Origin of the sequence: Kosakonia sp. BYX6 (assembly GCF_038449125.1) — a bacterium.
Taxonomy (GTDB): domain Bacteria; phylum Pseudomonadota; class Gammaproteobacteria; order Enterobacterales; family Enterobacteriaceae; genus Kosakonia; species Kosakonia calanthes.
The window spans coordinates 3,147,715-3,204,661 of sequence record NZ_CP151800.1; the positions used below are offsets into that span (position 1 = coordinate 3,147,715).

At 54.6% G+C, this 56,947-nt stretch carries 53 protein-coding genes and 1 riboswitch (2 of these 54 running past the window's edge); of the genes, 29 read left to right on the forward strand and 24 right to left on the reverse strand.

Features of this window, described 5'->3' with window-relative positions; translation table 11 throughout:
- Positions 1-117, forward strand: partial view of a L,D-transpeptidase gene (gene ldtB, locus AAEY27_RS14760; protein ID WP_342321401.1) — the 3' portion only. It extends 804 nt beyond the left edge of the window; only the last 117 of its 921 coding nucleotides appear in the window; the start codon falls outside the window, past its left edge; its stop codon occupies positions 115-117.
- Positions 118-259: 142 nt separating this feature from the next.
- Here ldtB and AAEY27_RS14765 read toward each other — a convergent pair whose 3' ends face one another.
- The 9 genes from AAEY27_RS14765 to mntR form a co-directional block, all read right to left on the reverse strand.
- Positions 260-976, reverse strand: coding sequence for a GntR family transcriptional regulator (locus AAEY27_RS14765; RefSeq protein ID WP_342321403.1), 717 nt, complete (start codon positions 974-976; stop codon positions 260-262).
- A 17-nt stretch (positions 977-993) separates the two neighbouring features.
- Entirely contained in the window at positions 994-2,313 is a 1,320-nt protein-coding gene (locus tag AAEY27_RS14770; protein ID WP_342321404.1) for a PTS sugar transporter subunit IIC, read from the reverse strand.
- Positions 2,314-2,334: 21 nt separating this feature from the next.
- Entirely contained in the window at positions 2,335-3,711 is a 1,377-nt protein-coding gene (locus AAEY27_RS14775) for a glycoside hydrolase family 1 protein (RefSeq protein WP_342321405.1), read from the reverse strand.
- Between the two features lie 236 nt (positions 3,712-3,947).
- Positions 3,948-4,988 (reverse strand): aldo/keto reductase, encoded by a 1,041-nt coding sequence (locus tag AAEY27_RS14780; RefSeq protein ID WP_342321407.1) that lies wholly within the window; start codon positions 4,986-4,988, stop codon positions 3,948-3,950.
- A 100-nt stretch (positions 4,989-5,088) separates the two neighbouring features.
- Positions 5,089-6,612: an efflux transporter outer membrane subunit gene (locus AAEY27_RS14785; protein WP_342321408.1), complete on the reverse strand. Its 1,524-nt coding sequence runs from the start codon at positions 6,610-6,612 to the stop codon at positions 5,089-5,091.
- A 1-nt stretch (position 6,613) separates the two neighbouring features.
- On the reverse strand, positions 6,614-8,185 hold the full coding sequence (locus AAEY27_RS14790) for a DHA2 family efflux MFS transporter permease subunit (protein WP_342321409.1): 1,572 nt from the start codon (positions 8,183-8,185) through the stop codon (positions 6,614-6,616).
- The gene (locus AAEY27_RS14795; RefSeq protein WP_342321411.1) at positions 8,182-9,291 is read right to left on the reverse strand and encodes an HlyD family secretion protein; all 1,110 of its coding nucleotides are present in this window, start codon (positions 9,289-9,291) and stop codon (positions 8,182-8,184) included. The genes AAEY27_RS14790 and AAEY27_RS14795 overlap by 4 nt, the downstream gene beginning before the upstream one ends.
- Positions 9,292-9,392: 101 nt before the next feature.
- On the reverse strand, positions 9,393-10,502 hold the full coding sequence (locus tag AAEY27_RS14800) for an anion transporter (RefSeq protein WP_342321413.1): 1,110 nt from the start codon (positions 10,500-10,502) through the stop codon (positions 9,393-9,395).
- The gene (gene mntR, locus AAEY27_RS14805; protein ID WP_342321415.1) at positions 10,499-10,969 is read right to left on the reverse strand and encodes a manganese-binding transcriptional regulator MntR; all 471 of its coding nucleotides are present in this window, start codon (positions 10,967-10,969) and stop codon (positions 10,499-10,501) included. The genes AAEY27_RS14800 and mntR overlap by 4 nt, the downstream gene beginning before the upstream one ends.
- A gap of 189 nt (positions 10,970-11,158) precedes the next feature.
- Here mntR and mntS point away from each other — a divergent pair, with 189 nt between their 5' ends.
- A complete protein-coding gene (mntS, locus tag AAEY27_RS14810) occupies positions 11,159-11,293 on the forward strand; it encodes a manganase accumulation protein MntS (RefSeq protein WP_342321417.1) in 135 nt (44 codons plus the stop codon).
- A 278-nt stretch (positions 11,294-11,571) separates the two neighbouring features.
- On the forward strand, positions 11,572-13,161 hold the full coding sequence (locus tag AAEY27_RS14815; RefSeq protein ID WP_342321419.1) for a phosphoethanolamine transferase: 1,590 nt from the start codon (positions 11,572-11,574) through the stop codon (positions 13,159-13,161).
- Between the two features lie 84 nt (positions 13,162-13,245).
- Here the strand turns inward: AAEY27_RS14815 and ompX are convergent, their stop codons facing one another.
- On the reverse strand, positions 13,246-13,761 hold the full coding sequence (gene ompX / locus AAEY27_RS14820; protein ID WP_342321420.1) for an outer membrane protein OmpX: 516 nt from the start codon (positions 13,759-13,761) through the stop codon (positions 13,246-13,248).
- Between the two features lie 363 nt (positions 13,762-14,124).
- On the opposite strand from ompX, the gene rhtA reads away from it, so the two are divergent.
- The 6 genes from rhtA (at position 14,125) to ybiO (ending at position 20,753) form a co-directional block, all read left to right on the forward strand.
- A complete protein-coding gene (gene rhtA, locus AAEY27_RS14825) occupies positions 14,125-15,012 on the forward strand; it encodes a threonine/homoserine exporter RhtA (RefSeq protein WP_342321421.1) in 888 nt (295 codons plus the stop codon).
- Between the two features lie 299 nt (positions 15,013-15,311).
- Positions 15,312-15,815, forward strand: a complete 504-nt coding sequence (gene dps, locus AAEY27_RS14830; protein WP_342321422.1) for a DNA starvation/stationary phase protection protein Dps — start codon at positions 15,312-15,314, stop codon at positions 15,813-15,815.
- Between the two features lie 362 nt (positions 15,816-16,177).
- Entirely contained in the window at positions 16,178-16,924 is a 747-nt protein-coding gene (gene glnH, locus AAEY27_RS14835) for a glutamine ABC transporter substrate-binding protein GlnH (RefSeq protein WP_342321424.1), read from the forward strand.
- An 83-nt stretch (positions 16,925-17,007) separates the two neighbouring features.
- Complete coding sequence (gene glnP, locus AAEY27_RS14840) at positions 17,008-17,667, forward strand: glutamine ABC transporter permease GlnP (protein ID WP_342321425.1); 660 nt, start codon at positions 17,008-17,010, stop codon at positions 17,665-17,667.
- Complete coding sequence (gene glnQ, locus AAEY27_RS14845; RefSeq protein ID WP_342321426.1) at positions 17,664-18,386, forward strand: glutamine ABC transporter ATP-binding protein GlnQ; 723 nt, start codon at positions 17,664-17,666, stop codon at positions 18,384-18,386. Before glnP ends, glnQ begins: the two co-directional genes overlap by 4 nt.
- Before the next feature lie 120 nt (positions 18,387-18,506).
- Complete coding sequence (ybiO, locus tag AAEY27_RS14850) at positions 18,507-20,753, forward strand: mechanosensitive channel protein (RefSeq protein ID WP_342321428.1); 2,247 nt, start codon at positions 18,507-18,509, stop codon at positions 20,751-20,753.
- Here ybiO and rlmF read toward each other — a convergent pair.
- On the reverse strand, positions 20,743-21,678 hold the full coding sequence (gene rlmF / locus AAEY27_RS14855) for a 23S rRNA (adenine(1618)-N(6))-methyltransferase RlmF (protein WP_342321429.1): 936 nt from the start codon (positions 21,676-21,678) through the stop codon (positions 20,743-20,745). The two genes, ybiO and rlmF, sit on opposite strands and share 11 nt — an antisense overlap.
- Positions 21,679-21,773: 95 nt before the next feature.
- On the opposite strand from rlmF, the gene AAEY27_RS14860 reads away from it, so the two are divergent.
- The 3 genes from AAEY27_RS14860 to ybiJ all read left to right on the forward strand — a co-directional run bounded on the left by AAEY27_RS14860 (position 21,774) and on the right by ybiJ (position 23,395).
- Positions 21,774-22,388 carry a flavin reductase family protein gene (locus AAEY27_RS14860; RefSeq protein ID WP_342321431.1) on the forward strand — a complete coding sequence of 205 codons (615 nt, stop codon included), beginning with the start codon at positions 21,774-21,776 and terminating at the stop codon, positions 22,386-22,388.
- 194 nt (positions 22,389-22,582) lie between these two features.
- Positions 22,583-22,849: a DksA/TraR family C4-type zinc finger protein gene (locus AAEY27_RS14865; protein WP_342321432.1), complete on the forward strand. Its 267-nt coding sequence runs from the start codon at positions 22,583-22,585 to the stop codon at positions 22,847-22,849.
- Positions 22,850-23,134: 285 nt separating this feature from the next.
- Positions 23,135-23,395, forward strand: coding sequence for a DUF1471 family protein YbiJ (ybiJ, locus tag AAEY27_RS14870; RefSeq protein ID WP_342321433.1), 261 nt, complete (start codon positions 23,135-23,137; stop codon positions 23,393-23,395).
- A 113-nt stretch (positions 23,396-23,508) separates the two neighbouring features.
- Here the strand turns inward: ybiJ and ybiB are convergent, their stop codons facing one another.
- The 5 genes from ybiB to AAEY27_RS14895 all read right to left on the reverse strand — a co-directional run bounded on the left by ybiB (position 23,509) and on the right by AAEY27_RS14895 (position 30,583).
- A complete protein-coding gene (gene ybiB / locus AAEY27_RS14875; RefSeq protein ID WP_342321435.1) occupies positions 23,509-24,471 on the reverse strand; it encodes a DNA-binding protein YbiB in 963 nt (320 codons plus the stop codon).
- A 25-nt stretch (positions 24,472-24,496) separates the two neighbouring features.
- Complete coding sequence (dinG, locus tag AAEY27_RS14880) at positions 24,497-26,638, reverse strand: ATP-dependent DNA helicase DinG (protein ID WP_342321436.1); 2,142 nt, start codon at positions 26,636-26,638, stop codon at positions 24,497-24,499.
- A 140-nt stretch (positions 26,639-26,778) separates the two neighbouring features.
- On the reverse strand, positions 26,779-28,104 hold the full coding sequence (locus AAEY27_RS14885; protein WP_342321437.1) for a 6-phospho-alpha-glucosidase: 1,326 nt from the start codon (positions 28,102-28,104) through the stop codon (positions 26,779-26,781).
- 11 nt (positions 28,105-28,115) lie between these two features.
- Complete coding sequence (locus tag AAEY27_RS14890; protein ID WP_342321438.1) at positions 28,116-29,723, reverse strand: PTS transporter subunit EIIC; 1,608 nt, start codon at positions 29,721-29,723, stop codon at positions 28,116-28,118.
- Between the two features lie 125 nt (positions 29,724-29,848).
- A complete protein-coding gene (locus tag AAEY27_RS14895) occupies positions 29,849-30,583 on the reverse strand; it encodes a GntR family transcriptional regulator (RefSeq protein WP_342321439.1) in 735 nt (244 codons plus the stop codon).
- Between the two features lie 300 nt (positions 30,584-30,883).
- On the opposite strand from AAEY27_RS14895, the gene licT reads away from it, so the two are divergent.
- From licT to AAEY27_RS14920, 5 genes are all read left to right on the forward strand, one after another.
- Entirely contained in the window at positions 30,884-31,726 is an 843-nt protein-coding gene (gene licT / locus AAEY27_RS14900) for a BglG family transcription antiterminator LicT (protein ID WP_342321441.1), read from the forward strand.
- Between the two features lie 256 nt (positions 31,727-31,982).
- Entirely contained in the window at positions 31,983-33,821 is a 1,839-nt protein-coding gene (locus AAEY27_RS14905; protein WP_342321442.1) for a beta-glucoside-specific PTS transporter subunit IIABC, read from the forward strand.
- Positions 33,822-33,832: 11 nt separating this feature from the next.
- The gene (locus AAEY27_RS14910) at positions 33,833-35,305 is read left to right on the forward strand and encodes a glycoside hydrolase family 1 protein (RefSeq protein ID WP_342321444.1); all 1,473 of its coding nucleotides are present in this window, start codon (positions 33,833-33,835) and stop codon (positions 35,303-35,305) included.
- 9 nt (positions 35,306-35,314) lie between these two features.
- Complete coding sequence (locus tag AAEY27_RS14915) at positions 35,315-36,706, forward strand: glycoside hydrolase family 1 protein (RefSeq protein WP_342321445.1); 1,392 nt, start codon at positions 35,315-35,317, stop codon at positions 36,704-36,706.
- A gap of 77 nt (positions 36,707-36,783) precedes the next feature.
- On the forward strand, positions 36,784-37,713 hold the full coding sequence (locus AAEY27_RS14920; protein WP_342321447.1) for an alpha/beta hydrolase: 930 nt from the start codon (positions 36,784-36,786) through the stop codon (positions 37,711-37,713).
- Between the two features lie 70 nt (positions 37,714-37,783).
- Here the strand turns inward: AAEY27_RS14920 and rhlE are convergent, their stop codons facing one another.
- The gene (gene rhlE / locus AAEY27_RS14925) at positions 37,784-39,229 is read right to left on the reverse strand and encodes an ATP-dependent RNA helicase RhlE (RefSeq protein WP_342321449.1); all 1,446 of its coding nucleotides are present in this window, start codon (positions 39,227-39,229) and stop codon (positions 37,784-37,786) included.
- 320 nt (positions 39,230-39,549) lie between these two features.
- On the opposite strand from rhlE, the gene cecR reads away from it, so the two are divergent.
- The 5 genes from cecR to AAEY27_RS14950 are packed head-to-tail and all read left to right on the forward strand — an operon-like array spanning position 39,550 to position 45,190.
- Positions 39,550-40,227 carry a transcriptional regulator CecR gene (cecR, locus tag AAEY27_RS14930; protein ID WP_342321451.1) on the forward strand — a complete coding sequence of 226 codons (678 nt, stop codon included), beginning with the start codon at positions 39,550-39,552 and terminating at the stop codon, positions 40,225-40,227.
- A complete protein-coding gene (hlyD, locus tag AAEY27_RS14935; protein ID WP_342321452.1) occupies positions 40,224-41,219 on the forward strand; it encodes a secretion protein HlyD in 996 nt (331 codons plus the stop codon). The genes cecR and hlyD overlap by 4 nt, the downstream gene beginning before the upstream one ends.
- Positions 41,212-42,951 carry an ATP-binding cassette domain-containing protein gene (locus AAEY27_RS14940; protein WP_342321454.1) on the forward strand — a complete coding sequence of 580 codons (1,740 nt, stop codon included), beginning with the start codon at positions 41,212-41,214 and terminating at the stop codon, positions 42,949-42,951. The genes hlyD and AAEY27_RS14940 overlap by 8 nt, the downstream gene beginning before the upstream one ends.
- Entirely contained in the window at positions 42,941-44,074 is a 1,134-nt protein-coding gene (locus AAEY27_RS14945) for an ABC transporter permease (RefSeq protein ID WP_342321455.1), read from the forward strand. Before AAEY27_RS14940 ends, AAEY27_RS14945 begins: the two co-directional genes overlap by 11 nt.
- A gap of 9 nt (positions 44,075-44,083) precedes the next feature.
- Entirely contained in the window at positions 44,084-45,190 is a 1,107-nt protein-coding gene (locus tag AAEY27_RS14950) for an ABC transporter permease (RefSeq protein WP_342321457.1), read from the forward strand.
- On the opposite strand, the gene AAEY27_RS14955 is transcribed toward AAEY27_RS14950, so the two are convergent.
- Positions 45,152-45,562 (reverse strand): YbhQ family protein, encoded by a 411-nt coding sequence (locus tag AAEY27_RS14955; RefSeq protein WP_342321458.1) that lies wholly within the window; start codon positions 45,560-45,562, stop codon positions 45,152-45,154. The genes AAEY27_RS14950 and AAEY27_RS14955 overlap by 39 nt on opposite strands.
- A 132-nt stretch (positions 45,563-45,694) precedes the next feature.
- On the opposite strand from AAEY27_RS14955, the gene AAEY27_RS14960 reads away from it, so the two are divergent.
- Genes AAEY27_RS14960 through AAEY27_RS14970 form a run of 3 tightly spaced genes read left to right on the forward strand, consistent with a single transcriptional unit; the run spans position 45,695 to position 48,662 of the window.
- On the forward strand, positions 45,695-46,456 hold the full coding sequence (locus tag AAEY27_RS14960) for an endonuclease/exonuclease/phosphatase family protein (RefSeq protein WP_342321460.1): 762 nt from the start codon (positions 45,695-45,697) through the stop codon (positions 46,454-46,456).
- A complete protein-coding gene (clsB, locus tag AAEY27_RS14965; RefSeq protein WP_342321461.1) occupies positions 46,453-47,697 on the forward strand; it encodes a cardiolipin synthase ClsB in 1,245 nt (414 codons plus the stop codon). The genes AAEY27_RS14960 and clsB overlap by 4 nt, the downstream gene beginning before the upstream one ends.
- Positions 47,697-48,662 (forward strand): lysylphosphatidylglycerol synthase domain-containing protein, encoded by a 966-nt coding sequence (locus AAEY27_RS14970; protein ID WP_342321463.1) that lies wholly within the window; start codon positions 47,697-47,699, stop codon positions 48,660-48,662. Before clsB ends, AAEY27_RS14970 begins: the two co-directional genes overlap by 1 nt.
- A 251-nt stretch (positions 48,663-48,913) precedes the next feature.
- Here the strand turns inward: AAEY27_RS14970 and AAEY27_RS14975 are convergent, their stop codons facing one another.
- From AAEY27_RS14975 to moaA, 6 genes are all read right to left on the reverse strand, one after another.
- Positions 48,914-49,621: a Bax inhibitor-1/YccA family protein gene (locus tag AAEY27_RS14975; RefSeq protein ID WP_342321465.1), complete on the reverse strand. Its 708-nt coding sequence runs from the start codon at positions 49,619-49,621 to the stop codon at positions 48,914-48,916.
- Between the two features lie 56 nt (positions 49,622-49,677).
- Positions 49,678-50,130: a molybdopterin synthase catalytic subunit MoaE gene (moaE, locus tag AAEY27_RS14980; protein ID WP_342321467.1), complete on the reverse strand. Its 453-nt coding sequence runs from the start codon at positions 50,128-50,130 to the stop codon at positions 49,678-49,680.
- Position 50,131: 1 nt separating this feature from the next.
- Positions 50,132-50,377 carry a molybdopterin synthase sulfur carrier subunit gene (moaD, locus tag AAEY27_RS14985; protein ID WP_342321469.1) on the reverse strand — a complete coding sequence of 82 codons (246 nt, stop codon included), beginning with the start codon at positions 50,375-50,377 and terminating at the stop codon, positions 50,132-50,134.
- Complete coding sequence (gene moaC / locus AAEY27_RS14990; protein WP_342321470.1) at positions 50,370-50,855, reverse strand: cyclic pyranopterin monophosphate synthase MoaC; 486 nt, start codon at positions 50,853-50,855, stop codon at positions 50,370-50,372. Before moaC ends, moaD begins: the two co-directional genes overlap by 8 nt.
- Before the next feature lie 3 nt (positions 50,856-50,858).
- Positions 50,859-51,371, reverse strand: a complete 513-nt coding sequence (gene moaB, locus AAEY27_RS14995) for a molybdenum cofactor biosynthesis protein B (protein ID WP_342321471.1) — start codon at positions 51,369-51,371, stop codon at positions 50,859-50,861.
- Positions 51,372-51,388: 17 nt separating this feature from the next.
- Positions 51,389-52,378, reverse strand: a complete 990-nt coding sequence (gene moaA, locus AAEY27_RS15000) for a GTP 3',8-cyclase MoaA (protein ID WP_342321472.1) — start codon at positions 52,376-52,378, stop codon at positions 51,389-51,391.
- Positions 52,366-52,510: riboswitch (molybdenum cofactor riboswitch) on the reverse strand. (Overlaps the previous gene by 13 nt.)
- A gap of 226 nt (positions 52,511-52,736) precedes the next feature.
- Between moaA and yvcK the strand changes: the two genes are divergently transcribed.
- From yvcK to pmrB, 4 genes are all read left to right on the forward strand, one after another.
- On the forward strand, positions 52,737-53,645 hold the full coding sequence (gene yvcK, locus AAEY27_RS15005) for a uridine diphosphate-N-acetylglucosamine-binding protein YvcK (RefSeq protein WP_342321473.1): 909 nt from the start codon (positions 52,737-52,739) through the stop codon (positions 53,643-53,645).
- Between the two features lie 104 nt (positions 53,646-53,749).
- Entirely contained in the window at positions 53,750-55,393 is a 1,644-nt protein-coding gene (gene eptA / locus AAEY27_RS15010) for a phosphoethanolamine transferase EptA (RefSeq protein WP_342321474.1), read from the forward strand.
- Complete coding sequence (pmrA, locus tag AAEY27_RS15015) at positions 55,390-56,061, forward strand: two-component system response regulator PmrA (RefSeq protein WP_342321476.1); 672 nt, start codon at positions 55,390-55,392, stop codon at positions 56,059-56,061. Before eptA ends, pmrA begins: the two co-directional genes overlap by 4 nt.
- 3 nt (positions 56,062-56,064) lie before the next feature.
- On the forward strand, positions 56,065-56,947 hold the 5' portion of the coding sequence (gene pmrB, locus AAEY27_RS15020; protein ID WP_342321478.1) for a two-component system sensor histidine kinase PmrB. The gene runs 230 nt beyond the window's last position; the window shows 883 of its 1,113 coding nt (coding positions 1-883); the start codon lies at positions 56,065-56,067; its stop codon lies beyond the right edge, outside the window.

The window sequence follows — 56,947 nt, forward strand, 5'->3', positions numbered from 1 at the left end:
GTGCCGATCGCGTTGACCAAAGCGGTGCAAACAGTGACGAACCAGTCTGATGTGGATTCGAACGTTGTCGACCAGGCGGTGCAGAACCGTTCAGGTATGCCGGTACGTTTGAACTGATCTGAGGTTTGATTGGCCGGTTGTTTAATTGACCGATAACGCTACGCTTATCGGGCCTACAACCAGGCCGACTAAACCATAAGCTGGATAAGGCGTCAGCCACCATCCGGCAGAAAAAAAACGGAGCGAATGCTCCGTTTTTTTATCCGTTATTGACCACAATAATGCCGCCATGATCGTAACGGTAATGGCAGTGCGCATACTCCAGCGGCGTGCCGTCTTCCAGATAGATAACCTGCTCTACTTCCAGCACCGGATCGGTCTCTTCGCAGTTCAAATATTGCTTATCTTCTGCCCACGGCTTCAGCGCACGAACAATGCGGTACGACCCCATAATTTTCAGCGCCAGTTCTTCCTGCACGTAACGAAACACCGAGCTTTCCAGATGCGCGCGGTTTAACCCCGGCACCAGGTTCACCGGCATCAGCGTGAATTCCAGCGACATCGGCTCCCCTTCAAGCAAACGCAAGCGGATAAAGTCATACACCGGCTCGTCCGGGCCAACCAGCAACGAAGCCTGCTCTTTTTCCGTGGGGAAACGCAACTCAAAACGGATGATTTTACTGGTGACTTCGCCGACATTTTCCCAGGTTTTGGTCGCGCCAAAATAGTCGCTTCCGGGCAAATCCCAGCGAGACAGTTGCAGGAAGTTTTTACGGATAAACGTGCCCTGCCCCTGGCGGGTGTAAACCAGCCCTTCGACAATCAGCTGGCGCATGGCCTGTTGGATGGTCATCCTGCTGGTATTGAACTCCGCTGCCAGCGCAAACTGGTCCGGCAGCGGGGCACTGGCAGCATACTGCTGGCTGAGGATGCGCCGTTTAATTTCACGCGCAATAGTAATGTATTTTGCCGCCATAGCCCGTCCCGGTCGCTTTAGTCTATCCCATTGTTTTTTAAGGCCACTCGCTCGGCAATCTTGAGGAAAGGCAGGTAGAAGAATACACCAAAGATGATGATTATCAACTGAACCACCACCGCCCGCCAGTCGCCTGCCGTTGCCAGCCAGGCGCTTAAAATCGGCGGCGTTGTCCACGGGATCATCACCACGCAGCGCGACATCCAGCCAAGTGTCGTACAGAGCCAGGCAAACCAAATACCGAGCGCGGGCAGCAGCACAAAGGGGATCATCAACGGCAGGTTGAAAACAATCGGCAGACCGAAAATCACCGGTTCGTTAATGTTAAACAGCCCCGGCGAAATGGCGAGCCGCGCGACCTGCTTCGCCGATTGCTGTTTAGCGAAGATAAAGATAGCAAGCAGCAGAGAAATGGTGCTGCCGGTACCGCCAATCATGCCGAAGGTCGGCACAAAAATGCTGTTAATGATATGGGGGATCGGCTGCCCGTTGGCAAACGCCAGCATGTTCTCGTTGGTGTTGATCAACAGCAGCGGTTCGAGGATCACGCCATTCACCACCGTCTGGTGAATACCCAGCGTAAACAGGAAGTTACCAAAGCTGTAAATAAACAGCGTGCCCGGCAAGCTGGTGTTGATCTGGCGCAACGGCTGCTGGATAAGCGTGGTGATCAGGTGGATCAAGTCGGTATGCAGCAGGTTCGCCAGCAGCGCCGCCACAATGGCGAACAAGGAGAGCGTAATAATCGTGGGGATCAGCGCCGAGAAAGATTTCCCCACCGCCGAGGGCACATTATCCCCCAGCGAAATGTTGAATTTCTTCACGCTCGACACGCGAATAAACAGCTCGGTCGAGAGTAATCCGATAATCACCCCGGCAAAAATCCCGGTTGAACCGATATTGATAAATGACAGCATCTGGCCGACGGTGACGGCGGTTTTACCGCCGACCGGCACCACATCCAACTGCATCGGCATCATGATAATAAAGCTGGACAGCGCGATGACCACCGCCGAAACCGGGTTGTCGAAGTTCTTATTGCGCGCCAGCGACCAGGCGGTCATTGGCGCAATCAATAAGGCGGCGATATTCAACGTGCCATTAATCACCGCTTCGCCCCACACCTTAAAACGCGCCAGCGTTTCCCCTTCAAACACCCAAGGGAAGATAACGTTATTGATCAGCACAGCCAGCCCGGCGAGGATAAAAATCGGCATCACAGCGGCGAAAGCATCGCGCAGCGATCGCAGATGCACCTGGTTCGCCAGGCGGGCGGAGAATTCAACGAACTTATCGACGAATGACTGCATATTCGGCGTGATTTTAGTCTCAGACATTGCGCTGTCCCCTAAGTGGCTTTACATGTCGCGCCCGTTGCTGCGTATCACTTGTTGCAGCCAGCGATAGCTCTTTTTCGGTACGCGTTTCATATCTTTCAGGTCGTGGTTTTCCCGGTTCACATACACCACGCCGTAGCGTTTACGCATATCGCCCTGCGAACTAAGAATGTCGATCAACCCCCAGCCGAGGTAGCCGATTACCTGCGCGCCGTCTTCAAAAATGGCGTCCTGCATCGCCTGAATATGGTCGCGGTGATAAGCGATGCGATACTCGTCATCCACCGGGTTTACGCCGTCCCACTCTTCAATTACACCGATACCGTTTTCAATCGGGAACACCGGCAAACGCCAGTCGTTGTAATAGCGGGTAATGATGGCGCGAAAACCGAGCGGATCGATTTGCCAGCCCCATTCGGTGGCTTCCAAATACGGGTTGGCTTTATCGCCCTGTTGCAGGTAGTAATTGACCGGGGTGTCGGGTGAGATGGCGTCGCTGTCCAGCGTTTTGCTCGCATAATAGCTGAATGCCATAAAGTCGTTTTTCACCCGTGCAATCTGCGCCAGATCGTCCTCGCGATAAATATCGCGGAACCCTTCTCTGTCCACCACCGCCAGCACTTCCGGGCTGTAGCCCTGCCCGGCGTAAACGCGCAGTAAGTTTTGGTTGAGGAATTCGTCATATTGTGTGGCGCAAAACACATCGCGCGGTTTACAGGTCGCCGGGTAGATCAACTGGTGCGCCAGCATGCCGCCCATCAGTTGGCCGGGCTGCGTTTCGTGCAGATAATGCGTCAGCAGCACGTGCGACATCATCACGTGATGTTGAATTTGATACAGCTCGCGCAGGGTTTTCTCGCCGTTGAGATAACCGCCCACCTGAAACGCGCCAGGCATGTGGTAAATATTCTGCTCATTGAAAGTCAGCCAGTACTTCACCCGGCTACCAAAGCAGTCGATCATCTTTTTGCCGTAACGCACAAAGGCATCTTGCACGTGACGGTCGGCGAAACCGTTGTACTGCTCGGCGAGTGCCAACGGCATATCGAAGTGATATAGACACACCATCGGTTCGATGCCGCGAGCCAGCAAATCATCAATAAAGCGGTCGTAAAAGGCGATGCCCTCTTCATTGAATTCGCCGTCGCCCTGTGGGCAAACGCGGCTCCAGGCAATCTGGAAGCGATAGCAGTTCATGCCCAGATCCTGCATCAGGTCAAAATCTTCGTGGTAACGGTGGTAAGAATCGGTGGCGACTTTCCAGTCGGAGGCGAATTCGCTGGCTTCGCGGATATCGTAAACCGACATCCCTTTTCCGCCCTCATTCCATGCACCTTCTGTCTGCATGCTGGATACGGAGTTTCCCCACAAAAATCCGGTCGGCAATGTTTTGCTCATCTCGCTTTCTCCATGACTAGTCATTTAGTGTATATGACTAGTCATATAGCCAATGGCGAAAAATCAGGCAAAGAAAGGAGTGCGGTTTTGTGACGGTTTTCGAAAGATTTGTTGGGTAGGCCTGCCTGTAGGCCGGATAAGGCGCAGCCGCCATCCGGCGGTTTTTGCCCGCCGGCGCGACGATCGCCGGATGGCGCTTAATGCTTATCCGGCCTACAGGTTCGTGGGGAAATAACTTACTGATTTTTCAATTGATCACGGCGATATCCGCCCTGGCGCTCTAACATCCAGCCGGGATATTCACGCGGTAACGCGCTGACTTCATCAAGCCGTTGCAGTTCGTCTTTACTCAGCTGAATGGCCGTGGCGGCAATGTTGTCATCCAACTGATCAGGGCGTTTGGCACCGATGATTACACTGGTCACCGCCTGCTGATGCAGCAGCCAGGCCAGCGCGATTTGCGCCACCGAAACGCCTTTGCTGTCGGCGATGGCGCGCATCACATCAATGCTGTCAAAAGCGCGATCTTTATTGACCGGCGGGAAGTCAAACTCCAACCGACGGCTGCCCGCTTCGCCCTTGCCATCTCGGTCATATTTACCGCTCAGCAAACCGCCCGCCAGCGGGCTCCAGACCATCAACCCGACATTTTCGCTTTGCATCATCGGCACCAGTTCGCGCTCCAGATCGCGCCCGGCGATGGTGTAGTAAGCCTGCAATGAGGAAAAACGCGCCAGCCCAAGACGTTCAGAGATGCCCAGCGCTTTGGCGATTTGCCATGCCGCCCAGTTGGAAACACCGATGTAGCGCACGTGACCGTGCTGCACCAGGTTATCCAGCGCGTACAGCATCTCTTCAATCGGCGTAGCCGGGTCGAAACCGTGCAACTGATAGAGATCGATATGATCCAACTGCAAGCGCTTAAGGCTCTCTTTCACACTGTTCATGATGTGATAACGCGAACTGCCACGCGAGTTCACGCCGCCGGTGCCGGTTTCGCCAAACACTTTGGTAGCGACAACGACATTTTCACGCGGGACTTTCAGGTTTTTTAACGCCTGACCGGTAAATTCCTCCGAGCGACCGCCGGAGTAGACGTTGGCGGTATCAATAAAGTTGATACCGGCATCAAGCGCCCGGCCAACCAGTTGCTCCGCCTGCGCTTGCTGTAATTTACCGATTTTTCCCCACATGTCCTCTTCGCCACCGAACGTCATGGTGCCAAGGCATAATTCAGAAACAAACAGTCCCGTGTTACCCAGTTTTTTGTAACGCATCGCGGCATCTCCTCTCTGTTTAGTTAACACAGACAGTTATACGCATTCCCTTCATGCGGCGAATGTGAGGATCCTGCCAGTTTCTTGCCCAATTCTCTGATTATCCGCGCGGCGCATCGCCAAATACTTTGTAATCAGGCAGTTGCACATTTTGATACGGTTCCCAGCCGCCGCCGAGCGCCTTGTACAACGCCACTAAGTCGAGGCTGCTTTGTACCCGCGCCTGCTCACGCTGCTGGCTGGCTTGCGCCAGTTGGCGTTGTGCGTCGAGCACATCCAGGAAGCTGGCAATACCTTTACGGTAGCTGTCGCTGGCGAGCGAAAAAGCGCTTTGCAATGCATCAAGTGTTTTATCAAGGCTGGCTTCCCGCTGCTGATCGGCGCGATAACTGACCAGCGCGTTTTCCACATCGCTGAGCGCGCTAAGCACTGTCTGGCGATAATTCAGTACCGCTGCGCCCTGCTGCGCTCGCGCCAGTTTGACGCTCGAAACCTGGCGACCGCCTTCAAAGATAGGGATCGAAATCTGCGGGCCGAAACTGTAGAAATGGCTGCTCCAGTCGGTCAGCCAGCCGCTTTCATCGTTGCGCAGGCCAAACTGGCCGCTCAGCGACAGGCTTGGGAATAACTGCGCGACCGAGACGCCAATTTGCGCGGTGGCGGCATGCAGGCTGGCCTCCGCTTCACGGACATCCGGGCGGCGGCGCGCCAGCGTGGAAGGAATGCCGGTTGGGACAATATCGGGCAACGCCGGTAATGGTTGTGAATTGCGTAACTCGCGGTCCAGCGCGCCCGGCGGTTTACCAAGCAGCACCGCCAGCGCATTCATCGCCTGGCGCTCCTGCGCCTGGTATTGCGGCAGTTGCGCTTCAAGGTTCGCGGCTTGCGCGCGGGCATTTTCCACGTCCAGTTGCGGAGATAACCCGCCCTTCTGTCGGTTTTCCGTCAAGGTAAAAGTTTGCTGCGCGCTGTCGATCTGCGTGTTCAACGTTGCGATAACGTTTTGCGCGCCACGCAGTTGCAGCCACGCGCGCGCGACTTCGGCTTCCAGCGACACCAGCGCATCGTTACGCTGTTCGATGGCTTGTTGCTGTTGTGCTGCAGCTGCTTCGACCTGGCGGCGGACTTTGCCCCACAGATCGAGTTCCCACTGCGCATCGAAACTGCCCTGATAGAGATTGATCGGCTGAGTTAAGGTGCCCAGCGCCTCGCGCACTGCCGGATCGGCATCTTCCAGTTGCCCATAAACATCATGCGCTTTCAGTTCGCCTTCCAGACCCAACTGCTGGCGAGTCGCTTGCAGCGAGCCGCTAACCGATGGTAAAAACGCGCCGCCGGCCTGATTAATTTGCTCACGCGCCCCGGCAATGCGCAGCACCGCCTGTTGCAGGGACAAGTTGCCAGCAATTGCCCGCTCGATCAGGCTATCAAGCTGCGGAGACTTGAACGTCTTCCACCAGCGCGGATTCACCGCCTGCGGCGTGGCCTGCGATTTTACCGCAGCATCACCCGGATCATTCCAGCGCGCGGGCGTTTGTGGTTTGGCCGCCTGGTAATCCGGCCCCACCGCGCAGCCTGCAAGACACAGAGACAGAAAGGTTATGGGGAAACGACGCCATGCCATATTAATGTGCTCCTGCACTGCCTTCGCTTTTGATCGGCGAAAGCAATAAACAAAATGGAATCAATAGAACCGCCACGACGCTCAATATAGTGAAGACGTCGATGTACGCCAGAAAGCGCGACTGGGCGACCATCTCTTTGTACATCTGCCCGGTGGCATTGGACAGTGGATCGCCCGCCAGACTGGTGAAATTGCGTATCGCGTCGGCCATTGAGCGCATCGCCAGTTGAAATTGCTCATTAAAAGGCGAGGTGTGTTCCGATAAATGCGACATGTGCGCCTGTGAGCGCTCGGTGATCGCCGCCGTCGATAGCGAAATGCCGACCGAGCCTGCCACGTTTCGGAACATGGTAAACAGCGCCGCCGCGTCAGCGTTAAGCTGCCGGGGAATGGTGATAAACGCGATGGTGGTGAGCGGCACAAACAGAAAACCGAGGCCGATCGATTGCGCACTGCGAAACAGCATCAGTGTTTCGAAGTCGATATCCGGCGTCAGTGTGCGCGACCACCAGAACGAGGCCGCCAGGCAGAAAAAGCCAAAGGCGATGATCCAGCGCGTTTGCACTATCGGCATCAATTTCAATACCAGCGGAATGGTCAGAACAATTAGCACCGCGCCGGGCGACAGCACCAGCCCAGACCAGGTGGCGGTATACCCGAGATCCTGCTGCGCCAACTGCGGAATGACCACCGAACTGCCGTAAAGGATCATCGCCATGCCAGCCATCAGCAAACTGGAGACGGTAAAGTTTTTGTCAGCCATACAACGCAAATCGACCACCGGCTTTTTGGCGTACAGCAGCCAGTAAATCGCTCCGGCGATCCCAACTGCCGTCAGCACGGCAAAGATGCGGGTGAAGTCCGACTGGAACCAGTCTTCATCTTCGCCGCGATCGAGCATCACTTGCAGGCAGCCCAGGCCGAGCGCGATAAAGCCAATTCCCGGCCAGTCGATGCTCAATTTCTGTTTGGATTTACGCTCCCACGGCGGATCTTCCAGCAACTGATAAATCGCCAACACCGTGACGATCCCCACCGGAATATTGATAAAAAACACCCAGCGCCAGGAGTAGTTATCCGTTATCCAGCCGCCAAGCGTCGGCCCTAAAACCGGGGCGACGATAATCGCAATAGACGATAGGCCAAAAGCTTTGCCTCGATCTTCGGGTTTGAAGTAATCCAGCAACACCGATTGCTGCGTGGGCTGCAAACCACCGCCGAAAAAGCCCTGCAACACGCGGAATAGAATGATTTGCCAAAGCTCGGTAGCGATGCCGCACAGGAACGAGCAGACAGTAAACATCACGATGCAAATCAGGAAAAACTGCTTGCGCCCAAAAGTGCGGCTCAAAAACGCGGAAATCGGCAGCACGATACCGTTCGCCACCAGGTAGCTGGTCAGCACCCAGGTGGATTCGTCATAACTGGCAGAGAGCGAACCGGCGACGTGCGGCAGCGCCACGTTGACGATAGTGGTATCGAGGATCTCCATAAACACCGCGAGGGTGACCACCCACGCCACCGCCCACGGGTTACTGGCCGGTCGCCAGTTATCGTGACTGTGATCGGTCATTCCACGGTAACCTTCGGCTCAACGGAAAGCCCCAGCGGCAGCGGCGTGTTCGGATCCAACCCTTTATCGATAACGATTTTCACCGGCACGCGCTGGACAATTTTCACAAAGTTACCGGTGGCGTTTTCCGACGGGAAGGCGGAGAACTTGGATCCGCTACCCTGCTGGATACTGTCGATATGCCCTTCCAGTTCGAGATCGGGCCAGGCGTCCACTTTGACACTGACTTTGTTGCCCGGACGCATGCGCTCCAGCTGCGACTCTTTAAAGTTGGCGACCACCCACACTTCCGGTGACACCAGCGAAAAGAGCGCGGTACCGGCCTGCACCAGCGTGCCGTTTTGCACATTACGTTTGGTGACATAACCGTCGAATGGGGCGCGAACATTGGTCCACGACAAATTCAGGTTGGCGGTTTCAAGCTGTGCTTTGGCTTGCGCCACCTGCTGTTGACGCGCTTCGACGTTGGTTTCCTGCTGGCGGATCTGCAACTGAACTTGTTCAGCCACTTCCAGTTGTGCCTGGGCGCTGGCAAACTGCGCCTGGGCACTACGCAACTGCGCATTGGCGCTATCAATATTTTGTTGGGTGGTGGCGCGAGGATCGACGCCGCGCTGACGGCGATACGCCGCTTCAGCATTGGCCAGATCCGCTTTCGCTTTCAGCACTTGCGCACGCGCTTCATCGCGCTGCGCCGGGTACTGTACTTTCGACAGATCCAACTGTGCTTGTGCCTGATGAAGTTGCGCGGTCGCCAGACCTAATTGTGCCTGAGCCTGATCGCGCTGAGCTGTCGCGTCGCGCGGATCGATAACCACCAACAAATCACCTTTTTTCACCCGCTGGTTGTCTTTCACCCGCAGTTCCGTGACATAACCCGCCACTTTCGGCGCAATAGTGACGGCATCACCATCGGTAAAGGCATCGTCGGTGGTTTCTTCATTACGGGTTAATAGCCACCACACCAGCGCAACAATCACCATCACCCCGACGACGATAGCGAGGATAATCAGTGGCTTTTTACCGGGGCGTTTGCGGGTGTTTCCGTTTTGTTGTTCGTTTTCGCTTTCCTGAACATCTTCAGGATGAGTTGAGTTTTCTGCCATAGTTTCGCAACGTTCCTGTCAGGTAACGGTACCAAAGGTGCACCGTTACCTAAAGTTAGGCGGTTGCTATACATTTTCCAGGATAAACTGACAAATCAGCACTATCTGAATAAGAGTAATCCGTATCCGACCAGCGCGGCCCACACTAACATCGGCAGAGAATAGAGGTGAAATCGCCACCAAATGCGGCGATTATTGGCCATCCGCAGCGCGATAAGATTCGCCAGCGATCCGGGCAATAACCCGAAACCGCCCACGTTTACCGCCCAGGCCAACAGCGTGTCTGGCGGGACATAATTCAGCAGTAGGATAGTCGCCGGAACATTGCTGATAAATTGTGATAAGCCGATGGCGGTTAACCATAAACCCGGCGGCGCAAGCTGGCCGGTGCTGGTCAAAATATTGTGCAACGCAGGGAGTTGGGTCAGCAGATGAACATCGATAAACATGGCGATAAACACCAGCAGCAATGTCCAGTCGACGCTCAACACGACTCGGCGCGCCAGCAACAGAAACCCGACGGCGACCAGCCCCAGCCCCCACAACTCCTGTTTGAGCTCCAGCGACGTGATAAAAATCAGATAAAAGCCAAGACAGCTCCATACCAGGCGAGGCTGCCAGCTCGGCGCGGGATTGCCGCTGTGGTAATGCAGCGCTTTGTTGGGGAAACAGAACCAGCACAGCACGAACAATGTCGCCATCATCGCCAGCGCCAGCGGTGCCATCTGCCAGATAAAAGCCGGGAAAGAGAGGCCGGAACGGCCCCAAATCAGGATATTTTGCGGGTTGCCAATGGGCGTTAACAGCGATCCGGCATTCACCGCCAGCGCTTCAAAAATGATCAGCCGGTTGACCGGAATTTCACACAGCTTTTTGAGCGTGATGGTCAATGGCACCACAATAAACAGTGCGACATCGTTGGTGAGAAAGGTTGAAAGCAGCGCCGCTGCCAGCACCATAAACATCGCCAGCCGACGCTCATTATGAAAACGACGCACCATGCGCCGCCCAATCACGTCAAAATAACCGCTCAGTTCGACCCCTTTGGTCAGCAGCATCAACCCGCTCAGCGTGATGATGGTGTGCCAGTCGATTGCCGCAGGCCATTTCTTTGGCGCGAAGGGCACAAAGAAACAGAGGGCAATACCGATGAGCAGTAAAAGGTGTAAAAAGCGGTCACGCGCTACGGCGCGGAAAAACGGCAGGGTCATTCAGGCGGCATTCCGTGTTGCTCAGTAAAGCGGCGGAAACATTCGAGGGTTTCCTGGCTGACGTGGTGTTCCATCCCTTCGGCGTCACGGCGCGCGATATCCGCACTTACGCCCAACACCAGTAAGAAACTTTCGACGATTTGATGGCGTTCGCGGCTTTCCTGCGCCAACCTTTCCCCTTCAGCCGTGAGAAAAACGCCGCGCCATGGGATTTGCTCAATTAAGCCCACTGTCGCCAGCCTTTTTAGCATCTTAGCCACTGTGGGTTGCGAGACGCCGAGTCGCGCGGCCATATCCACCTGGCGAGCTTCGCCCACTTCGCGGATCAAATCAGAAATCAGTTCAACATAGTCGTCGATAAGCTCGCGACGATGCGCTTCACGCACCTGACGGAAGCCTTCAACGTGCTCTTCAACATTTACCAACGTCACTTTTTTTATTGTTTGCTTACCTGCGCGACGGTTCATAGTGCTTCCCCTGACGGTGTAACGCCTGTGCGGTGCCAAATAACAGAAGCGCCATTGTAAACCATCCGTGAAGCAGCACAAAAAATTAACGTATTAGCCGTAGCTATACAACATAGCCTGTGCTATATCTGTATGTAATGCATTCACCTTTCATGGATCGAAGGGGTGCGAAATAGAAGGAGGTCAACGATGAATGAGTTCAAGAGGTGTATGCGCGTGTTTAGTCACTCTCCTTTTAAAGTACGTTTAATGCTGCTGAATATGTTGTGCGATATCGTCAACGGTAAACCGCAGCAAAAGAACGATAAACCTAAGAAACACTAATGCGGCGTCGCGGTACGCCGCTTCATTTTTCTGTCACAATTCCCCGCCATACTGGCTGTTTTGTCTAAAAATCAGCGTATTTTTGTTGGATTTGCAATCATTCTCTCAAAACAACCGCTTAGGCCATGTTGACCTTCTACGCGCCTCGCTTTATCTTTGCGCAGCCCTGCACAAATTGCGGCTCGCAGAAGCGGACCCCTCCTCCTCTCCACGCACTGTCCGGCAGGTTTTGACCCTTTCGCCAGGGTGAGCACATGGCGTTTTCACGACAGTAATCTATGAGCTTAATTCTTAAAGAATCCGTTGCCTTGCGTAGTCAGGCGATCAATCCGTGGATTGGTTTCTACTTTCTACAATCCATGTTGATTAACTTTGCTCTTGGTTACGAATTCAGCGTGCTGTATGCCGTTGTTTTGACCTGCGCACTGTCTGTGCTTTGGCGCCATGCGCCGCGCGCGCAAAAAATCTTTCTGGGTATCACATCACTGGTTGCCGCGAGCTACTCTCCCTTTGGCCAGGCTTACGGCGCACCCAATTTCAACACGTTGCTGGCTTTGCGCTCGACGAATATGGAAGAGTCGACGGAAATTCTGACCATCTTCCCGTGGTACCACTACGTTATTGGGCTGTTTATCTTCGCGCTGGGTGTGATTTCTATTCGCCGCCGGGTAACCGCCCCTTCTGTGCCGTGGTTGAAATGGGACACGCTGGGCGTGATGTTTTGCGTGGCATCTTATTTTATCGGCCCGGTGCAAAACCATTTTCGCGGTTTTGAATTCCGGCTGATCGATACCGGTGTGCCGGTGCTGCGTTTTGTACGCGATGTGGCGTACAACTACCACGAAGTTGTGGAAGAAGAAGAGAACATGGCGCTGCTCTCCAGTATGAAAGACACCTGGACCGTGACGGCGGTAAAACCGAAATATCACACCTATGTGGTGGTGATCGGTGAAAGCGCGCGCCGTGACGCACTCGGTGCATTTGGCGGCCACTGGAATAACACGCCGTTTGCCAGCCAGGCCAACGGCAATTTATTTATTGATTATATTTCTGCCAGCGGTTCGACGCAGAAATCACTCGGTTTGACCTTAAACCGCGTGGTGGACAACAAACCGCAATATCAGGATAACTTTGTGACGCTGGCCAATCGCGCCGGTTTCCAGACCTGGTGGTTCTCCAACCAAGGGCAAATTGGCGAATACGACACCGCCATCGCCAGTATCGCCAAACGCGCAGATGAAGTGCAATTTCTGAAACGAGGCGACTTCGAAGCGGATAAAAACACGCGTGATGACGATCTATTAAAACTCACCAACCAGGTGCTCAGCACCAAACGCAATCAACCACAGCTTATTGTGCTGCATTTGATGGGTTCTCATCCGCAGGCATGCGATCGCACCGGTGGCAAGTACAACGAATTTGTGCAGTCGAAAGAGACGTCCTGCTATCTCTACTCCATTACGCAAACTGATGATCTGCTCGGCAAGATCTACTCCCAATTACGCAACAGCGGAGAGAGCTTCTCGATGGTCTATTTTTCCGATCATGGGCTGGCGTTTAAAGAACGTGGCAAAGAGGTGCAGTATCTGGCGCATGATGACCATTTTCAGCAGAACTTCCAGGTGCCGTTTATGGTGCTGTCGAGCGATGATACAAAACATCGGCTGATTAAAGCGCGCCGTTCGGCGAATGATTTTTTGAGCTTCTTCTCGCAGTGGACGGGGATTACAGCTGAACAGATTAAAAATTCTTACCGTTTTATCTCTGAGCAAAAAGCCGGACCAGCTTACGTTACCAACTTTAAATTACAGAAAGTTGACTACAGCCATCTCGGAACTGACATCTTCGATACGCGCAAAAAGCGTTAAGCGTCTATGCTTAGCGCGGGCAAAAAAAGCACAGGCAAAAAAAATCCGCCCATCGAGGCGGATTTTTTATTATCGCGTAAGCGATTAGAAGCGGTAACCAACACCGGCAATCCAGGTGCCAACGTCAACGCTACGAATACGGCTCTGCTCGTAAGAGAAGTCCAGAGCAACGTTTTCCATCGGGTTGAACTGCAGACCAGCACCGTAAGAGAAGCCATAGTCGCTGGTATCAGAAACTTTAGCCACGTTTTCAGTCTGCTGGAATTTACCGTAACCAACACCGACAACGCCGTAGATGCTTGCCCAGTCGTTCAGACGGAAAGCCGGACCCGCAGTGATGCCGTAGTATTGTGCTTTGTTATAAACGCCTTCACCGGTGGTGCGATCTTTTTCGGTGTAGGTAAAGGAGCCGATAACACCCAGCGGGTTGTTGTCCTGCTCGTAGCGGTATTTCAGGTTGAAACCGTTAGTTTTGTTTGCGATACCCTGAGCGTCGCTCTGAGCATAACCGCCAGAAACGGTTGAAGTTGATGCTACTGCGGAACCTGCAGAAACCGCCAGAAGAGCGGCCAGTGCTGAAAGACATGCAATTTTTTTCATAATCCACCTCAAATGTGCTTCAAGTAAACCTTGTGTCCTACGTTTTTAAATATATCAAAACTTATGAGGAAACTCTTTGCAGGAAATAGAGTCTAATGTGCCATTTCATGTAACAGAAAGTTTCCGGTACTGAACAACTCTTTCAAATAAAAGACTATTTCCCGCATAATGCCCCATTATGCTGTTCAATCCGCGGCACATTCATCCAGATTATTCTTAAATGAATAGCTTAATTAACCAGCACTTGTCGGCTATTCTACGGATTTTTTGCACGTTTTTTTCAACGAACGGTCAACCGCCAGACAGGTATTTCAAGTAGACTGGCTGTTTTACTTCAATTGACAGAACTTGACGGGAGAAAGGATGTCCGGCTTGCCTCGTAAATTACCGGTGTGGTTGCCGGTGGTCGTTTTACTTATCGCAATGACATCCATTCAGGGTGGCGCATCGCTGGCGAAATCATTGTTCCCGCTGGTTGGGGCGCCAGGCGTCACCGCCCTGCGTCTCGCGCTGGGCACTATCATCCTGGCGATCGTTTTCAAGCCCTGGCGTTTGCGCTTCACCCGTGAACAGTGTTTGCCCCTGCTGTTTTATGGCCTGTCGCTTGGCGCAATGAACTATATGTTCTATCTGGCGATCCAGACCGTACCGCTCGGCGTTGCCGTGGCGCTGGAATTCACTGGCCCTCTGGCCGTTGCACTATTTTCTTCCCGCCGTCCGGTGGATTTTATTTGGGTTATCCTGGCCGTGCTTGGCCTGTGGTATTTACTGCCGCTGGGGGAAAATGTTTCCCATGTGGACTTGAGTGGTGCCGCGTTTGCGCTAGGTGCCGGGGCATGCTGGGCGATTTACATTCTTACCGGCCAGCGCGCGGGCGAAGAGCATGGCCCGGCGACGGTCGCGCTCGGTTCATTAATTGCGTCAATAGTGTTTGTGCCGCTCGGTGCATTTCAGGCCGGTGAATTGCTGTGGCAATGGTCGATATTACCGCTCGGTATCGCCGTCGCCATTCTCTCCACCGCACTGCCCTACTCGCTGGAGATGATTGCCCTGACCCGGTTACCCACGCGGACATTTGGCACATTGATGAGCATGGAACCTGCCATGGCGGCGGTATCCGGTATGATTTTTCTCGGCGAAACCCTGACATTCCAGCAGGTGCTGGCGTTGATGGCGATTGTCATCGCCTCGATGGGTTCCACCTTAACGCTACGCCGGGAAGCGAAGATTAAAGAAGTCGATATTGGTTAAATAATAATTATTCAGCATGAGTATCCTCTTATGCTGAATATCTATTCTGGTAGCTGTCATTATTTTTTACTTTTCCCTATATCTGCGCACAAAATAGAATCATTCTTATCTTTGGTTAATTCACTTATTAGAATCATCTTATAATTCATTAGATTAGTTGTGCGTTCCTGAAAGTGTATCCTATATTTTAATCCTGCTATCGAACCGATAGGCATAGCCAAAACCGGATAAGGTTAATCTGGTGCTATACTTAGTTCCGGTATTTACCTGGGACACAAACATCAAGAGGATATGAGATTATGAGTACCGCTAAACTGGTTAAAACGAAAGCGTCTAATCTGCTTTATACCCGTAACGATGTATCGGATAGCGATAAAAAAGCGACTATTGAGCTGCTGAATCGCCAGGTGATCCATTTCACTGACCTGTCTCTGATTACTAAACAGGCCCACTGGAACATGCGCGGCGCCAACTTTATTGCTGTGCATGAAATGCTGGATCAGTTCCGTACCGCGTTAATCGATCACCTCGATACCATGGCAGAACGCGCTGTACAGCTGGGCGGTGTTGCGCTGGGTACCACGCAGGTAATTAACAGCAAAACCGCGCTGAAAAGCTACCCGCTGGACATTCACAGCGTTCAGGATCACTTGAAAGAGCTGGCCGATCGCTACGCCATCGTGGCAAACGAAGTGCGTAAAGCCATCAGTGAAGCGAAAGACGAAGATACCGCAGATATCTTCACCGCCGCTTCCCGCGATCTGGATAAATTCCTGTGGTTCATCGAATCCAACATCGAATAATCCATTAGCTCTACCTATCACCCCCTGCGCCTCTGGCGTGGGGGTTTGCACTTTTATAGTGCATATATTTGCAAACACTCCCGCCAAAAGTTACCACTTTGTAATTATTACCCCGCAAAACTGTTAATAAACGATTGTTTTACACCCATGATCTGCGCTAAAAACAAGCAATAGCGATCGCTGCGCCTTTGCGCACCAAAATGGTGACTCAAAATGGTGCGTAGTCGTATTGTTGCTACACTTATTGTGCAACTGGTTAAAGCTTCGTCTTTACAAAACAATAGGTTGTAAACTTGGCATGATTTTTTCATACTGCGTTCATTCTCGCAGGGGCTCGCTCCCCGGATACAAAAGGAAAAACTATGAAGTCTGTATTGAAATTTTCCCTGGCTGCACTCACCCTCGCTTTTGCCGTTTCTTCTCAGGCTGCTGATAAAAAACTGGTTGTTGCAACTGACACCGCATTCGTTCCCTTCGAGTTCAAACAAGGCGACAAATATGTCGGTTTCGACGTCGATCTGTGGGCGGCTGTCGCTAAAGAATTGAAACTGGATTATGAACTGAAGCCGATGGACTTCAGCGGCATTATCCCTGCGCTGCAAACCAAAAATATCGATTTGGCTCTGGCGGGTATCACCATCACTGAAGAGCGCAAAAAAGCGATCGATTTCTCTGACGGCTACTACAAAAGCGGCCTGCTGGTGATGGTTAAAGCCAACAACAACGACGTCAAAAACGTGAAAGATCTCGACGGCAAAGTTGTGGCGGTGAAGAGCGGTACTGGCTCTGTTGATTACGCGAAAGCGAACATCAAAACTAAAGATCTGCGCCAATTCCCGAACATCGATAACGCCTATATGGAACTGGGCACCGGCCGCGCGGACGCGGTTCTGCACGACACCCCGAACATTCTGTACTTCATCAAAACTGCCGGTAACGGTCAGTTCAAAGCGGTCGGCGAGTCTTTGGAAGCGCAGCAGTACGGTATCGCTTTCCCGAAAGGCAGCGACGAGCTGCGTGAGAAAGTGAACGGCGCACTGAAAACACTGCATGAAAACGGCACCTATAACGAAATCTACAAAAAATGGTTCGGTTCTGAGCCTAAATAATTATTAAAATATAACGCGTTACAGCTCGGGGGCGGCCTTCGCCCCCGCACTTTTGTTTCAACCACGGTATACAGGAACTCAACATGCAGTTTGACTGGAGCGCCATCTGGCCCGCCATTCCGCTTTTGCTAGACGGGGCCAAAATGACCTTGTGGATTTCGATCCTCGGTCTGGCTGGCGGTATCGTTATCGGCCTGCTGGCCGGTTTAGCCCGCACTTATGGCGGCTGGATTTCTAACCATATCGCGCTGGTTTTCATCGAAGTCGTTCGCGGAACGCCGATTGTCGTGCAGGTCATGTACATCTACTTCGCGCTGCCAATGGCATTACCGGATTTGCGTATCGATACTTTCACCGCCGCCGTGATCACCATCATGATCAACTCCGGCGCGTATATCGCGGAAATCACCCGCGGTTCTGTACTCTCAATTCATAAAGGCTTCAGCGAAGCGGGTCTGGCTTTAGGCCTGTCGCGAAGCGAAGCGATTCGCTATGTGATCCTGCCGTTGGCGCTGCGCCGCATGCTGCCGCCGCTGGGCAACCAGCTGATCATCAGTATTAAAGATACCTCGCTGTTTATCGTTATCGGTGCGGCTGAGTTGACCCGCCAGGGCCAAGAGATCATCGCCGGTAACTTCCGCGCGCTGGAAATCTGGACTGCCGTCGGCGTTATCTACCTGATCATCACCCAGGCGCTCAATTTAGTGCTTCGTCGTCTTGAAAAAAGGATGAAAATCCTGTGATTGAATTTAAAAACGTTTCCAAGCACTTCGGTAAAACCCAGGTGCTGCACAATATCGATCTGAACATTACTCAGGGCGAAGTTGTCGTTATTATCGGGCCGTCTGGCTCCGGTAAATCAACACTGCTGCGCTGCATTAACAAGCTGGAAGAGATCACCAGCGGCGATCTGATTGTTGACGGTTTGAAAGTGAACGATCCGAAAGTCGACGAGCGCCTGATTCGCCAGGAAGCCGGCATGGTGTTCCAGCAGTTTTACCTGTTCCCGCATCTGACAGCGCTGGAAAACGTGATGTTCGGCCCGCAGCGTGTACGCGGCACCAACAAAGCGGACGCTGAGAAACTGGCAAAAGAGTTGTTAGCGAAAGTGGGTCTTGCAGAACGCGCTCACCACTACCCGTCTGAGCTTTCCGGCGGCCAGCAGCAACGTGTGGCGATTGCCCGTGCGCTGGCGGTAAAACCGAAAATGATGCTGTTTGATGAGCCCACATCAGCGCTCGATCCGGAACTGCGCCACGAAGTGCTGAAAGTGATGCAGGATTTGGCCGAAGAAGGCATGACGATGGTGATCGTGACCCACGAAATCGGCTTCGCCGAAAAAGTGGCGTCTCGCCTGATTTTCATTGATAAAGGCCGCATTGCCGAAGATGGCAACCCGCAGCAATTAATCGAAAATCCGCCGAGCCAGCGTTTACAGGAATTCCTGCAACACGTTTCCTGATGTTCTTAAGCCCCTCCGCCCGGAGGGGTTTTTCTTTCCCCAGATTGTTCTCAATTCCTTCCCGCCGTTACCCGGCATCTATACTTATCTTTTTGCGGGATTTTCTCACCGGAGGAGCCTATGCCGTGGATTTTGTTACTGATTGGCCTGCTGTGCGCGCCGCTTCAGGCTGCGACGATTCCCGGCGTCACCTCCGCCGCGACCAGCGCGTCATCATCATCCGCTCAAACGACCGAACCTGATGTAGAACAAAAGAAAGCCGCCTATGGCGCCCTAGCGGATGTGCTGGAAAACAATGACTCACGCAAAGAGTTAATCGATCAACTGCGCAAAGTCGCTACCGCGCCGCCGGAAGAGCCCGTCCCCGTGATTTCGCCACCGGAAGTCAAAGAGCAAAAAACGGTGCTGGAGAATGTGACCGAGGTGACCGACTATTATGGCGAGGCGCTGGCGACGCGCTTTGCGCAGCTCTATCGAAATCTTACCGGTTCGCCGCATAAAGCCTTCAACCCGCAAACGTTCACCAATGCCGCCAGCCATTTTTTGCTACTGGCGGTGCTGGTTTTTGCGTTCTGGCTGTTGATTCGTTTATGCGTGTCGCCGCTGTATCGCAAAATGGGTGCCTGGGGGCGACGTAAAAATCGCGACCGCAGCAACTGGTTACAATTGCCGTCGATGATTGTCGGCGCGTTTCTTATCGACCTATTACTATTGGCGCTGACGCTGTTTGTCGGCCAGGTGCTCAGAGCGAACCTTAACGCCGGCAACAGCACCATCGCCTTCCAGCAAAGCCTGTTTCTCAATGCCTTCGCGCTGATCGAATTTTTCAAAGCCATCCTGCGATTGATTTTTTGCCCGCGCATACCGGATTTGCGCCCGTTTCGCATTCGGGATGAAACCGCGCGCTACTGGCATTTGCGCCTCAGCGCGCTCAGTAGCCTGATTGGTTATGGCTTGCTGGTGGCGGTGCCGATTATCTCCAACCAGGTCAATGTGCAATTTGGCGCGCTCGCCAATGTGGTGATCATGTTGTTTATCACCGTCTGGGCGCTGTATCTCATCTTCCACAATAAGCGCCAGATCCAGCATAACCTGATTGTGCTGGCGGATAATTCGCTGGCCTTTTTCAGCCTGTTTATCCGCGCGTTTGCACTGATCTGGCACTGGCTCGCCAGCGCCTACTTTATCGTGCTGTTCTTCTTTTCGCTGTTCGACCCCGGTAACAGCCTGAAATTTATGATGGGCGCTTCGCTCAGCAGCCTGGCGATTTTGAGCATCGCGGCGTTTATTTCTGGCGTGCTGTCTCGCTGGTTGAATAAAACCATCACGCTGTCGCCGCAGGTGCAACGCAACTACCCGGAGTTGCAAAAACGGCTGAATGGCTGGTTGTCCGCATCAATGAAAACCGCGCGAATTCTGGTCGTCTGCGCGACGATCATGCTGCTGCTCAATGCGTGGGGGCTGTTCGATTTCTGGCACTGGCTAAATTATGGCGCGGGCGAGAAAACCGTCGACATTTTGATCCGCATTGCGCTGATTCTTTTCTTCTCCGCCGTCGGCTGGACACTGCTGGCGAGTATCATTGAAAACCGACTGGCGTCGGACATTCACGGTCGCCCGCTGCCGAGCGCACGCACACGCACACTGTTGACGCTGTTTCGCAACGCGCTGGCGGTGGTGATCAGTACCATCACGGTGATGATTGTGCTGTCGGAAATTGGCGTGAACATCGCCCCACTGCTGGCCGGTGCCGGTGCGCTAGGTCTGGCGATTTCGTTTGGTTCGCAAACCCTGGTGAAAGATATTATTACCGGGGTTTTTATTCAGTTTGAGAATGGGATGAACACCGGCGATCTGGTGACTATCGGCCCGCTGACCGGCACGGTGGAGCGCATGTCAATTCGTTCCGTTGGTGTGCGCCAGGACACTGGCGCGTATCACATCATTCCATGGTCATCGATAACCACCTTCGCCAACTTTGTGCGCGGCATTGGTTCAGTGGTGGCGAACTACGATGTGGATCGCCATGAAGATACCGACAAAGCGAATCAGGCGCTGAAAGAGGCGGTGGCCGAACTGATGGAGCAGGAAGATATTCGCGGGTTGATTATTGGCGAGCCGTCGTTTGCCGGGCTGGTTGGACTCACCAACACCGCCTTTACGCTGCGCGTGACGTTTACCACGCTGCCGCTCAAACAGTGGACGGTGCGTTTTGCCCTCGACACGATGGTGAAAAAACATTTCGACCTCGCCGGGGTGCGCCCACCGGTGCAGACTTACCAGATGATCTCTGCACCGGAAGGCACGCCGCAATTACAGCCTGTGTCACCAGGTGGTTCGCCGCCGCCAACCGAACCTACCCTTTAAAACGAGTCTGCGCCCAGCGTTTACGCTGGGCCTCATCCAGAAACGACCAGGCAATAAAACGGCTCTGCTTTTGCCCCTGCGCCATCTCTTTTTTCATCACTTTTACCGCGCCCACTTGGGTCAGAGCACGGTAGAGTTCCGGCAAATTATCTCCGCGTGACACCAGCGAGGTGAACCACAGTACCTGGCGGGCGAACTGTGGGCTTTCAGCAATCATCTTGCTGATAAACGCCACTTCCCCACCTTCGCACCATAACTCTTGTTGCTGGCCGCCGAAGTTTGCCGCGTCCTGCACAGACTGGCCCAGGTTACGGCGTTTGCGCTCGCTGCCTGCCTGTGCACTAAGCGCTGAGTCATGGAATGGCGGGTTGCAGATAACCGCGTCATAGGATTCATTTTTATGGATGATGCCGGTGAGGATTGCCGCCGGATCTTTTTGCCGACGCAGACGCACTGCGCGGCTCAGCCCTGGATTCGCACTGATGATGGCCTGCGCGCTGGCAAACGCCTGGTCATTGACTTCGCTGCCGGTGAAACGCCAGCCGTATTCATGGGCGCCAATCAGCGGATAGATGCAATTTGCGCCGGTGCCGATATCCAGCACGCTGGCCTGCGACGGCACTTTTCCGTCATGGCTTTCGGCCAGCACATCCGCCAGGTGGTGAATGTAATCCGCGCGCCCCGGCACTGGCGGGCAGAGAAAGCCGTCCGGAATGTCCCACTCGCCTACGCCATAAAAATGCGCCAGCAGCGCCTTATTCAAGGCTTTCACCGCCTGCGGATCGGCGAAATTAATCGTGGCCTCGCCATTCGGGTTGGTGGTCATAAAAGCACGCAACGATGGGTTTACGGCGCACAGGGCGTCGAGGTCATAGCGGCTGTGGTGGCGGTTACGCGGGTGTAAACCCGGCTTCTGGGCATTCATGGCATTCTCCTGTTAGCAGCGGCGTAAGATACCCGTTGACGTTGGCCGGGTAAATAAGTGAGGCTGAAGAAACTTTTTGCCAACCAGGATGTGCTATGTATTTTTATGAACCCGCGAAGGGGCATGGGCTGCCTCACGACCCGCTGAATGCCATTGTTGGCCCGCGCCCGATCGGCTGGATTGCTTCGCAGGACGGCGAAGGTCGCCCCAACCTTGCGCCATACAGCTTCTTCAACTGCTTTAATTATCGTCCGCCGATTATCGGTTTCGCCAGCAGCGGCTGGAAAGATAGCGTACGCAATATTTGTGAAACCAAAACGTTTGTCTGGAACCTGACCACCCGCGATCTGGCGGTGCGGATGAATGAAACCTCCGCGTCGCTGGCGCATGGCGAAGATGAGTTTGCCCGTGCTGGCCTGACGCCGGTTGCTGGTCGTATTGTGAATGCCCCGCGCGTGGCCGAAAGCCCGGTTAACTTTGAGTGCCGCCTTTCTCAATGCATTCAACTGACGGCTGCCGATGGCACAGCGGTGGACACCTGGCTGGTGTTGGGGGAAGTGGTCGCGGTGCATATTGACGAATCACTGCTTGAAGACGGGGTTTACCAGACCGCAAAAGCACAGCCGGTCCTGCGTGCGGGCGGCCCATCGGCCTATTACGGCATCAGCGACGATCTGCGTTTTGATTTGATCCGCCCGGATAACCGTTAAGCCGAAATCGTGACTGGATTTGATGCCGATACCTGTAGGCCGGATAAGGCGATCGCCGCCATCCAGCGCAATGCCACATGAAGCCTCGCTCGCCGGATGGCGCTGAACGCTTATCCGGCCTACAAATTCGGCCCGCTTGGTTATTCGGCCAACGTGCCGGGTGTCTATACTTACGTTAACAGGAGGATGAGATCATGGCTTCAGGTTGGGCAAACGACGATGCAGTACAACAACAGATCGACAGCACCATTGAAGATGCGGTGGCGCGCGCGCGTCGCGATATTCCTGGTGGCGAAAGTCTCAAGGAGTGTGAAGAGTGCGGCGATCCGATCCCGGAAGCGCGCCGTAAAGCGATTCCCGGTGTGCGGTTATGTGTGAAATGCCAACAGGAGAAAGATTTACATAACTCTACATTTTCAGGATATAATCGCAGAGGTTCGAAAGATAGCCAGCTACGTTGACGTTTCCTGACCGTTGTAACCAGCGCAAGCGGTTGCTTTTACATCCATAAATTCCCGCCCCTTAAGTAGCAAAATGTGCCGCAAAATTCCTCGCTATGCTCAGCCTCACGCGAAATGCCATTTTTACTGATTAAAACCATTTAAATTCAATATAGTAACGCTTGTTCAATTTTTTAGAATAAGGCCGTCAATTCTCTTCGATTTTATCTCTTGCGAAAAACAGTGATACTCATCACATCGACGGAACATCGTCCCCAACACAGAATAACCTGCGAGAGAATACCTATGAAAACCATCAAATATGCTGTTGCTGCTATCGCCCTTTCTACCCTCTCTTTCGGTGCCTTCGCGGCACAATCTGTCAGCGCTACGCAGGCAGAAAGCATGAACAAAATCGGTGTCGTTTCCGCCACTGGCGCAACCACGCTGGACGGTCTGGAAGCGCGCCTGGCTGCAAAAGCACAAGCGGCTGGCGCGTCTGGCTACAGCGTGACGTCCACGACCGGCAATAACAAACTGAGCGGCACCGCGGTTATCTACAAATAACCGAACCGAAGTATTACCCCGGCATTTTAACCCTCTGTCGGATGCTCCACCCTCATTAACCCTGTTTGTTACCCTTGTTTGGCCCGTCTCCTTTTGTGACGGGCTTTTTTTTGTCAAAAACTTTCCGCAACCCGCGCCAGCCCGTCTTCCAGCGTCGCGACTTCTCCGCTCGCCATCAGGCAACACGCCAGCTGGATTTTCAGCGATTCCGGCACCGCTTCGCGCCCACTCAGGCAGTGCTCAATCCAACGCGCCGTACTTTCCGCATCTTTCGCCGCCCCGCCGGTTGCCGCCGGTAGTGCATCATTACGCGCATAAAGTACGCGCTCGCCCTGCGCATCCACCTGGTTTATCTGCGGGCAACGCAGCGGGTTAGCATAAACTTCCCCTTCCGTACCGTGCATCAGCAACGCGCGCCCGCCAATATCCACAAAGAATTTCCCTACCCGCGTGATGTATTCCGGGTGCGAAACGCTGGATAAGCGCAGCGCCGCGTCTTTTTCAAATGGCGTCGCCAGTTTCGCCAACGTGTGCGCGCTGTTGCGCACGCCCATACGCCAGCGCATCGCCAGCTGTTTTTCCAGCGGCGGGCAGAGCGCGCGCACCGGAATGTACACCGGTTGATGGCCTTCCAGCTTCGCCTGCGCCTGACCGGCGTGTAGCGTTGCGTCAATGCCTAACAAGTGGAAGATGGTTTCGCTCACCACGCGGGTCGGATCTTCACTGACGCCATGTACCACCACCGGGAAACCGAGTTTGTTGAGCAAAATCGCCAGCAGCGGTGTGAGGTTCGCCTGTTTACGCGCGCCGTTATAGCTAGGGATCACAATCGGCATCGGCTTCGCCACCGGCGGCGTCAGCTTGAGAGTTTGCGCCTGCATGGCGTCGTAAAAGCCGCGCATTTCGGCCTCGCCCTCACCTTTAATGCGCAGCGCAATCAAAATGCCGCCCATCTCCAGTTCCGGTACGTCGCCGTTCAGCATCTGCGTATACAGGCGACGAGCCGTGTCAAAATCCAGATCGCGGGCGTGATTTTTCCCCCGGCCAATCTCTTTGATGATGCTGCGGTAATCCATGGACACTCCTTGCGTGCTCACATCGTTAACGGCGCTTACGGCGCTTTTGCTCAGGCTTCTTCACTATAACGTCAGGCATTGATGGTTGGGAAATCGGAAACACCGGCAGCGCGTCAAGCAGGCGTTTGCCGTAATTTTTGGTCAGCAGCCGCTTATCGTAAATCACCACTTCGCCGTGACAGCCGTGGCTACGAATCAAACGCCCGACTTGTTGGATCAGGTTAAACGAAGCGCTGGGTAAGCTCTGGACCTCAAAAGGATAGCGTTTGAGGCTTTTTAACCATTCGCCTTCGGTGATCACCACCGGGCTGTCGATAGGCGGAAACGCGATTTTATGAATGTGCACCTGGGTCAGGTAATCCCCTTTGAGATCCAGCCCTTCGGCGAAAGATTGCAAACCTACCAACACACTGCGCTCGCCGCCATCAATCCGTTTGCGGTGTAACTCCACCAGCCGGTAGCGCGGCTGATCGCCCTGCACCAGCAATAACAGGCGCAAATCCGCCACGTAGGTTAAAAAAAGTTGCATAGCGCGTTGGCTGGCGAACAGCACCAGCATCCCCGGATGGGCTTTGCTCTCCACTTCCTGGCGAAACCAGGTCGCCATTTCGGCAATATGCTGCTCTTCGTTCTCCATCAGCGGTTCGTAGCGCATTTGCGGGATGACGATTTTCCCCTGCTCGACATGATTAAACGGCGAATCGAGGCTGACAAAGCGATCCCCGGCTTTCTCTTTCAGGCCGCTCATCTCTTGTAAACGGTTGAAGCTGTTGAGCGAACGCAAGGTCGCCGAGGTCACCACAATATGCGGAACGCTGCGCCACAGCAGTTTTTCCAGCTGATCGCTAACGCGGATGCCAACACAGTGGAACAGCAGATGCAGTTGCCCATCGCGCACGTCGCGCGTCACCCATTTAGAGACCGGCGCACCAGAGGCCTGCACCATCGAAGCCAGCCGCCACAATTTGCTCTGGCTCTCAAACATGCCCAGCGCGCGGTTCATCTGCAAAATCACGCGGTGCAAACGCACAATGTCGTGGCTGCCGGTCTTTTCGCTTAAATCGTTGAGAAACAACTCCGCCAGCCCGCGCAGCATTTCGGTGAGTTTCGCCAGCCGCTGGCAAATGGCCATCACTTCATCGGGCAGTTCGCCCATCGCGAAGCGGTGCTCCGCCTCTTGTCCGGCAGGAAGATAGAGATTAAGGATAGTGTTTAGCGAGGCGATCAGTTCAAACAACTCTTCGCAATGGGCGTTCAGCCGCTCCGGCGTGGCCAGCGGCGGCAGGGTTTTCGGGCGAAACTGCTCAAGGCAGGTGGCAACCAGTTTGCTAAACAGATCGAGTTGAAGTTGATACCAGGCCGAGGTGATTTCCGCCGACATCTCCAGCGCATCACGGGCGACATCCGGCAAATGGTGGCCTTCATCAAGCACCAGCAGCAGGTTTTTAGGCTCCGGCAGCACCGCTTCGCTCTCCATTGCCGCCATCACCAGCGCATGGTTGGCGACCACCACTTCCGCTTCCTGGATTTCGCGGCGCGCCACAAAGAACGGGCATTCGCGGTAGTAATGGCAGTTACGGTTCAGGCAGCTGGCTTTATCGGTGCTAAGACGCCGCCACAAATCATCGCTGATCGCTTTGTCAGTATGATCGCGCAGGCCGTCCCACTTGTAGCTGTCGAGATCGGTTTTCAGCGCCGCGCAGCGCTTCTGTTCTTCCTGGTTACCCGGTGTTAATTCGTCATCGAGAAAGGCCAGCAGATCTTGCTGGTTCGGCTCTGTGCTGGCGAGCGCTGCGAGGTTGCGCGGGCAGACGTAACGCCCACGCCCAAAGGCGGCGGTAAAACGTAAATCGGGAATAATTTTGCGCAGCAGCGGCAGATCTTTACTGAAAATCTGATCCTGCAAGGCAACGTTGGCGGTGCTGACCACCAATGTTTTCTGTTCTTCGCGGGCAATGGCAATGCCCGGAATGAGATAAGAGAGGGTTTTCCCCACGCCAGTTGGCGCTTCAATCGCCAGATGACGCCCTTCATCACCCGCCAGCGTTTTCGCCACATCGGCAATCATCTGCCGCTGGGGTGCGCGGGGAATAAAGTCCGGGATCTGTTGTTGCAGCGCCTTATACCAGGCGGCAATCTGCGCTTTTAACGCGGCGGTAAGGGCCATTCGACAACCTGAAACACTGTATAAACGGCCACTATTGTGGCACTTTTAGCGCCCAGGAGTTAACTCTTTTTGCCGTTATGGAACCCTGCCCGGAAAGATAAGCGCGGGCCGAAGGCATAAACCTCCCCCGGCCCGGCGTGTTATTTCAATTCCGGCCAATACTCTTTGTTGGCGTCGATCAACGCATCCAACACTTTGCGCGCTTTTTTGGCATCAATAATCGTGCGGTTCAGGGTTAATGCCTGCAACGCCTTGGTGTAAGAACCTTCAAACCAAGCTTGGACGGTCAAGCGTTCATAAGCGAATTGCTGCTCAATCATCCCTTTATAGAAGGTCGGGATTTTGCCGACGCCAAATGGTCGCGGCCCGTTGCAGCCAATTTCCGCCGTGAGTTCGACCATCACGTCGTCATCCAGGTTTTCCACCAGGCCGTTATTCGGCACCATCACAATAAATTTTTTCTTCAAATTGAAGGCGATGGCTTCCGCCAGTTCAACAATCATGTCGCCGTGCGCGTCGTTGTGCACCACATGCACATTGCGCGTCGTTCCCTCGGCAACCGCCGTGCGGCACTCGTCGAACACGCGTTTTTCACGCCCGTCGATGACTTCATTAGCGCGGGTGTAGTTCGGGTCGAGTTTGGAGAACTTGTACTCCGGGTAAAGATAATATTGCAGGTAGGTATTGGGCAGATAATCCGGGAAATCGCGCAGCATATCGGCCACTGCGGCATAGGTTTCCAGCCATGATTTATCGCGCTGCTCTGCATCGACAGGTTTGAAGCCGTTTTCAGCAATAAACGCTTTCAATTCCGGCGCCAGGTCGTGACCGGTTTCGTCGTACAGATGCGTAAACCAGCCAAAGTGATTCAGCCCGAAATAGACTGGATCGAAGGTTGCCGGATCGCGGTTGAGCAAACGGCCATAGGAACGCAGCAGGTTCACTGGCTGGTCGCAGATATTGAGGATGCGCTTATCGTCCGGAAAGCGTTTGTTCAGAGCATCCGCCACAATCGCCGCCGGGTTGGTGTAGTTCAAAATCCACGCTTGCGGGGAGCGAGCGCGGACTTTTTCCACCAGCGCAATCATGTCGCGAATGGAGCGCATACCATAAGCAAAACCGCCTGCGCCACAGGTTTCCTGGCCGATTACGCCAAGGCTCAGCGGGATTTTTTCATCCTTTTCACGCATCGCGTAGCCGCCGGTACGCATCTGGCAGAAGATAAAATCCATCTCGCTAAAGGCGACCTCTTCATCGCTGGTATAGACAAACTCCAGCGCCGGGTACTCTTCGCGAAACAGCACTTTGGCATATTCGCCAATCACCGCCTGGCGTTCGCTGTTGACGTCGAACATCACCAGTTTATTCAGCGGCAGACGCGCCTTGAGTTTACATAACGCTTTTAATAAACCCGGCGTCCACGTGGAACCACCACCGACAAGTACGATATTAAAAGAAGTTTTCATCAGTCAGTCTCTTATTGCGTCTGTTGAACGAGTAAATTTTGTTTCACGGCGTTGGCAATGCTTTCTACCTGCGGGCCGTAAATCACCTGAATGTCAGTCTCCGTGGCGCGGATAAATCCGTTTGCGCCGCTCTGTTTAAGGACGTTTTCATCGACTTTTTGCATATCTTTGATTTTCACGCGCAGGCGAGTGAAACAGCAGTCGACGTTCTGAATATTTTCATGACCGCCCAGCCCGGCGATGATTTTTGCCGTCGCGCTGTCGCCTTCGCCAACGCTTTGTGTCGCGCGCACGGCGCGCTCTTCCTCTTCACGCCCGGGGGTTTTTACGTTGGTGCGCAAGATTATCCATTTGAAGGAGAAGTAGTAGACCGGCGCCCACAGGCAGCCCAGCAACAGGCTAAACCACCAGTGCGTTTTCACGCCGCCGAGCACGCCAAAGACCATAAAGTCGATAAACCCGCCCTGAATGTTGCCGATCATCACGTTAAGCAGTTGCGCGCAGGCGAAGGAAAGACCGGTCATGATCGCGTGGAAGATAAACAGTAGCGGCGAGACGAAGATAAAGCTGAATTCCAGCGGTTCGGTGATACCGGTGGTAAACGACGCCAGCGCACCGGCCATCATCAGCGCTTTCACGCGCTGTTTGTGCTCCGGTTTTGCACAACGGTAAATCGCCAGTGCCGCCGCCGGTAAACCAAACATCATCACCGGGATCTTGCCCTGCGCCAGGAAACGCGTGGCTTCGCGCACCACATCATCCGCCAGCGCACCGGGGTTCGCCAGCGCATAGTTAAAGATGGAGAGCGCGCCAATCACGCTTTCGTTATCGACATGCACCATGCCGCCAACCGGGGTGAAACGTACCGTTTCATTAAGAATGTGGTGTAACCCGGTCGGGATCAGAATGCGTTCAGTAAAGGCGTAAACGAAGGTGCCAAACGGCCCGGATTCGCCAATAAATTGCCCAAGCTGAATAATCGCGCTGGCGATCACCGGCCAAATAAGCGACATCAGCACGCCGACAATCGGTAAGGCGATGACAGTGATAATCGGCACAAAGCGACGGCCACCAAAGTAGGCGATGGCCGCCGGGAGTTGAATGGTATAGAAGCGATTGTGCAGCAACACGGTGACCAGCCCGGAAATCACCCCGCCGAGTACGCTCATCTGGTAAGAAAAAATCCCTAAGGTGCTGGCAAATTCAGCGGAATACATCACCGCTTCGGTCTGGCTGTAGCCCTGTTTTACAAAGGCGTCGACGGAGGTGGTTTCTGGCGTTAACCCTTGCGCCAGCAAGCTGTAATTGACGCCGACATGAAAAGTGATAAAGCCGATGACGGCGGCCAGCGCGGCGGTGGGTTTCTCGTCCCGCGCCAGGCCAATGGCGGCAGCAATGGCAAATAACAGCGGTAAATTGGCGAACAACGCGCCAGCGACTTTACGGATAAAACCGATCACCTGCTGCATCACTTCCGCGTGAATCACCGCTTCGCCGACAATCGCCGGGTTTTGTAATGCCGCCGCCAGGCCCAGGAAAATCCCCGCCGCCGCAATTACCGATATCGGCATCATCAATGCCTTACCCAAATCTTGTAAAAACTCACCGGCCCGACTCATCGTTATTTTCCTTTTAGGGTTCCGACTGAACGTTGAGCAGAGTATAGCCAGGTTTGTTGTATAGTTGTCTAGCCCACTAGATGTAAAACATGGGGCCGATCACAAAGTGAGCAATCAGGAAAGAATTATGGGCGTCCGGCGGTCAGAGTAAAACGGTAATGCTGCTGGTTGTAATAAATCTCTGATATTTCAAAAGGAACCCCGTCGCGCAACATGGCGATAGACGTGGCATGCAGCACCGGTTCGTCGCGATTGATCCCCAGCATGTCGCGCACTTCCTGCGACGGCAGTTCGGCGCGGATCTCTTTTTCCGAGCGCTCGACAGTAAAACCTTTGCGGCTGATATAGGCGTACTTCGAGGCGTTAAGATCTGCTTCCGTCAGGTCGTTAAACGGTTCGCAAATCATCCAGGATTGTTCAAACACAAAGGGAATGTCGCCCACCCGCCGCAGCCGTTTCATAAACCACACTTCACTGCCGGGGGCGAGCTGCAATTTTTCGGCGATGTCTGGCGATGCGGTCTGGCGAAACAGGCAAATCAACTGGTTAACCATCGGTTCATCCAGCCCGAGCGTCGCTTCGCTGGAGGAGAGATGCCGGTCGAGCGGCAAAGAGATGTGCAGGTGTTTTGCCGCCTGGGCGACAAAGGTGCCCTGCCCACGGCGGCGCTCCACTTTGCCCTGACGAACCAGGTAATCCACCGCTTTACGGGCGGTCATGCGCGAAATAGTGAATTGCTGGCAGAGTTCGTTTTCAGAGGGGATCACATCACCAGGCTTGAGGGAGCCTGCGGCGATTTGCCCGCTAAGGTATTGTTCAAGCTGTAAATAGACTGGCACGGTTGAATGTTTATCGATCATGACGATGCTCCCTCGTTGCTGGAAGTATGGTAGCGATCGCGCCACAAAGTGACAACGTTTGTTAAGCCCCTCGCCGCCATGTTGAGTCGACAATGGTTTTCGCAAAGCCGATCACAAATTGGCGTTTCCATTGACCAATGCCCCTGTCGGTGCGTTGATCATTTACATGGTCAATGCTAGTTTTTTACCTGCATTACGCTTGTTACCGAATATCGGGCAAAACCTAAATGCAGACTAAGGGGATGAATCCGTCCGTGGCTGTATTTACGTTTTGCCCGTTTTTGTTTGCAGGAGTTGGCGATGCTGGTCAAACAAATATTAAATAATAACGTTGTCAGCGCCATCGATGAGCATGGCTTTGAGGTTATTCTGACCGGGCGCGGCCTGGGGTTTAATACCCAAAGTGGCGCCAGCGTTAATGCACAGGCTATTGAGAAAATATTCCATTTGCAGGATTCGCAAGTGTCCGCGCGGTTTAAAGATCTGGTCAGCGAAGTACCAGTGGAAATACTCCAGTTGACCGCCGATATCATTACGCTCGCGAAAACCCATCTCGCACATAAATTAAGTGAAGGCCTGTATGTAACGCTGGCCGATCACCTGCACTTTGCGCTGCAACGCAATCAAAGCAGTGAAGTTTTGCCCAATCCGCTGGAGTGGGAAGTGCGCCATTTCTACACCGCGGAATATGCCATTGGGCGCCAGGCATTAGGCATGATAGTGGCGCGTACCGGCAGTTTATTACCGGACAGTGAAGCGTGCAGTATCGCGCTGCATATTGTGAATGCCGGGCTGAACGACACGATGGGAAAAACCACGCAGATCACACGGCTTATTTACCAGCTACAGAATATCGTTAAATACTTTTTCAGCCTGCCGCTCGACGAGCACAGTCTGAATTACCAACGCTTTATTACGCATTTAAAGTTTTTTGCCCAGCGGGTGATTGAAGGCGTGGTATTGAATAATGATGACGAGGAATTATTTGCCATGGTGCAGCGTCGTTATCAGACAACCCTGAAATGCGTCGACGCGATCAACGAGTTCGTCGGCAAAAATTATCACCACACCATGAGTAACTCGGAAAAGCTTTATCTGACCGTGCATATTGAGAACGTTGTGCAGCGAGAAGAGAAAAAGTAATTACCACAACGCATACACAAAATAATTCGAGTCGCAGGAAGGCGGCGACGCAGCACATCCCCGGGAGCTTACATAAGTAAGTGACTGGGGTGGGCGAGGAAAGCCAACGCATCTGCGGCTTGAAGTATGAAGTGTAAATTTTCTTTCCAGGCTTGTTACTGTTCAATCAGGCAAACCCCAGAGGAAACAACGTATCGGTTCAAACCGATGATTGTTATGACACCTGAATCTCAGGCGTCCGTCTGGAGGAATGACCATGAACTACCAGGATACCGCGCAGCAGATAATCAACCGTATCGGCGGCAAGGACAATATTCTGTCACTGTTTCACTGCATCACCCGTCTGCGTTTTTTACTCAAAGATAACGACAAAGCCGATCGCACGGCGCTGGAAGCGCTGGATGGCGTGATTGGCGTCAATATCTCTGGCGATCAATACCAACTGATTATTGGCAACGACGTGGCGCCGCTGTGCGACGCGCTACTCGCCAAATTACCCGGTGTTTCCGCGGGCGGCGCGGTCAACAACACAAAACGCCGCAACCCGGTATCGGTGGTGCTGGAGGGGTTATCCAGCATCTTCTCGCCGATTATCCCGGCAATTGCCGGTGCCGGTATCCTCAAAGGCGTGCTGGCGTTGATGGTCGCCATGCAGTGGCTGGAAACGAGCAACCAAACCTACCAAATCCTGCTCGCCATCAGCGACGGCGTTTTCTACTTTATGCCGCTGGCGCTGGCCTTTAGCGCCGCCAATAAGTTTGGCGCCAATCCCTACGTCGCTGTTGCGCTGGCCGCCGCCCTCTTCCACCCGGCGATTCAAACCTTGTTCAAATCCGGCTTGCCGGTGAATTTTATGCGCCTGCCGGTACCGACGGTGAATTATGCCTCGACCGTTATTCCGATTCTGCTGGCGGTGTGGCTGCTGAGCCACGTGGAAAAGCTGATTGACCGTTTTATGCCCGGCGCGCTGAAAACGATGTTTGTGCCGCTGCTCAGCCTGGTCATCGTCACGCCGATCACGCTGATTGCGATTGGCCCGCTGGGGATTTTCGCCGGTAACGCCCTGTCTGGCGGCATTATCTGGCTGGTGGAAAATATGGGTATCGTGGCGGGCGTGGTGGTCGGCGGCACGCTGTCGATGATCATCATTACCGGCATGCACTACGTGCTGGTGCCGATCATGATCAACAACATCAGCACGATGGGTTTCGACCCGTTCAAAATCCTCTTTTACATCGCCAACATCGGCCAGGCGGGCGCGGCGTTCGGCGTTTTCCTGCGCGCCAGAGATAAAAAGCTTAAATCCCTGGCGCTGACCACCAGCTTTAGCGCGGCGATGGGCATCACCGAACCGGCGATGTACGGCATTAACATCCGCTATAAACGCCCGTTTGCCGCCGCGTTGATTGGCGGTGCCATCGGCGGCGGTTTCGCGATGGCGATGGGCGTGAAAACCTACGCCTTTGCGCTCAGCGGATTGCCCGGCTTGCCTGCACTGGTTGGCCCCACGTTCCTGTGGGCGTTGGTCAGCATCGCTATCTCTTTCGTTTGTGCCGCCGTGGTGACGGTGATCCTCGGGTTTGAAGAGACCGTGGTGGCAGGCGTTAGCCCCATGAAGGTCGCGCGCAATGAAGAGAAACTCTTCGCCCCGGTCAGTGGCGAACTTAAACCCCTCAACACCCTCAGCGACCCGGTGTTTGCCGATGAGATCTTCGGCAAAGGGCTGGCGATTTACCCAAGCAGCGGCGAGTTACGCTCGCCGGTTAACGGCAGAATCGAATCGCTGTTTGAAACTCACCATGCGCTGGCCCTGCAAAGCGATACCGGCGCGGAAATCCTCATTCACATTGGTATCGACACCGTGAAACTCGGCGGCAAGTACTTCACCAGCCACATCACCGCCGGGCAAATCGTTGAAGTGGGCGATTTGCTGGTCAGCTTCGATCTCGCGGCGCTGCATGCCGAAGGCATCGATCCGAGTGTGATTGTGGTGGTGACCAACAGCGAACAGTACGGCGATATCAGCCCGGTAAAAGCAAATGGCGATGTCGCCAGCCGGGACGTATTTCTCACACTGACCGCGCAAGCGGCGTAAGGAGCAGACGTATGGCATTTTCAAAAGCATTTCCGGACGGCTTTTTATGGGGCGGTGCCACCGCCGCCAACCAGCTGGAAGGTGCATGGAACGTGGATGGCAAAGGGCTTTCCGTCTCTGATGTTTACACCTTTGACATCGACATGCCGCGCGAACGCTGGCTCGATCAGTGGCTCGGCATGACCCACGCGCAGGTGCGCGAAGCGCAGGATCCTAACAGCCAAAAATATTACCCGAAGCGCAAAGGCAACGACTTCTATCACCATTTCAAAGAGGATATCGCGCTGTTTGCGGGTATGGGCTTTAAATGTTTTCGCATGTCGATTGCCTGGACGCGCATCTTCCCGCGCGGGGATGAAGCCACGCCCAACGAAGCGGGGCTGAAATTTTACGATGAGGTGTTCGACACGCTGCGTGAACACGGCATCGAGCCGATTGTTTCGCTCTCACACTACGAGATGCCGCTGGCGCTGGTCACCGATTATGGCGGCTGGCCGAACCGCCAGGTGGTCGATTTCTACGTGCGTTTTGCCACGACCGTGTTCACCCGCTATCGCAAGAAAGTGAAGTACTGGATGACCTTCAACGAGATCAACTGCGTGAAGCACCATCCATATGTCAGCGTCGGCGTGATTGAAGAGGACAACCCGCATCTCGAACAGGATAAATACCAGGGCGCGCACCACCAGTTTGTCGCCAGTGCGTTGGCGACCAAAGCCTGTCACGCGATTATTCCCGGCTCGCAGGTCGGCTGCATGATCAGCTACCAGATGCTCTACCCACACACCTGCCACCCGGACGATTTGCAGGCCTGCGAAGAGATGCAGCGCGTTTCGCTGTTTTTTAGCGATGTACAAGCGCACGGCTACTACCCGGCGTATACCGATCGCCTGCTGGCGGAAAAAGGCGTTACGCTGCAAAAAGTGGTCGGCGACGACGAGATCCTGCGCCAGCACCCGGTCGATTTTGTCTCCTTCAGTTATTACATGTCGAGTACTGTCAGCGCGCACCCGGAATCCCTCGACGGGGCGGAAGGCAATATGATCACCGGCGGCATCCGCAACCCGCATCTACCGACCAGCCAGTGGGGCTGGCAGATTGACCCAAAAGGCCTGCGCCTCGCCTTAAACCAGCTGTATGACCGCTACCAAAAACCGCTGTTTATTGCGGAAAACGGCCTCGGTGCGGTGGATACCGTGAACCCGGACGGCTCCATCGACGATGATTACCGCATCGATTACCTGCGCCAGCACGTGGTGCAGATGCAAGAAGCCATTGGCGATGGCGTCGATCTGTTCGGTTACACCTGGTGGGGGCCGATCGACGTGGTGAGCGCCGGCACCGCGCAGATCTCCAAACGCTACGGGTTTATCTATGTCGACCAGGACGATATGGGCAACGGCAGCCAGGCGCGTTCGTTGAAGAAAAGCTACCACTGGTACAAAAAACTGATCGCCTCGAACGGCGAAGATTTAGCCGATTAAGGAGCTAATATGTCTGTTTTCCCGAACGATTTTTTATGGGGCGGCGCGATTGCCGCCAACCAGGCGGAAGGCGCGTGGAACGAAGACGGCAAAGGGCCGTCTATCGCCGACGTGGTACGCGGCGGCATTGCCTCTGGCAAACATGACGCGGTGATTGACCCCAACCTGTATTACGCCAGCCACGAAGCGGTGGATTTTTACCATCACTACAAAGAGGACGTGGCGCTGTTTGCCGAAATGGGCTTTAAATGCTTTCGCACTTCGATTGCCTGGTCACGCATTTTCCCGCGCGGGGATGAAACCACACCCAACGAAGCCGGGTTGGCGTTTTACGACAACCTGTTTGATGAGTTGCTGAAACACGGCATTGAGCCGGTGATTACCCTGTCGCACTACGAAACGCCGCTGGCGCTGTATCAAGAATATGGCGGCTGGAAAAACCGCCAGTTGATTGAATTTTTTAGCCGTTACTGCGAGACGGTGTTCCGCCGCTACAACGGCAAGGTCAAATACTGGATGACCTTCAATGAACTGAACAATATGAACCGCATGCCGTTCGCTACCGGCGCGGTGGATGCCAACGCCAGCGCGCAGGAAATTTGGCAGGCCAACCATCACCAGTTTGTCGCCAACGCGCTGGCAAACAAGCTGTGCCACGAGATTATCCCGGACGCGCTGATTGGCTGCATGCTGTCGCTGAGCACCGTTTACCCGGCGACCTGCAACCCGGAAGATATCTTCTCGACCATGCAGTTGCGCCGCCGCTCGCTGTTTTTCTCCGACGTGATGATGTTAGGTCAGTATCCGGCCTATGCGCCGCGCCTGTTCCGCGAGCTGGACGTGGAACTGGAAATGGCCGACGGCGATTTGCAATTGCTGGGCGATTATCCGTCGGATTATCTCGGCTTTAGCTACTATCGCAGCGTGCTACACCAGGCAGGCGGGCAGTTCCGCATTGATACTGGCGGCACCGCCGGGTTGGATAACCCCTATTTGGATAAAACCGAATGGGGCTGGCCGATTGACCCGCAGGGTTTCCGTATTGTGTGTAATGAGCTGGCGGATCGTTACCGCAAGCCGCTGTTTATTGTCGAGAACGGTTACGGCGGCGTGGATGAAGCGGATGCCAACGGCGAGTTTAACGACCAGCCGCGTATCGATTATGGTCGCCGCCATATTCAGGCGATGGCGGAAGCCATTGACGATGGCTGCGACATCATGGGTTACACCTGGTGGGGACCAATTGATATTGTCAGCGCCGGAACCGGCGAAATGAAAAAGCGCTACGGCTTTATTTATGTCGACAAAGACAACGACGGCAAAGGCACGCTCAAGCGCAGCAAAAAGCGAAGTTTCGCCTGGTATCAGCAGGTTATCGCCAGTAACGGAGAAGTGTTGTAAGGTTTGGCCTTTAATTTTGTCGGCCGGATGAGGCGAAGCCGCCATCCGGCCTACAACGGGTTGATAAAAGGTTAGATATGAGCACATGGCATTTGGTTGACCCCGCACTGCGTCCTGCCCTGCAATCCTGGACTCCCTCTACATTGAATGCCGAGATGCTTCCCGCGCTTCGCGAACAGCGCCAGCAGGCGGCGCTTGACGCGATGCGCGTGGATGATGGTTTAGCGTTGTCGATGACCGAATATTTTATCGGCGCGCAACCCGTGCGCGTGCGCGTCATCACGCCAAATACACCGCGCGCAAACCGCATGGGGATTTTGCATTTTCACGGTGGTGGGCATCTGTTCGGCAGCCCGGAACAGTCGCGCCCAACCGCAGCGCGTCACGACTGTGTTGTTGTATCCGTTGATTATCGCCTGTCGCCGGAAACTCACTTTCCGGGTTCGCTGGACGATGGTTATGCCGCGCTGGTGTGGATGGCTGAGCATGCCGAAGCACTGGGTATTGATCGCGCGAACATTGGCCTGATGGGCGACAGTGCGGGCGCGGGCGTTGCGGCGGGCTTAGCGCTGTTAGCGCGCGATCGCAACGGGCCACCGTTAGCTTTCCAGAATCTGATGTTCCCGATGCTCGACGATCGCACGGTAACCGCGCGCGATGCCAATCCAGTGACCGGGGAATTCATCTGGACGCGGGAAAATAACGCTTTTGGCTGGCGGGCATTATTAGGCTGTGAACCGGGTAGTGATGGCGTATCACCCTATGCAGCACCGGCGCGAGCGGAAAACCTGGCAGGGTTACCGCCAACCTGGATTGGCGTCGGTACGCTGGATCTGTTTGTTGATGAGAATATTGCCTATGCGCAACGTTTGATTCGCGCGGGTGTGCGGGTGGAGATGAACGTCTGGCCGGGCGCGTACCACGGTTTCAGTTCCGATCCACAAGCAGACGTCGCCCTGCGGGCGCGAGAAACGCGCCAGGCATGGCTGGCGCGCGTTGCCGGATAAAACGAAGCCGCCATCGGCAAAATGCACGATGGCGGCTTTGATCATCAATGTCTATCCGGACGACAACGTCTTACTGCGCGGAGGACGGTTTACGCGGGCGACGGCGAGATTGATTACCTGCCGGTTTCGCAGCGCCGCCATCAAGACGGCGTCCACCGGTTGGTTTCGCGGCGCCGCCTTCACTGCGACGTCCACCCGCCGGTTTCGCGGTGCCGCCTTCACTGCGACGTCCACCCGCCGGTTTTGCGGCGCCACCTTCACTGCGACGCGGCGAGCGTGGTTTTTGCGCTTCACCGTCATTGCGGCGCGGCGCGGACTGACCACGGCCACCGCCGCCCTGCCCACGGCCATTCTGGATGGGTTCGGCTTTGATCGATGGATCCGGTTCATAACCGTCCAGGGCAATGCGCGGGATCTCTTTTTTCAACAGGCGCTCAATGTCGCGCAGCAGTTTATGTTCATCAACGCAAACCAACGACAACGCTTCGCCGGTGGCCGCCGCTCGGCCGGTACGGCCAATACGGTGAACATAATCTTCCGGCACGTTCGGCAACTCGTAGTTGACTACGTGCGGCAGTTCTTCAATATCCAGACCACGCGCGGCGATATCGGTTGCCACCAGCACGCGAATATCCCCGGATTTGAAATCCGCCAGCGCACGAGTACGTGCCCCCTGGCTCTTGTTACCGTGGATCGCGGCACTGGTAATGCCATCTTTATTCAGCTGTTCAGCCAGGTGGTTGGCACCGTGTTTGGTACGGGTAAAGACCAGCACTTGCTGCCAGTTGCCCTCGCCAATCATCTGTGACAGCAGTTCCCGTTTGCGTTTTTTGTCCACGAAATGCACATGCTGCGTGACCTGCTCAGACGCGGTGTTGCGACGTGCGACTTCAATTTCCAGCGGGTTGTGCAGCAGTTTTTCCGCCAGCTGTTTGATCTCGTCAGAGAAGGTCGCAGAAAACAGCAGGTTTTGGCGTTTCGCCGGGAGTTTCGCCAGCACGCGGCGAATATCGTGGATAAAGCCCATGTCCAGCATGCGGTCGGCTTCATCCAACACGAGGATTTCGATGCTATCGAGTTTCAGGGCATTTTGGTGTTCAAGATCGAGCAGACGGCCCGGTGTAGCGACCAGCACATCCACGCCGCCGCGCAGTTTCATCATCTGCGGGTTAATGCTCACCCCACCGAAAACCACCATGGAACGAATATTCAGGTATTGGCTGTACTCACGTACGTTTTCGCCCACCTGCGCCGCCAGTTCACGGGTCGGCGTTAAGATCAGCGCACGCACCGGGCGACGCCCTTTAGCATGCGGTTCATTCTGCACCAGGCGCTGCAGCAACGGCAGTGTAAAACCTGCGGTTTTACCGGTACCGGTTTGCGCGCTCGCCATCAGATCGCGGCCTTGCAGAACCGCCGGGATAGCCTGCTGCTGAATAGGGGTTGGCTGAAGGTAACCCTGCTCTGCGACTGCGCGCAGGATTTCCGGATTCAGGCCAAGGGCATCAAAAGACATAACAACTCCACACCGCCCCGACCTGTCACAGGTGTAGTTTTCGAGGAGATAATATTTAATTGATGACAAAAACCACAATGTCATGAAGGAGCGGAGTGTATCAGCTTTTGTGATCCGGCGCATAAAATATCCCGCAGGTATTCGTCTGCAAAATATAATTGTCGATTTCCGCGCCTCGCTCGACGTTTTGCACTCACGTGCAAGGGAATCGCCAACGAGGCGATAAATTCAACCGCACTCACATTTTCGGCACGCCGGTTAGACAAACATTGGCCTGCGGCCTAAAGTTAATCAATCGATTGATTAATTCCAATAAGCCCATGAATACGACACCGATGACCACCAAAGGTGAGCAGGCCAAAAACCAGTTGATCGCCGCCGCGTTGGCACAGTTTGGCGAATATGGCTTGCATGCCACCACGCGGGATATCGCCGCGCTGGCCGGGCAAAATATCGCCGCGATCCCTTACTATTTCGGCTCAAAAGAGGATTTGTACCTCGCCTGTGCGCAGTGGATCGCCGACTTTATCAGCGAACATTTTCGCCCCCATGTGCTGGCCGCCGAAGCGCTGTTTGCCGCGCCGAACCCCGATAAAGCCGCGATGCGCGAGCTTCTTCATCGCGCTTGCCAGAATATGATTATGCTGCTCACCCATGATGAAACGCTCAACCTGAGCAAGTTTATCTCCCGCGAGCAGCTCTCCCCGACGCGGGCTTACCAGTTGGTGCATCATCAGGTCATTGAACCAATGCACTGCCACTTTACCAACCTGCTTGCCGCTTATACCGGGCGCGACGCCGACAGCACGCAAACCATCATTCATGCTCATGCGTTGATCGGCCAGATCCTCGCCTTTCGCCTCGGTCGGGAAACCATTTTGCTGCGCGCCGGATGGACGCAGTTCGACGAAGAGAAAACGGCACTGATTTCTCAGGTCATCACCTGCCATATCGATCTTATCTTGCAAGGATTAACGCACAGGAGTCTCGAGTTATGAAAAAGCACATCGTCACCGTATTGATTGTATTGGCTTTATTGGCTGCCCTCGGCGGCGGCTGGATGTGGTATCAAAGCAAACAGGAAAATGGGCTTACGCTGTACGGCAATGTTGATATCCGTACTGTCAATTTGAGCTTTCGTGTCGGCGGGCGCTTAGCGGCGCTAAACGTGGACGAAGGTGACAGCGTGCAAGCAGGGCAGCAGCTTGGCGAGATGGACAAAGCGCCGTATGAAAACGCCCTACTGCAAGCCCAGGCCAACGTGTCAACGGCGCAGGCGAAATATGAATTAGCCACCGCGGGCTACCGCGCGGAAGAAATTGCTCAGGCCGCCGCCGCGGTTAACCAGGCACGCGCGGCATGGGAATATGCGCAGAATTATTATCAGCGCCAGCAAGGATTGTGGAAAAGCAAAGTGATTTCAGCCAACGACCTGGAAAATGCCCGTTCTTCGCGGGATCAGGCGCAAGCCACATTGAAATCGGCACAGGATAAACTGAGCCAGTACCGCGCCGGTAACCGCCCGCAAGAAATCGCCCAGGCCAAAGCAGGCCTTGAGCAGGCGCAGGCGGCGCTGGCGCAAGCGCAACTTGATCTGCACGACACCATTTTGGTCGCGCCGAGCAATGGCACGGTGCTGACCCGCGCGGTTGAACCGGGCAGCATGCTGAACGCCGGAAGCACGGTGTTAACCCTCTCCCTCACCCGCCCGGTCTGGGTTCGCGCCTATATCGACGAGCGCAACCTGCACCTGGCGAAGCCCGGCCAGCAAATTCTGCTCTATACCGATGGCCGCCCGAACACGCCGTACCACGGCAAAATTGGTTTTGTCTCACCGACCGCCGAATTCACCCCAAAAACCGTTGAAACCCCGGATCTGCGTACTGACCTGGTTTATCGCCTGCGCATTATCGTGACCGATGCCGACGACAACCTGCGTCAGGGAATGCCAGTGACCCTGCGCTTTAACGGCGAGGCGCGTCATGAATGAGGCGACTATCCAACTCGAAGGCTTGATAAAACACTTTCCCGGCATGGAAAAACCCGCCGTGGCGCGGCTGGATTGCGAAATAAAAGCGGGCTATGTCACTGGGCTGGTTGGCCCGGATGGCGCGGGGAAAACCACGCTGATGCGCATTCTCGCCGGGCTGATGAAGCAGGACGAAGGCAGCGCGCGCGTGATGGGGCTGGATCCGATCCGCAATGACAGCGAACTGCACGCCATGCTCGGTTATATGCCGCAGAAATTCGGCCTGTATGAAGATCTCACGGTGATGGAAAACCTCACGCTGTACGCCGATTTGCGCAGCGTCACCGGGGAGAAACGACGCCAGACGTTTGCCCGGCTGCTGGAATTCACCGCCCTCGCTCCCTTTACCGAGCGGCTGGCGGGCAAACTTTCCGGCGGCATGAAACAGAAGCTGGGGCTGGCCTGTACGCTGGTCGGCGAACCGAAAGTGTTGCTGCTCGACGAACCGGGCGTCGGCGTTGACCCGATTTCCCGCCGCGAGTTATGGCAAATGGTGCATGAACTGGCCGGTGAAGGGATGCTGATTCTCTGGAGCACCTCTTATCTGGACGAAGCCGAGCAGTGCCGCGACGTTTTGCTGATGAACGAAGGAGAACTGCTGTACCAGGGCGAGCCGAAAGCGCTGACGCAAACCATGGCCGGGCGCAGTTTTCTCGTCACCTGCGCGCAAGAGAACAACCGCCGTCTGCTACGGCGCATTCTCAAACAGCCGCAGGTCAGCGACGGCGTGATTCAGGGCCGTTCGGTGCGCATGATCCTCAAAAAAGACGCGCAGGCACAGGAGATTCAAAACGCGCCAAATATGCCCGCCTTACAGATTGAAGAAACCGCGCCGCGTTTTGAAGATGCGTTTATCGACCTGCTTGGCGGCGCGGGCACGGCGGAATCCCCGCTTGGCGCGATCCTGCACACGGTGGAAGGTGACTCGCAAGAAACGGTGATTGAAGCCAAATCCCTGACCAAAAAGTTTGGTGATTTCGCCGCCACCGACCACGTGGATTTTGCGGTGAAACGCGGGGAGATTTTCGGCTTGCTTGGCCCGAACGGCGCGGGCAAATCCACCACCTTCAAAATGATGTGCGGTTTGCTGGTGCCGACCGATGGCCAGGCGTTGGTGCTGAACATGGATCTGAAAGTGAGTTCCGGCAAAGCGCGCCAGCACCTGGGGTATATGGCACAGAAGTTCTCGCTGTACGGCAACCTGACGGTGGAGCAAAACCTGCGCTTTTTCTCCGGCGTGTATGGCCTGCGCGGTAAAGCGCAGAGCGAGAAGATCGCGCGGATGAGTGACGCTTTTGGTCTGAAAAACATTGCCCGCCACGCCACTGACGAACTGCCGCTCGGCTTTAAGCAGCGGTTGGCGCTGGCCTGCTCGCTAATGCATGAACCGGATATTCTGTTTCTTGATGAACCCACCTCCGGTGTCGACCCGCTGACGCGACGCGAGTTCTGGCTGCACATCAACAGCATGGTGGAAAAAGGCGTCACAGTGATGGTGACCACGCATTTTATGGATGAGGCGGAGTATTGCGATCGTATTGGTCTGGTGTATCGCGGGAAGTTGATTGCCAGCGGTACGCCAGACGCGTTGAAAGCGCAGACCGCCGATGAAGCCCACCCGGATCCCACCATGGAACACGCGTTTATTACGCTTATCCATAATTGGGATAAGGAGCATAGCGATGAGCGTTAAAGCCCTCTCCTGGCGGCGCGTACGGGCGCTGTGTATTAAAGAGACGCGGCAAATTGTCCGCGACCCAAGCAGTTGGCTCATTGCGGTGGTGATCCCGCTGATGCTGCTGTTTATTTTCGGCTACGGCATCAATCTGGACTCCAGCAAACTGCGCGTCGGCATCCTGCTGGAGCAGCGCAGCGAAGAGGCGCTGGACTTTACCCATACGCTAACCGGTTCGCCCTATATTGACGCGACGATCAGCGATAACCGCCAGCAATTAATCGAGATGATGCAGGCCGGGCGCATTCGCGGCCTGGTGGTGGTGCCGGTGAATTTCGACGCGCAGATGACGCGCGCAGGCGACACCGCGCCGCTTCAAGTGATTACCGATGGCAGCGAACCGAACACGGCGAACTTTGTACAGGGGTATTTGCAAGGCATCTGGCAACTCTGGCAGCAACAACGCGCCGAAGATCGCGGGCAAGAATTCACGCCGCTGATTGATGTGCAGACACGCTACTGGTTTAACCCGGCGGCCATCAGCCAGCACTTTATTATCCCCGGCGCGGTGACCATCATCATGACGGTGATTGGCGCGATCCTCACTTCGCTGGTGGTCGCGCGCGAGTGGGAGCGCGGCACCATGGAAGCGCTGCTGTCGACGGAAATCACGCGGGCCGAGTTGCTGCTGTGTAAGCTGATTCCCTATTACTTTCTTGGCATGCTGGCAATGCTGCTCTGTATGCTGGTGTCGGTGTTTATTCTCGGCGTGCCCTACCGCGGTTCGCTGTTGTTCCTGTTTTTGATAACCAGCCTGTTTTTGCTCAGCACGCTCGGCATGGGGTTGCTGATCTCCACCGTCACGCGCAACCAGTTCAACGCCGCGCAGGTGGCGCTGAATGCCGCCTTTTTACCGTCGATTATGCTGTCCGGTTTTATTTTTCAGATCGACAGCATGCCGGCGATTATTCGCGTGGTGACGTATATCATCCCGGCGCGTTATTTCGTCAGCACGCTGCAAAGCCTGTTTCTGGCGGGCAATATTTCGCTGGTGCTGACCATTAACACGCTGTTTTTGGTAGCCTCGGCCGTGATGTTTATCGGCCTGACGTGGCTGAAAACAAAACGCAGACTGGATTAAGGACAAACCATGTTTCATCGTTTATTCACGCTGATTCGCAAAGAGCTGCAATCGCTGTTACGCGAGCCGCAAACCCGCGCCATTTTGATCCTCCCGGTGGTGTTTCAGGTGCTACTGTTTCCTTTTGCCGCCACACTGGAAGTGACCAACGCGACCATTGCTATTTATAACGAAGACAATGGTAAACACGCGGTCGAGCTGACCCAGCGTTTCGCCCGCGCCAAAGCCTTTACCCATGTTTTGTTACTGCACAGCCCGCAGGAGATCCGCCCGACCATCGACACGCAAAAAGCGCTGCTGCTGGTGCGTTTCCCGGCGGATTTTTCGCGCAACCTGGACAGCGGCATTACCGCGCCGATGCAGTTGATCCTCGACGGGCGCAACTCTAACAGTGCGCAGATCGCCGCCAACTATTTGCAGCAGGTGGTGAAGGATTATCAGCAAGAGTTGCTTCAGGGGCAGGAGAAACCGAATAACAGCGAGCTGGTGGTGCGCAACTGGTACAACCCCAATCTGGATTACAAATGGTTTGTGGTGCCGTCGCTGATCGCGATGATCACCACCATCGGCGTGATGATTGTTACGTCGCTGTCGGTAGCGCGCGAGCGGGAACAAGGCACCTTCGATCAACTGCTGGTTTCGCCGCTGGCGACCTGGCAGATTTTTATTGGCAAAGCGATACCGGCGCTGATTGTGGCCTGTTCCCAGGCCACAATCGTGCTGCTGTTCGGCATTCTGGCGTACAAAATCCCCTTCGCCGGATCACTGCTACTGTTCTATTTCACTATGCTGGTTTATGGCTTGTCGCTGGTGGGTTTTGGCCTGCTGATTTCCTCGTTTTGCACCACGCAACAGCAGGCGTTTATTGGCGTGTTTGTCTTTATGATGCCGGCGATATTGCTCTCAGGGTATGTGTCGCCGGTCGAGAATATGCCGGTCTGGTTGCAGGATTTCACCTGGATCAACCCGATCCGGCACTTTACCGATATTACGAAGCAGATTTATTTGAAGGACGCCAGCTTAAGCATCATCTGGCAGAGTTTGTGGCCGCTGTTGGTGATAGCGGGAACCACCGGTTCAGCGGCGTATGCCATGTTTCGACGGCATATCGCGTAACTTACGCTCTTTTGTCAGCAACGACACCACGGCCGGGCCGGCGAGGATCGCCAGCCCAACCAGCGCCAGCAGAAGGTTATTTTGCAGAACGCGGGAGAGCAGCCAGATGGCGATCAGCGACGCGCCAAAATACCAGGTGGTGGTCAGCTCTTCCAGCACATCGCCGATACCGCGCCAGCGCGCATCGTGGTGGCGCTGGAAAAACAGCATCAGCAGCACGGTGACGCCATAAACCACGCAAAGCCCTAAGCCTACGCGCACCAGCGCGCCGCTCATCCACCCCATCACCAATATCGCCACAACCAACATGTGCAACATAATCTGCCAGCAACTCAGACCTGTCGCGACTTGAACACGTTGTTGCCACTTCATGGCATCTCTCCAGAAGGATTTTTGTCTTGTAGAAGAGTACCTCTATTTACGGAAAATTCCGTAACCCCGCCCTTTTTTGTGACAGGGACTACAATTTATTTTCATGAGGAGAGTGACGCTGGCAGGAGAGTTATGACCCAACAAGCCCGACATTTTTCATTAAAAGTTCTCACGATCAACACGCACAAAGGTTTCACCACCTTTAACCGGCGCTTTATTCTGCCGGAGCTGCGCGATGCGGTGCGTACCGTCAGCGCCGATATTGTCTGCCTGCAAGAAGTGATGGGCGCGCACGAGGTGCATCCTTTACATGTCGAAAACTGGCCGGACACCACTCATTATGAATTCCTCGCCGATACCATGTGGAGCGATTACGCCTACGGGCGCAACGCGGTCTACCCGGAAGGACACCACGGTAATGCGGTGCTCTCCCGCTATCCGATTGAACATTATGAAAACCGCGATGTTTCCGTTGACGGTAGCGAAAAGCGCGGCCTGTTGTACTGCCGCATTGTGCCGCCGGATCTCGGTTATTCGCTGCATGTGATTTGTGTGCATTTGGGGTTACGCGAAGCGCATCGCCAGGCACAACTAACGATGTTGGCGGAATGGGTCAATTCCCTGCCGGAAAACGAACCCGTAGTGGTGGCGGGCGACTTTAATGACTGGCGGCAAAAAGCCAATTATCCGCTGAAAGTGCAGGCCGGGCTGGATGAAATATTCACCCGCGCGCATGGCCGCCCGGCGCGAACGTTCCCGGTCAGCCTGCCGCTGCTGCGCCTCGATCGCATTTACGTAAAAAACGCCAACGCCAGCGCGCCGACTGCCTTGCCGCTGCGTAACTGGCGACACCTGTCCGATCATGCCCCCCTGAGCGCGGAGATCCATCTATGAAATGTAGCTGGCGGGACGGTAACCGCATCCAGTTGCTGGAAAATGGTGATAACTACTATCCGGCACTGTACGACGCCATTGATAAGGCACAGCAAAAAATCATCCTTGAAACCTTTATCTGGTTTGAAGATGAAATGGGCAAGCAACTGCATCAAGTGTTGCTGAAAGCCGCGCAGCGCGGGGTCAGCATTGAAGTGCTGCTCGATGGTTACGGTTCGCCCGATTTAAGCGAACCGTTCGTTAACGCCCTGACCTCTGCAGGGGTGATTTTCCGTTACTACGACCCCCGCCCGCGCGTTTTCGGTATGCGCACCAACGTCTTTCGCCGCATGCACCGCAAAATTGTGGTGATCGACAATACCGTTGCTTTCGTCGGCGGCATTAACTATTCGGCGGAACATCTTTTAAGTTACGGCCCGGAAGCCAAGCAGGATTACGCGGTGCGCGTCGAAGGGCCGGTGGTGGACGATATTCTGCAATTCGAACTGGAAAATTTGCCCGATAATGCCCCGGCAAAACGCTGGTGGCAGCGGCGACGTCATCGCCCGGAAGAGAACCGCAAGCCGGGTGAAGCGCAGGTGCTGTTTGTCTGGCGCGATAACGACGACCACCGCGATGATATTGAACGTCACTACCTGAAAATGCTGGCCAATGCGCGCCGGGAAGTGATTATCGCCAATGCCTATTTCTTCCCCGGCTACCGCTTGTTACACGCGATGCGCAACGCCGCGCGCCGTGGCGTGACGGTGAAGCTGATTGTGCAGGGCGAGCCGGACATGCCGATTGTGAAAGTGGGCGCCGAGCTGCTTTACAACTACCTGCTGAAAGGCGGGGTGCAGGTGTATGAATATCGCCGCCGCCCGCTGCACGGCAAGGTAGCGTTGATGGACGATCACTGGGCGACGGTGGGTTCCAGCAATCTCGATCCGCTGAGCTTGTCGCTGAATCTGGAAGCCAATGTGATCATTCACGACCGCGCGTTCAACCAGACGCTACGCGAAAATCTGCAGGCCATTATCGACCACGATTGCCAGCGAGTGGATGAAACCATGGCGCCGAAACGGACGTGGTGGAACCTCGGCAAGAGCATTGTGGTATTCCACTTTTTACGCCATTTCCCGGCGATGGTGGGTTGGCTTCCGGCGCATACCCCCAAGCTTGCCGAAGTGGGGCCACCGGTTCAGCCGGAAATTGAAACCCAGGACAGGACTGAAGCACAGCATTCCGGAGCAAAACCCTGATGGCAAAATCACACCCGCGCTGGCGGTTGGCTAAAAAAATCCTCACGGTGCTGTTTTTTGTCGCCGTAGCGGTGCTGTTGGTGCTGTATGCGCAAAAGGTGAACTGGGAAGATGTCTGGAAAGTTATCCGCGACTATAACCGCACCGCCCTGCTCAGCGCCGTGGCGCTGGTGATAATCAGCTATTTGCTGTACGGCTTTTACGATTTGCTGGGTCGCGCTTACTGCGGACATAAGCTGGCGACGCGCCAGGTGATGCTGGTCTCCTTTATCTGCTATGCCTTCAACCTGACACTCAGCACCTGGGTTGGCGGGATCGGCATGCGCTACCGGCTTTATTCGCGGCTTGGTTTGCCGGGCAGCACCATCACGCGCATTTTTTCACTGAGCATTACCACTAACTGGCTGGGCTACATTTTGCTCGGCGGATTGATCTTCACCTTTGGCGTGGTGCAAATCCCGGCACATTGGTACATCGATGAGCAGACGTTACGCATTGTTGGCGTGGTGTTGCTGCTGATCATCGTGTTTTATTTGTGGAGCTGTGCTTTTGCTAAGCGCCGCCATTTGACGGTCAAAGGCCATAAACTGGTGTTGCCGTCGTGGAAATTCGCATTGGCGCAGATGGTGATTTCCAGCGCCAACTGGGTGGCGATGGGGGCGATTATTTGGCTGTTGATGGGCATGAAAGCGGATTTCTTCTTTGTGCTCGGCGTGTTACTGGTCAGCAGTATTGCCGGGGTGATTGTGCATATTCCGGCGGGGATCGGCGTACTGGAAGCAGTATTTATCGCGCTGCTGGCCGGTGAGCATGTTTCACAGGGCATTATTATCGCCGCCCTGCTCGCCTATCGCGTGCTCTATTACTTCCTGCCGCTGCTGCTGGCGCTGATTTGCTATCTGTGGCTGGAAGGCCGCGCGAAAAAGCTGCGCGCGAAAAACGAGAAAGCAATGGCGCAACAGTAACGATTGCGATGTTGTAGACCGCCATCCGGCAATAAACGCCTGATGGCGCTTCGCTTATCAGGCCTACCCAACCTGTGCCGAACTTGTAGGCCGGAAAGGCGTAAGCCGCATCCGGCAATAAACGCCTGATGGCGCTTCGCTTATCAGGCCTACCCATCCTGTGCCGAATTTGTAGGCCGGATAAGGCGGTAAGCCGCCATCCGGCAATAAACGCCGATGGCGCCGCCACAAAGCGCCACCAAACAAATGCCTTAACGTCGGTTGCCGAAAATCCGCAGCAGCATCAGGAACAGGTTAATAAAGTCGAGATACAGCGTTAACGCGCCGAGAATCGAGTACTTACGCAATTGCGCAGTGTCGCTGACGTTAATCTGCTGACCGATGTTTTTCAATTTTTGCGTGTCGTAGGCTGTCAGGCCAACGAAAATCACCACGCCGATATAGGTCACCGCCCACATCAGCGCTTCGCTTTTCAGCCAGAAGTTGACCAGCGAGGCGAGCACAATACCGATAAGCCCCATAAACAGCATATTGCCGAAGCCGCTGAGATCGCGCTTGGTGGTGTAGCCATACAGGCTCATCGCGCCGAACATCCCGGCGGTGACCACAAAGGTCGCGGCGATCGATTGCGCAGTGTAGACCAGCAAAATACTGGAGATGGTCAGCCCGGTGAGCGCGGAATAGAGCATAAATAGCGAAGTGGCGACGCCCGCGCTCAGTTTATGAATCATCCCGGAAAGAACAAACACCAGCGCCAGTTGGGCGATGATCAGGCCAAAGAAGGTTATCTGACTGGAAAAGACGAAGCTCATGATGGCTTCGCTGCGCGCGGCGTACCAGGCGACAAACGCGGTCAGTAACAGACCGCAGGTCATCCAGCCATACACTTGCGCCATGTACGTTTGCAGACCGGTGCGGCTGCTCTGCACGATAGAATCGGAACGGGGGAAACGATCCATAATCACTCCTGATTGATGGGATAACACTATAAGGTTAACACATCATTGCCGACCTATTACCAGCGTTTCGCTGCCTGTTTATCGCTGTCGCGGGCTTCGACCCAGCGCTCCCCTTCCGGCGTCGCTTCGCGCTTCCAGAACGGCGCGCGGGTTTTCAGATAATCCATAATAAATTGTCCGGCTTCGAAGGCGCTGCTGCGGTGCGCGCTGGCGGCACCGACAAACACAATCTCGTCGCCCGGCCACAGTTCGCCAACGCGGTGATAAACCGTCACACGCCCAAGCGGCCAGCGGCTGCGCGCGTCGTCGACAATTTCCGCCAGCGATTTTTCGGTCATGCCGGGGTAATGTTCCAGGGTTAACGCACTCACGCTGTCGCCCAGATTGTGGTTGCGCACTTTGCCGGTAAACGTCACAACTGCGCCGTCTTCGTCGCAGGCCGCCAGCCAGGTGTACTCCTCGCCGACATTAAACGCCGCGCGATCGACACAAATTCGCGTTTCGCTCATCTCAACCTCCGGTGACCGGTGGGAAAAAGGCCACTTCATCACCGCTTGCCAGCGGGTGGTCAAAACTGACTAACGTCTGGTTGACCGCCGCCAGCAGTTTGCCCTCTTCCAGCGCCAGTTCCCAACGTCCGCCCTGCGCAACCAAATGCTGGCGCAGCGCTTCAACGGAGGGGAAAACCGTGTCGACGGAGATGCTGTCGCAGCCGACCAGTTCACGCACCTGCGCGAAAAACAGTACGTTAATCATGGTTATCTGCCCTGAAATCCCCCGATTTGCCGCCGCTTTTCGCCAGCAGACGCACCGGGCCAATCACCATATCTTTTTGCACCGCTTTGCACATGTCATAGATGGTCAGCGCGGCGACGGAAGCCGCGGTTAACGCTTCCATCTCCACGCCGGTTTTACCGCTCAGGCGACAGACCGCTTCAACGCGCACGCGGTTGTGTTCCGGCTGGGCCTGTAGCAGCACTTCCACTTTGCTGAGCAACAGCGGATGGCACAACGGGATCAGTTCCCAGGTGCGTTTTGCCGCCTGGATACCGGCGATACGCGCGGTGGCGAAGACATCGCCTTTATGGTGGCTGCCGTCGACAATCATCGCCAGCGTTTGCGGCAGCATAGTGACAAAGGCTTCGGCGCGCGCTTCACGCACGGTTTCCGCTTTGGCGGAGACATCCACCATATGCGCTTCGCCGTCGGCGTTAATATGGGTCAGTTGTGACATAACTTACTTCTTCAAATGGGAATGGAAATTACACGGGCGCGTGCGCGCATCGAGTTGCGGCTCGATGATGTTTTCCCATGCGGTGCGGCAGGCTTTGGTCGAGCCGGGCATGGCGAAAATCAGCGTCTGGTTGGCCATGCCAGCCAGCGCGCGCGATTGCAGCGTCGAGGTGGCAATGTCTTCAAACGACAGCATGCGAAACACTTCGCCAAAGCCGTCAATCACGCGATCAAACAGCGGCAACAACGCTTCGGGAACCTGATCGCCCTCGGTAAAGCCCGTGCCGCCGGTAATCAACACGACTTGCACCTCTTCGCTGGCGATCCATGCAGAAACTTGCGCGCGAATGGCGTAGCGGTTCTCTTTCACAATTGCTTTATCGACCAGTTGATGACCGGCATCGTGCGCGACATCGCGCAGATAATGGCCGGAGGTATCATCGTCTTCACCACGGCGGTTCGACACCGTCAAAATAGCAAGCCTTACCGGGATAAACTCCGCGCTGACCTGGCTCATGTCATTCTCCTTGCGGCTTAACCGCCGATGTATGAAAGGTTTTGCGTAATACCTGTATTGCCCTGATGCAGGAAATGCGTCTGTTTTTTATGCGTTAACGCGCTCGCGATACGCTGTTCGAGCATCAGTTGCTGGGCGTCAGCTTGCAGCAAGTCGCGCAGATCCACGCCGCCATCGCCAAACAAACATAAATGGAGTTTGCCGGTGGACGACACGCGCAGGCGGTTGCAGCTGGCGCAGAAATCTTTTTCATACGGCATGATAAGACCGATTTCACCGACATAATCCGGGTGGCAGAACACTTGCGCCGGGCCGTCGCTGCGCTGGCGCAACTGGTGGATCCAGCCGCGTTTGAGCAGTTCGTCGCGCAAAACCATGCCGGAGAGGTGATGGTTGCGAAACAGTTCGCTTCCTTCGCCGGTCTCCATCAGTTCAATAAAGCGTAGCTGGATGGGGCGGGATTGGATCCACGCCAGAAAGGTGTCGAGCTGGTGGTGATTCACGTCGCGCATCAGCACGGTGTTGACTTTGACTTTGGCAAAGCCCGCCGTGAATGCGGCGTCGATACCCTCCATCACCTGGCGGAATTTATCCTGACCGGTAATGGCATGAAACTGGCGGGCATCGAGACTGTCGACGCTGACATTGATGGCGGTAAGCCCGGCATCGCGCCACTGGGCGACATCGCGGGAGAGGCGATAACCATTGGTGGTAACAGCAATCTGGCGGATGGCGCTGTTTTCGCGCACCGCTGCGATGATGTCGGCGAAATCGCGACGCAGCGACGGTTCACCGCCGGTCAGGCGCACTTTTTCGGTGCCCATCGCGCTGAAGGCGCGGGTCACCCGACGAATTTCTTCGACGCTCAGAAAGCCATTATTGTTGACGCCGCTCGGTTTGTAGCCGTTCGGCAAGCAGTAGGTGCAACGAAAATTGCACACATCGGTGATCGACAAACGCAAGTAGAAGAACTTACGCGCGAACGCATCAGTCAGTTGTGAGGCCATGTACACCTTTCCAAATACGGGAGATGCAGTCATTTCTTTCTGCACCCTGGCAGCGAAACCTGTCGGTTTGCTACGGCCAAAGCACCATGTCGTTTGATTTAGGTGGCAGAGGCTTGAGTGTATGTTACGGAGTAACGCTAAAATTGCTGTTGGCGATAGTAGCGCGAACGTTGGGCTTTCGCCATCACGATTGTCGTTATATAAACCGATACATAGCGACATAATCGTGCACATTCGCTACAGAGTACGTGAAAATCGCGCTTTTGCTTTGATATGTGTCATTTTCAGCTCTGCGCGGCATCGTCTTTTGGTGGTATTTAGGCTAACGTAGCGCGATTAATTATCTTAAGGAATTACTATGCGCAATCGCACACTTGCAGACCTGGATCGTGTTGTTGCCCTCGGCGGCGGGCATGGCCTCGGGCGTGTGATGTCTTCGCTGGCCTCACTGGGATCGCGACTTACTGGCATTGTGACCACCACCGATAACGGCGGGTCAACCGGGCGAATTCGCCGCGCTGAAGGCGGTATCGCCTGGGGCGATATGCGCAACTGTTTGAATCAATTGATCACCGAACCGAGCGTGGCCTCGGCGATGTTTGAGTACCGTTTTAGCGGTAATGGCGAACTTTCCGGTCATAACCTCGGAAACTTGATGTTAAAGGCGCTCGATCACCTGAGCGTGCGGCCTCTGGAAGCCATCAATTTAATTCGCAATTTATTAAAGGTCGACGCCATTTTAATTCCGATGTCCGAGCAACCCGTGGATTTAATGGCCACCGACAGCGAAGGCAATGTGGTTTACGGCGAGGTCAATATTGACCAACTGCACGCGCCGATACAGGAATTGATGCTTTCACCCAAAGTGCATGCCACTCGCGAAGCGGTACAGGCCATTGCGGAAGCGGACTTAATTATTATTGGCCCCGGCAGCTTCTACACCAGTTTATTACCGCTGTTATTGCTTGATGATCTAGCTCAGGCGCTTCGCCGCACACCAGCGCAGGTGGTGTATATCGGCAATCTTGGTAAAGAACTCAGCCCCGCCGCCGCCAGCCTGTCGCTGGAAAATAAGTTGTCCATTATGGAGCAGTACATCGGTAAGCGAATTATTGACGCGGCCATTGTTGGGCCAAAAGTCGATGTCAGCATGGTGCATGATCGGCTGATCATTCAGGAAGTGTTAGAAGCGAGCGATATTCCCTATCGTCACGACCGCCATTTGCTGCACAACGCACTGGAAAAAGCGGTTCAGCAGCTTGGTTAACCCGTAGGCGGGCATTTCCGGTCCGCCGCGGTTTTCTTAAGTTCTTAAGGTTGTCTTAAAAAACGGCTGTCAGCATAGCGCTACTTTCATTGCAGGATCTGAATATGCGCATGCTTCATCTTCGTCGGCCCGCGTTGAGCCGCCTTCTTTTTATTTATCTTTTTACGCTGATCATCGCACTGGGCCTGAATATCGCCTTTTATCGCCAGGCATTTACCTTATTGCCGGTGAACACACTGCATAACTGGTTGGTGTTTCTTTCGATGCCGCTGGTCGCTTTCAGCGTCATTAATATTGTGCTCTGCCTGGCCTCGTTTATTCGCCTCGACCGGTTGGTCATTACGCTGTTTGTACTGGTCAGCGCCGCGGCGCAATATTTCATTTCGACGTTCGGTATTATTATTGACCGCTCGATGATCACCAATATTCTCGACACCACGGCGGCAGAAAGTTTCGCGCTGATGTCGACCAACATGGTGCTGACGCTGTTATTCACCGCACTTTTGCCGGTGATCGTCGCCTGGTGGATCAAAATTAAACCCAGCCGTTCCGCGTTACGCACTATTTCGCTGCGCATTGCGAGTGTGGTGATTTCCGCGCTGATTATCGTTGCTGTCGCGCTGCTGTTTTATAAAGATTACGCCTCGCTGTTTCGCAACAATAAAGAACTGGTGAAATCCCTTAGCCCGTCCAATTCTATTGCCGCGTCCTTGTCGTGGTATTCCCATAACCGTATGGACAACCTGCCGCTGGTGAAAATCGGTGAAGATGCGCACCAGCGCCCGGAAATGCAAAACGGCCCGCGCAAAAACCTGACGATTTTAGTATTGGGTGAAACATCGCGCGCGGCCGATTTTTCCCTCGGCGGGTATGCGCGTGAAACGAATCCGTTATTGAAACAGGACAATGTTGTCTATTTCCCGAACACCACGTCCTGCGGTACCGCCACCGCTGTTTCCGTGCCTTGCATGTTTTCCGGGATGACGCGCGCGCATTACGATGACCAGCTTGCGCATCATCAGGAAGGGTTGCTGGATATTATTCAACGCGCGGGAATTCAGGTGCAGTGGAATGAAAACGACGGCGGTTGTAAAGGCGTGTGCGACCGCGTGCCACATAAAGATATGACGCAATTAAACCTGGCGGATTACTGCATTAAAGGCGAATGCCAGGACGAAATTTTATTCCACGACCTCGCCAGTGATATCGATAAATTGCAGGGCGATGGGCTAATTGTTTTACATACCATCGGCAGCCACGGGCCAACCTATTACAACCGTTATCCGCCGCAGTTCCGCAAATTCACGCCGACCTGCGATACCAACGAAATACAGACTTGTTCGCAGCAACAACTGGTGAATACCTACGACAACACGATTTTGTATGTCGACTATATTGTTGATAAAGCGATTAAATTGCTGCAGTCGAAGCAGGATAAGTTCACTACCAGCCTGGTGTACCTCTCCGATCATGGGGAATCGCTGGGTGAAAATGGCGTCTATTTGCATGGTTTGCCCTACTCCATTGCGCCTGAAACGCAAAAACATGTACCGCTGCTGATTTGGTTATCTGAGGATTATCAAAAACGTTACGCCATCAACAACCAGTGTTTGCAAAAAAATGCGCGCGAAAAGCAGGTTTCGCAGGATAATCTTTTCCCGACGATGTTGGGTCTATTGGGCGTCAGCACAAAAGAGTACCGCGCTGAAGACGATATTTTAACGCCGTGCCGGGAGCAGGCTAAATGAAGATTCTGGTGATTGAAGACGATGCCCTGCTGTTGCAGGGCTTGATTCTGGCGATGCAAAGTGAAGGTTACGCCTGCGATGGCGTCTCCACCGCACACGAAGCGGCACTTTGCCTGGCGAACGGCCATTACAGCTTGATCGTGCTCGATTTGGGTTTACCCGACGAAGACGGTTTGCACCTGCTCACCCGGTTACGACGGGAAAAATATACCCAGCCGGTGCTGATCCTGACCGCCCGCGATACCATTGAAGATCGCATTTCCGGGCTGGATACCGGCGCGGATGATTACCTGGTTAAACCGTTTGCCCTCGACGAACTGAATGCCCGCATCCGCGCATTGCTGCGCCGCCATCATAATCAGGGCGATAACGAAATCACGCATGGTAATTTGACCTTGAATGTCACCCGCCGCCAGGCGTGGCTGGAGGGGCAATTGCTGGAGTTGACGCCGAAGGAGTACGCCCTGTTATCACGGCTGATGCTGAAAGCCGACAGCCCGGTGCACCGGGAAATTCTCTACAACGATATCTACAACTGGGATAACGAACCGTCGACCAACACGCTGGAAGTGCATATTCACAACCTGCGGGAAAAAATCGGCAAATCGCGCATCCGCACGGTGCGTGGGTTCGGTTATATGCTGGTGCAACCGCAGGACAAGGACTGACTGATGGCGCTATTCAATTTCAGGCACTGGAGCATGCGCAACCGGCTGCTGCTGACCATCGGCGGCATTCTGGTGTTTTGCCAGTTGGTCAGCGTCTTCTGGCTCTGGCACGAAAGCGAAGAGCAGATCCAGTTGCTGGTGCAAAGCGCGGTTCATAACCATAACAACCGCAAACATATCGAACATGAAGTGCGCGAAGCGGTCGCCAGCTTGCTGGTGCCAAGCTTACTGATTATCGGCCTGGCGCTGCTGCTCTGTATGCAGGCGGTGAAAGCCATTACCCGACCGCTGTCGGAATTGCAGCGCGAGCTGAATAAACGCACGCCGAATAATTTACAACCGATCACCCTGAACCACAGCGTCAGCGAAGTGGAAGCGGTGACCTCCTCAATTAACGAACTGGTTTCCCGGCTGACCTTGACCCTCGATCGGGAACGGCTGTTTACCGCCGATGTTGCGCATGAATTACGCACACCGCTCGCCGGGCTGCGGTTGCATCTGGAATTGATGGCAAAAACCAGCGGAGTGAATGTCGAGCCGCTGGTCCAGCGCCTCGATCAAATGACGGAAAACATTGCGCAGTTGCTGCTACTGGCCCGCGTCGGGCAGTCGTTTTCGGCGGGTAGTTACCAGCAAGTGATGCTGCTGGACGATGTGGTAACGCCGATGGCTGGCGAACTGGAAACGATGCTGGCTGCACGCGAACAAAAGCTTGTTGTGCAGGTGGAAGACGAAGACAGGGCGGTTTCAGGCGATGCCACGCTGTTGCGGTTGCTTCTAAGAAACCTGGTGGAGAATGCGCATCGCTACAGCCCGGTAGGATCGACCATTACCGTGCGCGTAGAACGCGCTGTAACGCCGATACTCGCCGTGGAAGACGAAGGGC

What these genes read in the sequence shown, in the direction of transcription:
- AAEY27_RS14785 (WP_342321408.1), bottom strand. Translation starts at nt 6,612, where the DNA reads ATGGCATGGCGTCGTTTCCCCATAACCTTTCTGTCTCTGTGTCTTGCA.
- AAEY27_RS14920 (WP_342321447.1), top strand. Translation starts at nt 36,784, where the DNA reads ATGAGCACATGGCATTTGGTTGACCCCGCACTGCGTCCTGCCCTGCAA.
- AAEY27_RS14790 (WP_342321409.1), bottom strand. Translation starts at nt 8,185, where the DNA reads ATGACCGATCACAGTCACGATAACTGGCGACCGGCCAGTAACCCGTGG.
- mntS (WP_342321417.1), top strand. Translation starts at nt 11,159, where the DNA reads ATGAATGAGTTCAAGAGGTGTATGCGCGTGTTTAGTCACTCTCCTTTT.
- AAEY27_RS14780 (WP_342321407.1), bottom strand. Translation starts at nt 4,988, where the DNA reads ATGCGTTACAAAAAACTGGGTAACACGGGACTGTTTGTTTCTGAATTA.
- dps (WP_342321422.1), top strand. Translation starts at nt 15,312, where the DNA reads ATGAGTACCGCTAAACTGGTTAAAACGAAAGCGTCTAATCTGCTTTAT.
- pmrA (WP_342321476.1), top strand. Translation starts at nt 55,390, where the DNA reads ATGAAGATTCTGGTGATTGAAGACGATGCCCTGCTGTTGCAGGGCTTG.
- AAEY27_RS14795 (WP_342321411.1), bottom strand. Translation starts at nt 9,291, where the DNA reads ATGGCAGAAAACTCAACTCATCCTGAAGATGTTCAGGAAAGCGAAAAC.
- AAEY27_RS14890 (WP_342321438.1), bottom strand. Translation starts at nt 29,723, where the DNA reads ATGAGTCGGGCCGGTGAGTTTTTACAAGATTTGGGTAAGGCATTGATG.
- rlmF (WP_342321429.1), bottom strand. Translation starts at nt 21,678, where the DNA reads ATGAATGCCCAGAAGCCGGGTTTACACCCGCGTAACCGCCACCACAGC.
- glnP (WP_342321425.1), top strand. Translation starts at nt 17,008, where the DNA reads ATGCAGTTTGACTGGAGCGCCATCTGGCCCGCCATTCCGCTTTTGCTA.
- AAEY27_RS14955 (WP_342321458.1), bottom strand. Translation starts at nt 45,562, where the DNA reads ATGAAGTGGCAACAACGTGTTCAAGTCGCGACAGGTCTGAGTTGCTGG.
- AAEY27_RS14860 (WP_342321431.1), top strand. Translation starts at nt 21,774, where the DNA reads ATGTATTTTTATGAACCCGCGAAGGGGCATGGGCTGCCTCACGACCCG.
- AAEY27_RS14800 (WP_342321413.1), bottom strand. Translation starts at nt 10,502, where the DNA reads ATGACCCTGCCGTTTTTCCGCGCCGTAGCGCGTGACCGCTTTTTACAC.
- AAEY27_RS14950 (WP_342321457.1), top strand. Translation starts at nt 44,084, where the DNA reads ATGTTTCATCGTTTATTCACGCTGATTCGCAAAGAGCTGCAATCGCTG.
- ybiB (WP_342321435.1), bottom strand. Translation starts at nt 24,471, where the DNA reads ATGGATTACCGCAGCATCATCAAAGAGATTGGCCGGGGGAAAAATCAC.
- moaE (WP_342321467.1), bottom strand. Translation starts at nt 50,130, where the DNA reads ATGAGCGAAACGCGAATTTGTGTCGATCGCGCGGCGTTTAATGTCGGC.
- AAEY27_RS14970 (WP_342321463.1), top strand. Translation starts at nt 47,697, where the DNA reads ATGGCAAAATCACACCCGCGCTGGCGGTTGGCTAAAAAAATCCTCACG.
- AAEY27_RS14765 (WP_342321403.1), bottom strand. Translation starts at nt 976, where the DNA reads ATGGCGGCAAAATACATTACTATTGCGCGTGAAATTAAACGGCGCATC.
- ompX (WP_342321420.1), bottom strand. Translation starts at nt 13,761, where the DNA reads ATGAAAAAAATTGCATGTCTTTCAGCACTGGCCGCTCTTCTGGCGGTT.
- moaB (WP_342321471.1), bottom strand. Translation starts at nt 51,371, where the DNA reads ATGAGCCAGGTCAGCGCGGAGTTTATCCCGGTAAGGCTTGCTATTTTG.
- AAEY27_RS14895 (WP_342321439.1), bottom strand. Translation starts at nt 30,583, where the DNA reads ATGATCGATAAACATTCAACCGTGCCAGTCTATTTACAGCTTGAACAA.
- rhtA (WP_342321421.1), top strand. Translation starts at nt 14,125, where the DNA reads ATGTCCGGCTTGCCTCGTAAATTACCGGTGTGGTTGCCGGTGGTCGTT.
- clsB (WP_342321461.1), top strand. Translation starts at nt 46,453, where the DNA reads ATGAAATGTAGCTGGCGGGACGGTAACCGCATCCAGTTGCTGGAAAAT.
- AAEY27_RS14910 (WP_342321444.1), top strand. Translation starts at nt 33,833, where the DNA reads ATGGCATTTTCAAAAGCATTTCCGGACGGCTTTTTATGGGGCGGTGCC.
- rhlE (WP_342321449.1), bottom strand. Translation starts at nt 39,229, where the DNA reads ATGTCTTTTGATGCCCTTGGCCTGAATCCGGAAATCCTGCGCGCAGTC.
- AAEY27_RS14915 (WP_342321445.1), top strand. Translation starts at nt 35,315, where the DNA reads ATGTCTGTTTTCCCGAACGATTTTTTATGGGGCGGCGCGATTGCCGCC.
- eptA (WP_342321474.1), top strand. Translation starts at nt 53,750, where the DNA reads ATGCGCATGCTTCATCTTCGTCGGCCCGCGTTGAGCCGCCTTCTTTTT.
- AAEY27_RS14945 (WP_342321455.1), top strand. Translation starts at nt 42,941, where the DNA reads ATGAGCGTTAAAGCCCTCTCCTGGCGGCGCGTACGGGCGCTGTGTATT.
- mntR (WP_342321415.1), bottom strand. Translation starts at nt 10,969, where the DNA reads ATGAACCGTCGCGCAGGTAAGCAAACAATAAAAAAAGTGACGTTGGTA.
- AAEY27_RS14770 (WP_342321404.1), bottom strand. Translation starts at nt 2,313, where the DNA reads ATGTCTGAGACTAAAATCACGCCGAATATGCAGTCATTCGTCGATAAG.
- AAEY27_RS14975 (WP_342321465.1), bottom strand. Translation starts at nt 49,621, where the DNA reads ATGGATCGTTTCCCCCGTTCCGATTCTATCGTGCAGAGCAGCCGCACC.
- glnH (WP_342321424.1), top strand. Translation starts at nt 16,178, where the DNA reads ATGAAGTCTGTATTGAAATTTTCCCTGGCTGCACTCACCCTCGCTTTT.
- moaA (WP_342321472.1), bottom strand. Translation starts at nt 52,378, where the DNA reads ATGGCCTCACAACTGACTGATGCGTTCGCGCGTAAGTTCTTCTACTTG.
- moaD (WP_342321469.1), bottom strand. Translation starts at nt 50,377, where the DNA reads ATGATTAACGTACTGTTTTTCGCGCAGGTGCGTGAACTGGTCGGCTGC.
- licT (WP_342321441.1), top strand. Translation starts at nt 30,884, where the DNA reads ATGCTGGTCAAACAAATATTAAATAATAACGTTGTCAGCGCCATCGAT.
- AAEY27_RS14885 (WP_342321437.1), bottom strand. Translation starts at nt 28,104, where the DNA reads ATGAAAACTTCTTTTAATATCGTACTTGTCGGTGGTGGTTCCACGTGG.
- AAEY27_RS14940 (WP_342321454.1), top strand. Translation starts at nt 41,212, where the DNA reads ATGAATGAGGCGACTATCCAACTCGAAGGCTTGATAAAACACTTTCCC.
- AAEY27_RS14775 (WP_342321405.1), bottom strand. Translation starts at nt 3,711, where the DNA reads ATGAGCAAAACATTGCCGACCGGATTTTTGTGGGGAAACTCCGTATCC.
- AAEY27_RS14865 (WP_342321432.1), top strand. Translation starts at nt 22,583, where the DNA reads ATGGCTTCAGGTTGGGCAAACGACGATGCAGTACAACAACAGATCGAC.
- yvcK (WP_342321473.1), top strand. Translation starts at nt 52,737, where the DNA reads ATGCGCAATCGCACACTTGCAGACCTGGATCGTGTTGTTGCCCTCGGC.
- AAEY27_RS14960 (WP_342321460.1), top strand. Translation starts at nt 45,695, where the DNA reads ATGACCCAACAAGCCCGACATTTTTCATTAAAAGTTCTCACGATCAAC.
- dinG (WP_342321436.1), bottom strand. Translation starts at nt 26,638, where the DNA reads ATGGCCCTTACCGCCGCGTTAAAAGCGCAGATTGCCGCCTGGTATAAG.
- ybiO (WP_342321428.1), top strand. Translation starts at nt 18,507, where the DNA reads ATGCCGTGGATTTTGTTACTGATTGGCCTGCTGTGCGCGCCGCTTCAG.
- cecR (WP_342321451.1), top strand. Translation starts at nt 39,550, where the DNA reads ATGAATACGACACCGATGACCACCAAAGGTGAGCAGGCCAAAAACCAG.
- ybiJ (WP_342321433.1), top strand. Translation starts at nt 23,135, where the DNA reads ATGAAAACCATCAAATATGCTGTTGCTGCTATCGCCCTTTCTACCCTC.
- AAEY27_RS14815 (WP_342321419.1), top strand. Translation starts at nt 11,572, where the DNA reads ATGAGCTTAATTCTTAAAGAATCCGTTGCCTTGCGTAGTCAGGCGATC.
- moaC (WP_342321470.1), bottom strand. Translation starts at nt 50,855, where the DNA reads ATGTCACAACTGACCCATATTAACGCCGACGGCGAAGCGCATATGGTG.
- hlyD (WP_342321452.1), top strand. Translation starts at nt 40,224, where the DNA reads ATGAAAAAGCACATCGTCACCGTATTGATTGTATTGGCTTTATTGGCT.
- AAEY27_RS14905 (WP_342321442.1), top strand. Translation starts at nt 31,983, where the DNA reads ATGAACTACCAGGATACCGCGCAGCAGATAATCAACCGTATCGGCGGC.